Raw genomic sequence first — 57,671 nt, 5'->3', positions numbered from 1 at the left:
AGATCTCTAAGAACGGTGTGCCGCGTAACGCGCTGTTCCTCTCCGCCGTGATGCTGCTGTCCTCAATCGTGCTGCTCTACGCGGGTGACTCAATTTCTCGTGCGTTTAACCTGGTTACTACCGTGGCTGCGGTGCTGGTGATTTTTGCCTGGACCATGATTATGGTCAGCTACCTGATGTACCGCAAGAAGTTCCCCTCGCGCCACGAGAAGTCGCACTTCCGCCTGCCCGGTGGCCGTTTCTCCGCGTGGCTGGCGCTGGCGTTCTTTGCCTTCACTATCGGTGTTCTCACCATGGATGAGGAAACCCTCATGGGTCTGCTTGCGATGCCCGTCTGGTTCGCGATTCTGGGCATCGGCTGGTTCTTCAAGCGCCGCGCTGATGCACGCCGCGAAGAGGCAATCTCAACCCGCACCGCACAGATTGCGATTGTGGAGGCGTCCGAAATTTTCTCGGCACGCTAAGCAACCATGCTAAGCCGCGCCGACTATCGGCCCGGCTACCAGCGCATGCGTAAAGCCCGCGCCGCTACTCTTTCAGGGTAGGTGCGCGGGCTTTTGCTATCTCTATCGATGAGCCTGAGAGGCGCACGGGAGTGTGTGCTTAGACGGAATCCGTCTCCACCTCTTCAGCCGGCGGGTCCTCATCATCGGTGCGGTAGAAATCCCAGCGTTCACAACCGCAACCGGAACGCATCGCCTCGATGACGGCGGCAGCAGCCTCCAGTGGGTCGAGCGCGTGCAGGTTCCACAGCGCATGCACCGGCACCGGGTGCCTCCAGCCGTGCTCCTGCAGGAACTCGGGGTCAAAGGCGGGTAGCGCCTCGGCGGTAGGTTCGAGCTCGCAGAGGAAACCGGTGGGGGAGCGGAAAACCGTCACCACGGGGGTTGGGTCGGCGTCTTCCAGGCAGGCGCCGTCAAAGAAGTAGTAGGTGCTCAGGCGGCGGTTCCAGGCAAGCTGAGCGAGGCGTTCGCCGAAGACTTTCACCGTCTGCTCCCACTGGGTGCGGTGGTACGCCGCCAGGTCGGTGTGGGCGGTTTGCACCACGCCGATGCCCTGCTCGGTGAGTTCGCGGGAGCTCAGACGCGCGGGCTCTGCGGGAGCGTCCGCGGGGGACTTCTCCGGGATATCCAGCTCTGCTAGTTCTGCTTCGGTCAGCTCAGCGTTACCCAGCTCAGCATTGAGGAGCTCACGCTCCTCCGGGGCACTTGACTCAGCGGCGCTCGCCTCAGCGGCAGCTTCGTTTGCTTCGTTCCTCCTCCACAGGCGCAGCTCGCGGGCAATCTGTACGCGTCCGCGATGCAGGGTCGCCTGCCAGGAGCCGAACTTGGCGCGTACCGCTCCCAGGGGCGGCACCTGCTCAATGAGTGTGGGAATGGTAGACCAGTAGCCGTAGTTTAGTGCCGTCGGTTCGCGGTCGTAGCGGGCACAATAGCTCAAAAAGAGGCTCAGGGTCTTCGGCGCAAAATCCTCGGGTACCGAGGTGGCGTCAATGTACCACTCGTTTTCGAGCGCCTCCGCCGGATAGATGCCGGTACGGAGCATACCCAGGGACCAGTCGCCGTCGCCGAGGTAATCGTTTACCGTCTGCGCGGGGGCAGGCCACGCCGATTCGCCCTCCATGCTGGAGGCAAGCAGGGTGTATAGGCTACCGCCCTCGGTGCCGATTTCTTTCACGCCGCGCTGCCGGATGTCCTCGAGGGTCTGCGCGTACGCCTCTTCCTCCAGCTGGGAGTAGGGGTGCGCGGCAAGGTACTTGAGCGTTGCGCCAATCTTCGCCAGGATGGTGGCGATGTCTTCGCTATTGAAGTGGCGCGCCTCCAGCGCGGGTGGCAGGTCATGGATAATATCGCAATCAAGAATTAACGCCGCGTACTCGGGCTCCGGGGGCAGATCGTAGGCTTCCGCGAAAACATACCAGAGGCCGCAGGCGAGCACCGTGTAGCTTGGGGCCTCTGCCGTGACCGGGCCAAACTGCCAGATGCCGGAGTTCAGCGCATAATTCAGGTGCTTCTTGTTGATGCGCGGGTACAGAAAATTGAGGCGGCGGAGAACCTGGGTAGGGGTTAACCCCAGTGCGGCGAGTTCAGCGATGAGTTCCGCGTACTCGTCGTGAAAATCTAAGTAGCCCTCCGGAGCGTTTGATAGCGCGGCTCGTTTGCGCATGGGTCCCTCTTTCATCTGCAGGATGTGGCAGCACCTTGTCGTACCGTGCCGCCGAACCCCTGAACGTATGCACGCAGATAAGGGTGTTTGCGTGATGTGAGGCCGCCACTTATCTGCACGAATGCGAGATATTTTTTTAAAAAATATGCTCTTTTATCTAAATTTATCGCTGAAACTTAGCACTATTCAAATATATGCACCCTTAAAACGGTTTCTTGCGGAAAGATGACAAAGTTGAGCGCACCCACAGGGCAAAATGTGGTAAAGACTCGTAATCTGCACTAGAAGATGCGGTGGAAAAATACGTTTACCCGCACCCGCAAAGACATGCAAAATACGCCCCGCGCTGACTCTACCCTCAGCATCACCGGTCAACCCATGACCCGCGGCGAAATATGCGAAACTGGAGGGATGAGCGAACACCCCCTCCCGAGTAGCATCCGCCCACGCGCTGGCCAAGATACCGACCACGCCGTAGGCCGAACCGCGCACCGCAAAAAACACGAAACCGGCGGCACAGCTGAGCAGCCTGCCGAGCACCTTATGAACGTGCTCGCCGTAGAAACCGGCATTGCGCCGCACCGCATCCGCGCAGCCGTGGTGCTACTCGACGCCGACAACTCCGTACCTTTTATCGCCCGCTACCGCAAAGAAGCAACGGGCGCACTCACCGACACCCAGCTGCGCACCATCCAGTCGCGCCTGGGCCAGCTCCGCGCCCTCGAAGAGCGCCGTAACCGCGTGCTCGAAGCGCTCACCGAACGGGCCGACGAAGGCCTCATCGACCCGCTCACCCTGCTACAGCTGCGTTCCTCGCTCATGAACGCCGCCACCATCGCAGACGTAAACGCCATCTACGCCCCCTACCGTAGTGAGCGCGTGACCCGCGCCCAGATGGCGCGTGCCGCCGGGCTTGATTCCCTCGTCGAAGACCTGCTGGAGGTGCCCCTCGCCGAGGCGCATGCCATTGCCGCCGCCTACATTACCGACGGCACCGAGTCTGAGGACGAGGACGAGGGTATTGAGGTTGCAGAGGCAGACGAAGCCCTGCAGATTCACAGCGCCGAAGAGGCCCTCGACGGTGCCCGCGCGATCCTGATTGACCGCGCTATCACCGACCCGGTGCTGAGCGAAAAGCTCCTCAAGCGTTTGCGTGAAGGCGGTGTGATCGAGTCCCGCGTAATTGCCGGTCAGGAAAACATTGGTGCGAAGTTCTCCGACTATTTTGCCTTCTCGGACCGTATTCGTTCCATTCCGCCCCACCGCGTGCTGGCGCTGCACCGCGCCAAAGACGCCGGCGTGGTACGTCTCAAGGTGGATGTGGCACCAGCCCCCGTGGCGCTCAGCCGCCTGCGTGGTGCCGCCCGCGCCGAAGCTGAGGCCGCTGCCGAAAATTACGAGAACGTCCGTTCTGCATACGAGCGTGAAGTTGCCGCCGCGCTACGCATCCCCGTGCAGGTGCTCAATACCGTCGATGACGAAGACCGCGTACTCGGCTGGCTCGCCGCCACCGTCCGCACCGCATGGCGCAACCACCTGCGCCCGCGCCTTGCCGAACGCATCCGCCACCAGTTACTCGATACCGCCGCGCAGAACGCCACCGAGGTGTTCGCCTCCAACCTGCGCGATATCCTGCTTGCCGCACCCGCCGGCCACAAAACCACCCTTGGCCTGGACCCGGGTCTGCGCCACGGCGTGAAATACGCTGTGGTCGACGGCACCGGTGAGCCGCTGTGCGTGGGCACCGTCTACCCGCACGCCCCGCGCAACCAGTGGGCAGAAGCCCTGCGTGAGCTTGCCGCCGCCTGCCGCGAGCACGGCGTGGAACTCATCGCCATCGGCAACGGCACCGCAAGCCGCGAAACCGACAAGCTCGCCAGTGAACTAATCCGCATCCTGCGTGAGGAAGGCGCAGAAGCACCCCAGAAGGTGACCGTCTCTGAGGCGGGCGCTTCCGTCTACTCCGCCTCCGCCCTCGCAGCCGCCGAGCTGCCCGACTACGACGTGACCGTACGCGGTGCCGTCTCCATTGCCCGTCGCCTACAGGACCCGCTCGCCGAGCTCGTCAAAATCGACCCGCAGTCCATCGGCGTGGGCCAGTACCAGCACGACGTGCCGCCCGCCGCCCTGCGCCGCGCCCTCAACGACACCGTCGAAGACTGCGTGAACGCCGTGGGTGTGAACCTCAACAGTGCCTCCGTGCAGCTGCTTGCGCACGTGGCGGGCGTGGGTACCGCAACCGCCGAACGCATTGTCGCCTACCGCACCGAACACGGTCCCTTCGCGAACCGTCAGCAGCTGCTGAATGTGCCGCGACTGGGCGCGAAAACCTTCCGTCAGGCGGCAGGATTCATCCGCATCCGCGGTGGTGAGGAGCCGCTGGACGCCTCCGCGGTGCACCCGGAAGCTTACCCGCTCGCTCGCCGCATTATTGCCGACGCGCAGGCATGCAATGGCGCCCACTGGGTTGCTGGCGCCCTGGGTACTTCGGGTGGTAGCGGCCCGCTTGCCGGGCTGAATCCCGCCGACTACGTGCAGGACGGTCACGAACAGGACAGCCACGTGCCGGAGAGCGCGGAAGCCACCGCCGGCGTGTACACGGTCGAGGACATCTTCACCGAGCTACGCCGCCCCGGCCTGGACCCGCGCGGTAGCTTCCGCACCGCTCGATTCTCCGAGTCTGTCTCGCGTTTCGAGGACGTGCGCCCCGGCATGGTGCTCGAAGGTACCGTCTCGAATGTGGCGGCATTCGGCGCGTTCGTGGATATTGGTGTGCACCAGGACGGCCTCGTGCACATCTCGCAGATGAGCCGCGGCTACGTGGCGAACCCGCACGATATTGTGCGCAGCGGCGACATCGTGCAGGTGCGCGTGGTGGAGGTTGACTCGGCACGCCGCCGTATCTCCCTCTCCCTGCTGGTGGAGGACGAGGACTAGCGGCGAAAAATAAACTGCCGGGCGCTCGCTAAGGAGAGCTGTAGAAAAGCTATCCAAGCCGAGAACTCCAATCCGAGAACGAGCGTTCGCTAAAACTTAATCCTGAGAACGCATTAAAGCCCCGACAAGCACTATCTGTGCCTGTCGGGGCTTTAATGACGTGAATTTTAAACTCTAGGCCGGGGCTATATCTTAGAAATCAATGTTCGCCGGGTCAGCGCCAATACGACCCTCGGGGCTGGAAAGCGCATCCACAGCCGCGATGTCCTCGGCAGTCAGCTTCACGTTCACCGACGCCAGGTTCTCCTCAATACGGGAGGGGGTCACGGACTTCGGGATAGCCACGGTGCCCTTAGCCAGGTGCCACGCCAGCACGACCTGCGCGGGGGTTGCGCCGTGACGCTCCGCAATCTCAGCCAGCACGGGGTTCTGCAGCAGGTCGCTACCATTGCCCAGCGGGCTCCACGCCTGAGTTGCGATGCCGTATTCAGCGTGAACGGCGCGCAGCGCCTCCTGCGAGAAGTAGGGGTGCAGCTCAACCTGGTGGATGACCGGAACCACGCCGGTCTCCTCGATAATCTCGCGCAGCTGCTCCTCGGGGAAGTTCGAAACACCAATGGAACGGACCTTACCCTGCTTCTGTAGCTCAATCAGCGCACGCCAGGAATCCAGGTACAGGCTCTGCTGCGGCTTAGCCCAGTGAATCAGGTATAGGTCAACGTAGTCGGTGCCCAGCTTCTCCAAGGAAGCCTCGAACGCCTCGAAAGCGCTCTCGTAACCCTGGTCAGAGTTCCACAGCTTGGTGGTGAGGAAGATATCTTCGCGAGCCACGTCGGAGTTAGCGATAGCGCGGCCCACCCCCGCCTCGTTGCCGTAGATAGCGGCGGTGTCGATATGGCGGTAGCCGGTTTCCAGGGCGGTGCCTACAACCTTCTCGGCGACCTCGTCCTCAACCTGCCACACGCCGTAGCCCAGCTGCGGAATGGTTCGGCCGTCGTTGAACTTTACGTTGGGTACGTTGTAGCTCATGGTGCTCCTTTGGAATCTATGGGGGAGGCGGTGCCTCCGTAAGTAGTCCTACAAGGCTACGCTTCAGAGCCTCCGGTTGAGAAGGGCCGCAGCAGAATCGGGTGTGAATCTAGCCCGAGGCGTAACCAAGTGACGAAAAATGACGGGTATCAGACATATCGTCAGGATCGAGGGCTACCGCTCAGGCTGGGGGCGGCTACCGCTCGACACCCGGCGCAAAGAGCTCACGCACATCCTCAGCCGTCACCGCCGCGGAGGCGAACTCGCCCTCACCGACCACCGCATCGAAGAGCGCAGCCTTCGAGTCCTTGAGCTGCATGACCTTCTCCTCAATCGTGCCCTCGGCGACCAGACGGTAGATATGCACCTCCTTGTCCTGGCCGATGCGGTGAATACGGTCCACCGCCTGCTGCTCGGCGGCGGGGTTCCACCACGGATCCATGATGAACACGTGGTCCGCCTCGGTCAGGTTCAGGCCGAAACCGCCAGCCTTAAGCGAAATGAGGAACACTGGCTCCTGACCGCTCGTGAACGCCTCGATGACCTCGGCGCGGTTGCGGGTCGAACCGTCCAGGTACAGGTGACCGATGCCCTCCTCCGCCAGGCGTGCCGAAATGCTCTTCAGATAGCCGGTGAACTGGCTGAACACCAGCACACGGTGGCCCTTCTCGAGCAGGTTGGGTAGCTGCTGCACCAGGTAGTCGCGCTTGACCGACGACACCCCGGCGTAGGCTTCTGGGTCAATCAGCGCGGCATCAAGCGCCAGGCGGCGAAGCAGGGTCAGCGACTGGAAGATCGTGAACCGGTTCTTGTCCATATCCTCCAGCAGACCCAGCACCTTCTGACGTTCACGCTGCAGATGTGTGTCATAGATGCGGCGGTGGCCGGGAGCCAGGGGCAGGTTCACGCGCGTATCGTTCTTCGCCGGCAGCTCTGCTGCCACCAGCTCCTTGGTGCGGCGTAGCATGAGCGGGCGGATGCGCCGGCGCAGACGAGCAGCCGTCGCCGCGGCGTGCGCCGGGTCCTCACCGGACTCCGCCGGGCGAGCGTACAGGTCACGGAACGCACGGGCGGAGGGGAACAGGCCGTCCGCCACAATTGCCAGCAGCGCCCACAGCTCCATGAGGTTGTTCTCAATGGGCGTGCCGGTCATCGCAATCTTGGTGCGGGCGGGCATCGCGCGGGCGATGGACCAGGCGCGGGTGCCGGTGTTTTTGACGAATTGCGCCTCGTCCAGCAGGAGCGCACCCCAGCCCTCGGGTGCGGACTGCTCGCCCGTGAATTCGTCAACGGCGCCGCCCAGCGTGCGGGCGTAGCCGGTGTATGCGTCCTCGTCCATGCGTAGCAGCGTGTAACTGGTCAGCACCAGGTGCGCCCCTGCGATGCGCTCAGCCAGCGGGGTCTTACCGGCGGTGGTTTCGGTAATAGTCACGACCTTCGCCTCGGGCAGGAAGCGTGTCGCCTCCGCCGCCCAATTGGTGATGACGGAGGTCGGCGCAACCACGAGGAAAGGCATAAACGGCTCGATGCTCTCGCCGCGCTTTGTGGCACGTTCGGAGACTGCACGATGCTCCTTAATTGCGTGGGCGAGCAGGGCGAGAGCCTGCACGGTCTTACCCAGACCCATATCGTCGGCGAGAATACCGCCCAGACGCTGCTCGTACAGGAACGACAGCCACTGGAAACCCTCCACCTGGTAGGGGCGTAGGGTCGCCTGCAGACCGGTGGGTACCGGGCGGTGAGCAATAACCCAGCCGGAAGCCTTCTGGGATGCGGGGGAATCCTGAGTTCCCTTGTCAGAGGGTTTTTCAGTGCTCTCTTTGGCATCCTCCAGGCCCTCAACCAGCTTCAGTAGCGAACGTACCTGGGCATCCCACCGCGCGGTCGTATGTACGCTCGCCGCCAGTGACTCCAGTTCAGAGAACAACCCTGCCTGGTGGCGGTTAATGCGTAGCTCACCGCCCGCGTCGTCGAGTTCGTGAGCCTCCGCAATGAGGGTGCGCAGGGTCTTAAACTCGGGTCGACGCAGCGAGAAGTATGTGCCGTTGCCGAGCAGGATACGGTCCGCCCCGCGATCTAGCGCCTCAAAAATCTGTGCGAATGGCACGGTCCAATGATTGACCTTTACCGCAATGCCCAGGCCGAACCAGTCGCGAGAATTGCCCTCGCTCACGATGATTTCAATGAGCGCGTCAGTTGCCTCCACGAACTGTGGCGGGGTGCCGTTAAAACGTACCTGAACAGCGGAAACACGGCGAAGCTTCGGCAGAATTGCGCTGAGTAACTCGCGGGTTTCCCACCCTTCGATGCGGCGCTCCTCCAGCCCGGAAAGTGCTGGGTGGGCGGCAAGAATGGCGCGCACCGAACGCAGTACGCGCGCCTCAAAACGCTCATCGCGAACCTCGCCACCCTCTTCACCGGGGTAACCGAAAACGGGCAGGGACTGCACATCGGAACCGGCCGCAGGATTCTGCGCGCTTGCCTCCTCGGTGCTGTCCTCAACGAAGGGGTTCAACGGGTATTCCCAATGCCAGCTCAGCTGTGCGTCGTGGCGTACCTGCTTGTCAAAGCTGATGTCAAGCACCAGATGCGGCGGCTTCACGCGCGGCAGCCCCAGCGCTGGATCGGGGGTTAGCGAGGGAATAGAACGGCTGAGCGCGGGCAGGTATTCCTTCTGGAACGTGGCGCGTTCCGCGGCGGGAATATGCACGGTTCCGGCGCTAATGAGCGATTCGGAGGCGGCATCGAGTGGCTCGACCAAGGGGATAAGCGCCAGCTCCATACCCTCGGGCAGTTCCGGTACGGCGGGGGAGGAACGCACCCGTTCACCCTGTGCCGGGTTAATCTGTGCGTGGTGATTCTGCGCCGGGTTGATGGTCGGGGCAGAGAGCTCAGCAGATACCTCCCGCGCGTCCTTTTGCACGAAAGATTCGCGGCCCACTTCATCCAGCGCGCCGGGGCGGGTGGTTTTCCAGTGCACCGCCTTTGCCGCCTGCTCGTACTCCTGCTGAGCGAGCCCGCCCAGGGCAAAGAAACCGGTACGTGGGGTGCCGATGGGGTGGCAGTGTGCGGCGGGTAGCCAGAGCTGGCGCAGCAATTCGCCTTCGCGTCCTTCCCAGCTGAGCGCCGCTTGAAGTTGCAGGCCGGCGCCTTCTGCGTGCTTCTCAGCGCTGGCGTGCAGGCGCACCTGTGCCGGGCTCAGTACGGCGTAGTTCACTTCGCGACCTTTGATCAGCAGGGGTAGACCAATATCCTCCGCGCGGGCGAGTACGTCCCAGAGTAGAGTGGATGCAGATGCGCTCATCGAGATCCAGTCGCGGTGTGAGGAATACATGTTCTGCCAGGGGCGGGCAATCGAGTAGAGCTCAGCGAAGAATCGTTCGTGTTCGGGGTAGATTTCGTGCCGTCCGACGGGTCCGCCCACGCTGGAGGCGAAGGTTTCCCAGCTGAGTCCGCCCTTGATCCAGCGCCCGGTCTTGGACGCCATGAGCGGGCGGGCGAGCAGGTTAATGCTGGGGGTTGCGCCGGGCATATTGCGGCCGCGCGCGTAGGATCCGGAGACGCTCAGCGAGAAATCCAGGGCGCCGCTCACGCGCATGGAGTCAATGCCCGCAAGGTCCTGACGTGCGGAAAGAACGGAGGAAAGGTCACGGCGCCAGGCAGAAATCTTGGAGATGGAACTATTGAGCACGGTAGGGGAAGATCCCAGTTCGTTGAGCGCAAAGCTTCCCTGAGGGTTTTCGGGCTCGGTAGTTTCCACCTCAGGTGCGGGTAGCTTCGCCGCGGTGGTGAGTGCACCGGAGGCGCGCAGTGCCGCGAGCGGATCGGCGGACTTCTTTGCCTCTACCACGTCCTTAGCGTTGGTCGCGGGCACGCCGACTGGTCCGGGGTGTTCGCTGAGTGCCTTTTTCGCTACGGAGGCGCGGTCGAGCGTGGTGAGCATGAGTGCTACGGCGTGCTTGCAATCGGTGAGCACGGGGCAGGTGCAACGGGCGGTGAAGGTTGCGGACCCGCTGACGGCGGGGAAGAAGTGAATGGTCACTTCGTAGGGGATGATGGTACTTCCGTTGACGAGCCCGGTGAGGGTGTGCTCATCTTCGTCGTAGCTGTAGCGGATGACTTCTCGGTTGCGCTGGTAGGTGACACCGCGCTGGTAGGTGCGGTGCCCAGCCTGGCGAATGATTTGCGGTACGGTGACGGGAATTTCGGGGAAGGGGTTGTTGGCGCTCACCAGCTCATTATCGCGTATCGTGTGGGTTTGTGCCTTGTCGCCGGTCATTTGCTGGCGGCTGCTGGGCTGGTTGCTGGGGCGACTATTGAGCGGTGGTTTGGGGCGTATTTCGTATTTTTGGTGGGGAGTTTTTAATGCATAAAAACACCGGTATTCGCATAAGACATTCCGCGTAGTATCAAAATTTTCTCCATTTAAAACGTTCTCACAAGCCAAAATGCTAATACTCTAAATCTCTTTCAAAAAACGCTTTACTTAACTTGAGAAGATGCTGTAAGCTAAACCCAGCTTCAAGAGTTTCGACTGATAAGCTCCGACTATGGTCGAACGCCAACCCCATGTTCACGGGTGGCTCGGATGACGAAGCGGTTTGTATTCACCACCGGAATAACCGGAGGTAATTGGTACAGACAAGAGCAACGCGAAAGGATCGCGCCACTCACGGCGCAGGTTGTCATATGTACAACGGCTCTGCAACCGAAGCAGCAATCTCTCTGAACCCCTCCCGCTCCTACCAGGAAAGCCTGCGTGCCGCAGCTGTCCCCGCGCGAGGCGGATACACCGCAGTCAGCATTGACGATTACTCCCGCATTTCTTCTAAGCGCGACGAGTTCCTGAACTTCCTTCTTCTGCCGAACCCCGAGGGTATCCCCGCTATTGAGTACGCCGGTCTGCGTGTAGCGTAGCATTAGGAGTATGAATTTCTCCGGTATGCTCCTGGACTCCGACGTTTTGGCAGAGATCCGTAAGGCGGATCCTGACCCCGCCGTGGTCGCTTTTCTACGCCGCCGCTCGTTCCGACATATGTACATTTCTGTGCTGAGTATTGGCGAGCTGAAAGGTCTGTACCCCTACCCGGAAACTGATCGTTGGATTACCGAACTTCTTGAGCGATTTGGCGACCACGTTATTAATGTGGATGCGCGTGTGAGCCTCGAGTGGGCTGGTCGTCAGGCGTCGCTCGGCGTGCATGCCGTGGGTCGTGATGATGCCGGTCCGTTGCCTACCGCCGCCCTGGAGGGTCTGATGGCGGCGAGCGCGAGTGCTTATGATTTGGAGCTGATTTCTTCTAAAGCTCAGGTGTACCGCGCCTGGGGTGTTCAGGCTTCCAACCCGTGGACTGAGGAGTAAAACTTTGCCGGATACGCGTCCTTGCGTGCATCCCTGTGCGAATAGTTGTGAGAACCCGCTTTTGAGTGTTATTTCGAAGGCGGGTTTCGTTGTTAATTCGTGGCATGATTGAAGGACGATGAAAAGCACCTCACCTATCTCGCGTTATTCCATGCCCATGCCTCTGTGGCTTCAGGGTGTTGTTGAGCTAATTGTTACTGCCCTGTGCTCTGCTGTTGCAGTGTTTGCGGCGATGTCTGCCGTGTGGGCGACCAAGGGTTTTGGCGACATGGAGTTCTCCTCCGTGGCCGCCATGTCGGCGCACCTGTGGCTTCTGATTCACGGTGTTCCTTTAGACCTTACGGCAGCTTTTGGTGCTTCTACCGGCACGATGACGCTGGTGCCTCTGGGTTTGAGTATTCTGCCTCTGATGCTCTGTTATCGTTCGGGTCGTCGCCTGGCGCGCGCCTCGTATGAGGGCGAGTTTTTGATTCCGGTGCTGTCTGGTTCGGTCACCTATGCGCTGATTAGTTCGGTGATGTACGGTTGGGCGAGCCCGCATCCGCAGCCTCTTCATGCGTTGAATGCTGCCCTGGTGCCTTTGGGTATTGTGGTGGCTGGTCTGATGTGGGGCGGCTACCGTGAGGCGCGTTCGCTCTCGCGCATGGTGGGGGTTGATACCGCGGAGCAGATTTCGCAGATGAGTCAGTATTCGCGTTGGGCGGGTTCGTACGCCTGGGCTGTGGTGCGTGCTGCGGTGGTTGCTTTTGTTGCGCTGATTGGTCTGGGTGCGGTGCTTTTGGGCATCGGTATTTTGGCGGGCTGGTCGCAGATTATTGCCACCTACCAGGAGCTGCACGCGGGTGCTGTGGGTGATACTGCGGTGACTCTGCTGCAGCTGGGTTTCTTGCCAAACCTGGTGATTTATGCGATGGCATGGTCGACCGGTGCCGGTTTCTCTTTTGGTGCGGGCACCTCGGTTGGTTTGACCAGTAGTGATGCTGGTACTTTGCCGATCCTTCCGATTTTGGGTGCTGTGCCCGAGTCGATGGGTGCGTTCGGTCTGGTGGGTCTGCTGGTGCCGCTGGGTGCCGGTACGATTGCTGGCTGGTGGTTCTTGCGTGAGGGTGAGGATCACCTGGATGAGTGGGTTGCTCTGAAGGTTCCGTTCCGCCCGCTGTCTGCGCTGATTTCTGCCGTGGTGCTGGGCGTGATGACCGGTATTCTGACCTCGTTTGGTGCCCTATGGTTGGGCTGGATTTCGTACGGTTCTCTGGGTATTGGCCGTTTTACGGAGGTTGGTGCTGAGCCGCTGACCTTTGCGGTGCATACCGCGTTGACTGTGGGTGCAGGCGTGACTTTCGGTATGTTGCTGAGCCGCGCCCTGGTGCCGGATAGCAGTCGTGAGCTGCCTCGTTTTGCGGATGAGAGCCCGAACCTGGGTGAGCGTCTGATGAGTTTTACTGCCTCGACCCGTGAGCATTTTGCACGGGGTCGTGAGCGTTTTGCGCAGCGTCGTGAGCAGCGTGCCCAGGAGCGCGCGGAGCGTGCGCAGCGTGAGGCTGAGGAAGCCGCCGAACGTGAAGCTGCAGAGCGTGAAGCTGAGAAGGTGGCACGTGTGCAGACTTCTGAGAACGTTGTTGAGGCCGAGCTGTCTATGGTATCTGAGCAGTCTGTTGTATCTGAGGTGGCGACCGGTCATGTTCCGGTGCATCCGCAGGAGCCTGTGGTTGCCGTCCCGGTGGAGGCAACTGAGCAGCTAGCGCAGCGTGCGGCGGCGGACGCTTTCGCTGAGATTATTGCAGAGCGCGAAGAGGCGGCTGAAGAGCCTGTAGAAGCAGAATCCACTGCGAACGCTGCACAGGATTCTGTCTCCGAAGAAGCTACTACTGAAGAGAGCTCCGCTGAGGAGTACGAGCCTATTGAGGCCGTTCAGCAGGTCGGTGACCTGGACTCTGCGCATGCTGAGGATTACGAGAGTATCGAAGCATCTGTTGAGCCTGCCTCTAGCGAGCACGCTACTTATGAACACACTGCCTATGATTCCGCTCTGTACGCTCATGACCCCTCCGATGAGGAGACCCGCGAGCTGATTCAGGAGCCCGTCTACGAGGCTACTGAACCTGTAGTAGTTGAGCGTGAGGGCGCTGTCGAAGAGCCCGCAGAGCAGGCGCCGCGTTCGAAGGGTCGCGCGAGCCGCATCATGGCGTACTTCGGCTTTGGTCTTGAGCAGCCCGCCGCAGCGCAGGATTCTGCTCGGGATCGTGCCGGCGACCACCGTGCGTATGAGCGTGAGCAGAAGCGCGAGGCGAAGAAGGCAGCTAAGGCGGCACGCAAGAAGCAGAAGAATGATTCAGAGCGCGACTTTGTGGATCGCGAGCTGGATGTTCTCTCTGCTGATCAGGCGATGAAGCGCATCTTTGGGGTCCGTAGCCAGACCGGCGTGCTTCCGCTGGTGACCGATGAGGCGTCTACCGTGGAGCTGTCCCCGCTGGATGTCAGCTCCTCGAAGTCCCAGGACTCTAGCGGCCATGGTTCTAACGCGCGCGAGAAGAACTAGCGCACTGCATTCTTAGCGCGCGGAATAAGGACTGGACGCGCCGGTGAGCTTGTCCATCGTGCCCTGGAACTTCTCATCGCAGGTGTACCTGTCGGTTTGGGTTAGTGCGGAGGCTCGGCACTCACGGTATTCCTGCGCGCCGGGTATGAAGGCGAGGCCCATGCCGCCGAGCAGAGTCATGGCGCCGTAGATGATACTGACGCCCGCGGCAATGTAGAAGAACCAGGGGCCGCGGTAGACTGCGGTGCGCACGATCGCAATAATGCTCAAGGTGATGCCGGCGAGCGCGAAGAGGAAGAGCGCCAAGAAAAGCGGCATCGTGGAGAGCACGAAGGAAGACGCCGCAAAAATCACCAGCGCGGCAACAATGAGCATGAACGCGGTGCGAATATTTGCTCTCTGCTGTTCACCCGGGTCGATGGGCTTGCGCGGCTTCTTGCCCTGAGGTCCCCGAGGCTGCGGCATCATGTTCTGCGGTGCCTGCTGAGGCGCTCGCGGCGGAACATGTTGGTTCTGGGGTGCACCGTTGTTCGGGGTGGGCTGCTGCGGGGTGTCGTTCGGAGTGTTCTGCGGGGGAGTAGACATACCTATAAGGGTACCGCCCTGTCTGCCCGTGACCTATTGAGTTAGCGACCTGTTGAGTTTGCGCCCGGTGAACCCCTGTGAGGATTTGTCCCGCCGGGGGTTTCTTTATGCTCGCCTTTGGGCTTTGGGTGTGTTGTGAACCTCTTACTCCCTTTGGATAAGAGTGTGAGACGGGTTATACTAGTGGGGTGCGAATTGTGGTTATGGTATCCGGATCCGGAACGAATCTTCAGTCCATCCTCGACGCTGTAGCAGCGGGCGAGCTTCCCCTCGACATTGCGGCAGTGGGTGCCGACAAGCCCTGTCTGGGCATTGAACGTGCCCAGGCGGCGGGTGTACCCACCTTCCTGGTGCAACCCGGCAACTACGCCGACCGCCCCTCCTGGAACCGCGCGCTGGAAGAAAAGATCGCTTCCTACACCCCCGATTACATTGTGTTCGCTGGCTTCATGCGCATTGTTGACGCGCAGCTGGTCGAGCGTTTTAGCAACCGCATTATTAACACCCACCCCGCTCTGCTACCCTCCTTCCCGGGTGCGCACGGCGTGCGTGATGCCTTGGCGCACGGTGTGAAGATTACCGGCCTGACCGTCCACTTTGTGGATGCGGGCGTTGACACCGGCCCCATCCTCGCCCAGGCGGCAGTGCCCGTTCTGGATGACGACACCGAAGAGACCCTGCACGAACGCATTAAGGTGCAGGAGCGCCGCCTGCTTGTGCAGACCATCGCATCCCTGGCTGAATCCCATAGCGCTGGATCCGACAGCTAAATCCGCCTACTCAATAATCCGCGGCGGAATGAGCCGAGCTCAAACCCCGCTGCCCACATACGTTCCGTTGTGGCACCCGAGTACCCATGAGGGGAAGGTGCACAACGGCGGGGAATACCCCCACACATATCCTGTCTATCCTGGCAGGCTACGTCCATCCACCAGCTGTGCCGCCGAGATCCGGCGTGCACGTCTAAAGCATCGGAGTATTTGTGTCTCTCATTGAGCTCAATCGCGTGCCCCTGCGCCGCGCCCTCATTTCCGTCTACGACAAGACCGGTCTGGAGGAGTTCGCCCGCGGCCTGCACGAGGCTGGCGTCGCGCTGGTCTCCACCGGCTCCACGGCATCCACTATCGCGGCAGCAGGCGTACCCGTCACCGAGGTCACCGAAGTCACCGGTTTCCCCGAGTGCCTCGAAGGCCGCGTGAAGACCCTGCACCCGCGCATCCACGCCGGTATTCTGGCTGACCGCCGCAAGCAGGAGCACATTGACACCCTCGACGAGCTGGATGTTGAGGCATTCGACCTGGTGGTCGTGAACCTGTACCCCTTCGTTGAGACAGTTGCTTCAGGTGCCGGTCAGGACGCCATCATTGAGAAGATCGATATTGGTGGCCCTTCGATGGTTCGCGCTGCGGCGAAGAACCACGACGCTGTGGCCATTGTGGTGGACCCCGCCGACTACGCGCGCACCGTTGAGGCTGCTAAGAACGGTGGCTTCTGCCTGGATGAGCGCCGCCGCCTTGCTGCTGGCGCATTCGCCCACACCGCCGCATACGATACCGCTGTGGCTACCTGGACTGCATCCCAGTTCCTGCAGGATGAGGACGCTAACTTCTGGCCCCCGTACGCCGGCCTGGGCTTCGAGCGCAGCGAGACCCTGCGTTACGGCGAGAACCCGCACCAGCGTGCTGCCCTGTACTCTGACCCCGCTGCTGCCCCCGGCATTGCTCAGGCAGAGCAGCTGCACGGTAAGGCGATGAGCTACAACAACTACGTTGATGCTGACGCTGCTCTGCGTGCCGCTTACGACTTCGACGAGCCTGCTGTTGCCGTTATCAAGCACAATAACCCCTGCGGTATTGCCGTGGCAACCCCCGGTGCGGCTGACCCGATTGCGGACGCTCACGCGAAGGCGCATGCTTGCGACCCGCTGTCCGCATACGGCGGCGTGATTGCTGCTAACCGCCCGGTGACTGCCGCTATGGCTCAGACCGTCAAGGGCATCTTCACCGAGGTGATTGTGGCTCCCGGTTTTGAGCCCGAGGCGCTGGAGATTCTGCGCGAGAAGAAGAACCTGCGCCTGCTGGTTCTGCCCGAGAACTTTGCCCGCGAGACCATCGAGTACCGCCCCATTTCCGGTGGCGCACTCTTCCAGGAAGCTGACTGCCTGCAGGCTGAGGGCGACGACCCGAAGAACTGGACCCTGGTTGCCGGTGAGGCAGCTGATGAGGCAACCCTGCGCGACCTCGAGTTCGCGTGGCGTGCACTGCGTTCGCCCAAGTCCAACGCTATTCTGCTTGCCGATAACGGTGCCGCTGTGGGCATCGGCATGGGCCAGGTGAACCGCGTGGATTCCTGCAAGCTCTCGGTGGAGCGTGCGAACACTCTTGGCGGTGAAGGTAACGAGCGTGCCCGCGGTGCGGTTGCCGCATCCGATGCGTTCTTCCCCTTCGCTGACGGCCTGCAGGTGCTGCTGGACGCTGGCGTGCGTGCCGTTGTGCACCCGGGCGGTTCGATCCGCGACGAGGAAGTTATCGAAGCGGCTAAGGATGCTGGCGTGACCATGTACCTGACCGGTACCCGCCACTTCTTCCACTAAAAATGTGTAGCGGGCTCAGCATGCGCTGAGCTACCCGCTGTGAGCGGGGTATTCTGGGGTGAACCTTCGGGGAGCCTGGGATGCCCCGCTTTTTCGTGCTCTCCACCTGGGATATTCGTGTTGGGGCATCCGCGATGGTGCATCCGTATTATGGGCAACCGTATTTATAGAATTTTTGCTCTATTTTGCACGGGATTTGCGCATAAGAGTGCGTCAATGGTGACCATGATACGTACGGATTGGCCAAAAGTTCGCTAGGATTAGGGTGTGCCTAAAGTCAGCGAAGAATACAAAAAGAACAGGCGTTCTCAGATTGTAGAGACCGCCCGCGAATGCTTCATCAAGCACGGTTATCAGAAGGCTTCGATGAGCGACATTATTGCGGCCACCGGCCTGTCTGCTGGAGCGATTTATAACCACTTCTCCTCCAAGGATGAGATTATCCTGGCGGCAGCCCGCATGGACATGGCGCCTTTCGACCGCATCCGCGCCGAACAACCCTGGGACTACGTGTTCGGGTGCCTGAAGGTGCTGGACACCCCCAAGATTCGCCGTCACCTGCTCGTCACCTGGGGCGAGGCTGTGGCAATGCCGCAGCTGGCGACCGTGGTGTCTGAACAGCTGAGCTACCTGCGCGATCAGTCCCTGGAACGCTACCGCGCCTGGGGTGCCGCTGAGCTGGACTTCGCCGAAGAGGAACTTGAAGAGTGGCTGACCGTTATCGGTGCCGCGGTGCTGTCCGTGCTGACCGGTTACGTGGTGCAGACCCAGCTGGTGGCTGGCGGTAAGAAGGAGAGCGCTCGTGAGGCGTACCTGGAGTATGCTTCTGCTATCCTGCGTCAGGCGTAGGGTGTGTAGGCCCTCTTAGCTGTCGCCGATAAGCCTAAAGGGCGGTTTATATGCCCTGCTGTGGCGGCGTAAAAACTTCATCGTGATGCTTTGTAAAGCCCGTTTTCCTTCTCGAAGGAAAGCGGGCTTTACGGTATTATGAGGTGTAGCTCATATTTTTTCATTCAGGGTTTTCAACTGGAGGCGCCCGACGCCTCCTGAAGACCGCCCGGCGTACGCCGCGGCAGCCTCAATGATGAGCGACCAAAGATAACGCAAAAACACTCCCAGGAGCGTAATGTCCGAGCAGAAGATCCTCGAGATGCCCCTCGCCGACCTCGACCACGAGGTTGCAGAAGCCATTGAGCTGGAGCGCAAGCGCCAGCAGAACACCCTCGAGATGATTGCATCCGAGAACTTCGTCCCCCGTGCCGTCCTCGAAAGCCAGGGCTCGGTACTGACCAACAAGTACGCTGAGGGTTACCCAGGCCGCCGCTACTACGGTGGTTGTGAATACGTCGATATTGTTGAGTCTCTCGCTATTTCCCGCGTGAAGGAACTCTTCGGCGCCGAGCACGCCAACGTTCAGCCCCATTCCGGTGCGCAGGCGAACAACGCCGTCATGCACGCACTGCTGACTCCCGGCGACACCATCATGGGTCTGTCCCTGGCACACGGTGGCCACCTGACCCACGGAATGAAGCTGAACGTCTCCGGCAAGCTGTACAACGTTGTGGCGTACGGTGTGGATGAGTCCGGCCGCGTTGACATGGAGCAGGTGCGTGAACTGGCTCTGGCTGAGCGCCCCAAGGTCATTATTGCCGGCTGGTCCGCATACCCCCGTCAGCTGGACTTCGCTGCGTTCCGCGCGATTGCTGACGAAATCGGCGCGTACCTGTGGGTGGACATGGCTCACTTTGCCGGCCTGGTGGCTGCGGGGCTGCACCCGAACCCCGTCCCGCACGCACACGTGGTCTCCTCCACCGTGCACAAGACCCTGGGCGGTCCCCGCTCCGGCTTCATCCTCTGCACCGAGGAGCTGAAGAAGAAGATTGACTCCGCAGTGTTCCCCGGTCAGCAGGGCGGCCCGCTCATGCACGTGATCGCTGCGAAGGCTACCGCGTTCAAGGTTGCCGCATCTGACGCGTTCAAGGACCGTCAGAAGCGTACCGTTGAGGGCGCACAGATCCTGGCGAACCGCCTGCTACAGCAGGACATGAAGGACGCAGGCGTTGCGATCGCCTCCGGCGGTACCGACGTTCACCTGGTGCTCGTTGACCTGCGCGACCATGCCCTCAATGGCAAGGAAGCAGAAGATCTGCTGCATGATGCCGGTATTACCGTTAACCGTAACGCTGTGCCGAACGACCCGCGCCCGCCGATGGTGACCTCCGGTCTGCGTATCGGTACCCCCGCGCTGGCAACCCGCGGCTTTGATGCTGAGGGCTTCACCGAGGTAGCTGACATTATCGCTTCGGTGCTGTTGCCGAACCCGGATATTGCCGCTCTGCGTGCCCGTGTTGATGCACTCTGCGCTAAGTACCCCCTCTACCAGGGCAGCGAGAACTGGTAGACCCATGAATGACCCCGTTCGCTTAATATTCCCAATGGATGCTGAGCGGACGGGTTTATTTCGCCCTCTTACTTTTGCCGCTCTACCTGCTACATCCATTGAAGGATGTAGCAGGGGAGCGGTACCTGCTAGGTACACACCCTAGAACCCAACACATAGATCGTCCGTTTCGGCGAACCCGCCACAACCTATGGAAGGAAAACAATGCCTCAGATTCTAGACGGTAACACAACCGCCGCAGCCATTAAGGCGGAGCTGAAGGAGCGCGTCGAGGCGCTCAAGGCTAAGGGTATTACTCCCGGCCTGGGTACCGTCCTGGTCGGTGACGACCCGGCATCTCGCTCGTACGTGGGCGCTAAGCACCGCGACTGTGCAGAGATCGGTATTAACTCCATCCGCCTGGACCTGCCCGGTGACATCACCCAGGAGGAGCTCGACGCAGAAATCGATAAGCTCAATAATGACCCGGCGTGCACCAGCTACATTGTGCAGCTGCCCTTGCCCAAGCACCTGGACACGAACCGCGTGCTGGAGCGTATCGCCCCTGAGAAGGACGCTGACGGCCTGCACCCGACCAACCTCGGCAAGCTTGTGCTGAACGTTTCTGAGCCGCTCGATTCCCCGCTACCCTGCACCCCTAACGGTGTCATTGAGCTGGTCAAGCGCCACGGTATCGACTGGAACGGTAAGAACGTTGTGGTGCTCGGCCGCGGCATTACCGTGGGCCGCCCGCTGGGTCTGCTACTGACCCGCCGCGAGGTGAATGCGACCGCAACCCTGGCGCATACCGGTACCGAGAACCTGGACGAGGTACTGCGCGAGGCTGACGTCATTGTCGCTGCTGTGGGTGTTCCGCACGTGCTGAAGGCTCACCAGGTCAAGGACGGCGCAATCCTGCTGGACGTTGGTGTTTCCCGCGCTGAGGACCCGGAGACCGGCAAAAAGAAGCTCTTCGGCGACGTCTCCCCGGAGGCTGCGCAGAAGGCATCCTGGGTTTCTCCGAACCCCGGCGGTGTGGGTCCGATGACCCGCGCGGAGCTGCTGGTGAACGTGGTTGAGACTGCGGAGCGTCAGGCGGCATAAGGCTCGCAGTATTTCAGAGCTGATATCTCAAAAGGGCGGTGCCCCGGTAGAACAATCTACTGGGGCACCGCCCTTCACACTATCATCACAAGAGAAAAAGGCAGATGCTAGAGAATCATCTCGTAGAAGTAGGCATCGGCAAGATACAGGGTCTCTGAGTACTCGACTGGGCTACCTTCTTCGGCGTAGCCGGTCGTGCAGACCTTGAACGCCGCCTCGCCCACGGGAACCTGGTGGTTGAACGCCTCGGCGTCGGCGTCGGTGAAGAGTGCTGCACTGATGCGTACGCGGGCGTGCTTAATGGCGTTGGGGATGTCAGCAAGCTGGTCGAAGGAGCTTGAAGCGCCGGACATTTCCGCCATCATAGTGTCCAGGGTGCTGCTTGCAGCGGCCTTCACAAAGTAGGAACGCTCAAAGCCAATGACTTCGCGGTCGGCAAGACGCAGACGGCACACGAACAGCACCTGCTCGCCCACCGGCACGGACAGATGGGTGGAGATTTCTTCGGTGGCGTCCATCCAGCGGGTCGCAATCATGCGGGTGGAGCCCCCAAAACCGCGGCGGCGCATATCATCAACGAAGGTGCCCACGCGCGGAATGTAGGTGGCGTCGGTGCGCTCGGCAACATAGGTGCCGGAGCCCTGCAGGTTGTAGAGCAGGCCGCGTTCAATCAGAACCTTTAGAGCGCTACGAACCGTCTGGCGGCTCACCCCAAAGTTCTGCTGAATCATGCGCTCGGTGGGCAGCTTATCGCCGGGCTTGCCGGGAATAATATAGCGCTGCTCAATGTAGTGGATAACCTGCTCGTACTTAGGGCCGGGAATCGGGGGTAGCTCGTAGCGGCTCTCAGCGTTGTGAGCAGTACTTTCGGATGAGGTGGTGCCTGCAGAATGTGAGGGGGCACCGTGGTCGGTGGTCTGTGAAGAGTGTGAATTCATCACCCAATAGTTTACTGTTCAGCCAGATAAAAAACGCGTACAAGTGAAAAATTCTCTTCCCTCAAACTGGCATAATTAAGACTATGCATTTTTCTAACACCCCTGCACCACGCCCGAGCGGTCTGCTTCGCGTGGCAAGCGTGAATGTGAACGGTATCCGAGCCGCCTATAAGAAGGACATGGCGGCGTGGTTGGCGAGCCGTGACATCGATATCCTCTGTCTGCAGGAGGTGCGCGCCCCCGACGCTATCGTGCGTGAGCTGCTGGACGAATCCCAGTGGCATATTCTGCACGCGGAGGCTGCTGCGAAGGGCCGTGCCGGCGTGCTGGTGGCGACCCGCCGCACCCCGAACTCAGCCGGTGAAGTCCTAGAGAACCAGCCGGTAGCAACCCGCTCGAATATTGGCGAAGAGTACTTTGATGATTCGGGCCGCTGGGTTGAGGCAGACTATGTTCTACCCAACGGTAAGACCCTGACGGTGGTCAGCGCCTACGTTCACTCCGGTGAGGTCGGCACCCAGAAGCAGGACGATAAGTACCGCTTCCTGGAGCGCATGCTGGTGCGCATGCCTGAGCTGGCAAAGCACTCGGACCACGTGCTCATCGTGGGCGATTTGAATGTGGGCCACACTGAGCTGGACATTAAGAACTGGAAGGCTAACCAGAAGCGTGCCGGCTTCCTGCCGGAGGAACGCGCTTACTTTGACCGTTTCTTCGGTGATATCGGCTACCGCGATGTGGCTCGTGAGCTGGCGGGTCAGGTGCCCGGTCCCTACACCTGGTGGTCTTACCGCGGTAAGGCGTTCGATAATGACGCAGGCTGGCGTATTGACTACCATATGGCGACCCCGGCGCTTGCCGAAAGCGCCGTGGAAGCGGTCGTGGATCGCGCGGCAAGCTACGATGAGCGTTTCAGCGACCACGCGCCGCTGGTGGTTGACTACCGTATCGGTGAGTAAGACGTGTACCCACGTACAGATAAGTTTTTGAAGATGTGCTGCACCGTCCGTAGCACCGCACAGGAAGAACTGCACAGGAAATAACTATGGCAGACGAAAAGAAGCCGGATAAATCCCTCATCCCTAATGCCTCTCAGCAGAAGGCGCGTATCTACTCGGGTGCGCAGCCGTCGGCTGATTCGATGCACCTGGGTAACTACATTGGTGCTGTGAACAACTGGGTGGCGTTGCAGGACGACCCGAATAACGAATGTCTGTTCTTCATCCCGGATATGCACGCCATCACCGTTCCTCAGAACCCCGAGGAGCTACGTGAGCGTACCCGCCTGACCGCGGCGCAGTATATCGCCTCTGGCATTGACCCGACCCGCACCCCGCTGTTCGTACAGTCGCACGTGCCCGAGCACGCCCAGTTGGCATGGGTTCTGAACTGCTTCACCGGCTTTGGTGAGGCGTCCCGAATGACCCAGTTCAAGGACAAGTCCCAGAAGCAGGGTGCTGAGAATGCCTCCGTGGGTCTGTTCACCTACCCGATTCTGATGGCTGCCGACATTCTGCTCTACCAGGTGGACGGCGTGCCCGTGGGCGAGGACCAGCGTCAGCACCTGGAGCTGACCCGTAACCTGGCTCAGCGCTTTAACTCCCGTTTCGGTGAGACCTTCGTGGTGCCCGAGCCGGTGATTCTGAAGGAAACCGCTAAGATTTATGACCTGCAGGACCCGACCTCGAAGATGTCCAAGTCTGCAGCCACGGACAAGGGCCTAATCAAGCTTCTGGACACTCCCAAGGCAACCCAGAAGAAGATTAAGTCCGCCGTGACCGATGACGGCTCCGTCATCGCCTACGACCGCGAGGCTAAGCCCGGCGTCTCCAACCTGCTCTCCATCTACTCGGCAATGACCGGCGAGAGAATCGACGAAATCGTGGCACGCTACGAAGGCAAGATGTACGGCCACCTGAAGGTTGACCTTGCCGATATCGTGGTGGAGCGCCTCACCCCGGTGCGTGAGCGTACCCTCGAGCTGATGGACGACCCCGCCGAGCTGGATCGCCTGCTGGCTGTGGGCGCATCCGCTGCCCGTGAGATCGCTACGGTCACCATTGAGAACGTGTACAAGAAGGTTGGCTTCTTGCCTGCCGCCGCAATCTAGCGCGCTGTTCAGCCAGTTTGGCTGAGGCGCTGCATGACCTGCACGATTGAGATGACAGCACAAGAGAACTCTTCGAGCCCCACGACGGCTCCTGTATCCCCGACCCTGAAACCTGGCCGCCGCTACCTGAGCGTTATTGCGCACGTGAGCGGTGAGAATGTTCAGCGCCTGGAAGAGTGGAAGCGCGCGGTAGCCGGTGGTGCGGTGGCGCCTATCAGCACCCACGTGACCGTGTACCTGACGGAGCTGAACGAGTCTCTACTGGTTGCGGTGCAGTCCCCGCAGTTCCGCGAGGCGCTGGACATGCCGCGTTTTGAGGCACGCTGGGGTTCGGTACACTCCTTCCGGCCGGTAACCGAGGTGGAGTACCTGAACCTGGAGGCGGGTAAGGCCGAGTTCGAGCAGATTCACCAGAAGCTGGTTGAGCTATTCGGTACCGGTGCGGCGTCATTTCCCTATGTGCCGCACGTGACCTTAGGCCACGGGCTCACGCAGGAGCAGGTGGCGAACGCCCTTGAGGTGTTTGACGCTCTGCCCGCTGAGCAGCGTACTTTCACTGTGGATCACCTGCACTGCTACTCCTACGACGGGCAGGACTGGGAAGAGATGAGGGTCCTGCCGCTGCGTTAGTAGCTGGCGTATAAACCTGATATACATTAAGAGAGATGCGACCGATAAGTTATCGGTCGCATCTCTCTTAATATTTTCGCTAGGTTTATCTCAGCGTGAGAGCCCTAGTGGGAGTGGCCCTCGTGAGCCTCGCCGGACTCGTGCGTGTCAGCTGAAGCCGAGGAGGAAGCAGCGCCGTGCGCCTCAGACTCAACCGGTGCAGCGTGCGAGGAAGAGACACCCAGAATCTCGTTCGGGGTCTTCGGAAGCTCCACGCTCATCAGCTCCTTTGGCGCTACTGGGTTCGACAGGGATACCGCAATGAGCTTCTTGGCCGCCGGGTCGGTCACGTAGGCGGTCTTACCGTCCACCCACAGAGCCGGACGCTCGTCCTGCCATGTCTCAGACTCGGTCCACGCCTCCATGAGCTGTACAGAGCCCAGTTCAGCGCCGGTTGCCGGATCGAAGATACGCAGCTTGCCGTCAGTGGTCAGCAACAGAGCCTCACCCTGAGGGCCGCGAGCCAGCGAACGGAAGGTGTAGCTCACACCAGAAGGCAGGGCATAGACGGTACGGGTTGCCGCAACAGTGTCAATAATGGAGAACTTCTCGGGGCGCTCCAGCTTAGCGTCCTTGTCGGTCTTGTAGTCCGCCAGAACGTACTGGGAGTCAGCCTTGCCAGACTGGTTGCCGGAACGCGAGTACGGGTCCTCGGGGTTAGTGATCTTGGTGAACTTGCCATCCTTATAAATGAGCGCGCCGTCGGAGCAGCCGATGGAGAATGCGCCGTCCTTGGCGATGGCTTCACCGTGAACGCCGGGGCAAGCGGGGCTCTCGGTGACGGTCTTGCCCTGAGCGTCCACAACAGCGGCACCAGTGCGGGTCTTCGAGTCGCCAACCGCTACCAGGTACTGGTCGTTGGGTAGCGGGATTGCGAAGCCGTGGTGCGGCTGCGGCAGGGTGACGGTGGTGGTCTCCAGCGAGGAAACTGTGCGCTTATCATGGGTCAGCTTTGCCGGGTCGTATACCGCGAAGGAACCGGTGCCGTCAGCGAATGCCGTGACCTTGCCGTTGTCCTTGATGACGTGACTGGTATGGTCAGCCACAAGAGACAGTGAAGACAGGGATGGGGACGTGGTGTAGTAGTGTGAATGGTCGCCGTGCGCTACGGACCATACGCCGGTGTCCAGGAAGGTGTAGCTGTTACCGTCTGCAACGACGAGGTGGCGATTATTGCCAGCATCGGAGAGGCGCAGAAAGCCTTCCTTAGGGATGTCTGCGAGCAGCTTCATGTCCTTGGCGTCGTAGACGAACACGCCGCCGTCGTAGGTGATAGCGACGCGGCTTGCCGCCCCCTTGCCTTCGGTGATGGGTGCGGGGGTAGTACTCGTGGAGGTGGAGGCGCTGGGGCTGGTCTGTGCGTTCTGGGTGGTTTGGGCACCGCATGCGGTCAGGGTGAGTGCAGCTACTGCGCCGAATGTGCCGGCGCGGGTGAGGAAAAACTTACGGGTCATGTGCATCTACCAAGAGTAACATGAGAATGATTCTCTATATGGGGTGGTTCTTGGTGTGTCAGAGTCTGGAAGTGTAGTCTATGCGGGATGCGTAAGGCATTCTGTTGCTCCCACCCGGTTACAGAGAGCGTTCTTTCGTGCCCCACTAGGTAAATGCCTTGAACCCACCTGCGAAATGACCCAACGGGGCATAGTCATCGAGGCATAAGAAAACCGGCTCCCCTCCGAAAAGAAGAGAGCCGGTTTCTTAGAGGTATCTTTTGCTCGAGCAGGGTTTAAGTATCTGCGCGGGGGCAAAAATTTAGAGGAGATTGTTCAGGCCTCGCGCCTTGACCTCACCCACTGCATCCTTGACAGCCTGTGCCTTGGAGCGGGGAGCGACCAACAGCGCGTCGGGGGTATCCACCACAACGATATCGTCGAGGCCAATGATAGAGATCTTGCGGTCGGTGTTCGCGACAATAATTCCGGAGCAACCGTGGTTGATAACGTTATCCTTCTCGCCGAGAATGGTCAGCTCTTCGCCGCTCTTCTCGGTGTTCAGGCGTGCCACAGCATCGAAGTCTCCCACATCATCCCAGCTGAAGGAGCCGGGAACCATTGCAACGTCGCCTGCTGCTGCTGCGGGCTCAGCCACGGCGTAGTCGATAGCGGTCTTGGGCAGGGTCTCCCAGACGCGGTCCATAATAGCCTCACGCTCGGGGGTGTCCCAAGCGTTAGCAATTTCCATGATGCCCGCGTACAGCTCGGGCTCGTTCGCCTCGAGGTGCTTGAGCATCAGGGCCGCCGGTGCTACGAACATGCCTGCGTTCCAGGTATACTCACCGGAATCCAGGTACTTCTGTGCGGTAGCGGCATCGGGCTTCTCCACGAAGGTGTCCACAGCCTGAGCATTGGGGGCGTCCTCAATGCCCAGGGACTCGCTGGCGTGGATGTAGCCAAACGCGCTGGAGGGCTCGGTGGGAGTAATGCCGATGGTAACAATCTTGCCGGTTGCTGCGGTGATGACAGCTTCGGTCACCACACGGTGGAATTCATCCACGGGGCTGATCACATGGTCAGCGGCGAAGGAGCCGATGATGGCGTCCGGTTCGCGGCGATGGATGATAGCGCAAGCCAGGCCGATAGCGGCGGCCGAATCCTTGGGGGAGGGCTCCAGTACCAGGTCAGCGGCACGCAGTTCAGGAATCTGCTGGGTGACCGCATTGGTGTGCGAAGTGCCGGTAACTACCATGACGGAGCCGTTGCTGAGATTGGTGAGACGGTCGTAGGTATCACGCAGCAGGGAATTGCCCGACGAAGTGAGGTCGAGCAGGAATTTCGGGGCATGTGCGCGGGATAGAGGCCACAAACGGGAGCCAACACCGCCAGCGGGAATGAGCGGGCGGAATCGAGTGAGTGCAGTATTCATCGATTCAAGAATAGCTTGTGAATTTGTCATATATCGAATTCTTTTACGTTTTGGCAGAAAGTGTCAGGGGACTCTCAGTGTTGTGATGTTTGAGGTTAGGATAAGGTAAGTTCCGCACAAACAGAGGGGAGTAGACGGTATCGCAAGAAAAATATGCCCTAATTCACTTTTAGAAGCTGTAAAAAAACCCCGAACAGGGTGTCAATAAGCTGTGAATTTACCTGATATCTTGGAAGTAACAGACGAACAAAAGCAGTCGGTGAGCACACAGCTGTGCCTGGAAGCTGGGGTCTAAAATTGCGGCACCAGAACCCAGACGCTCACCGTCGCAGCAGGAGGTTATTCAGTGTTGAATGGTTCTAAAGGAACCCTTTACCGCGGCCGCTGGGGCATGTGGTCCTGGGTTGCTCATCGCATTACCGGTATCGCGATTTTCTTCTTCCTTCTTGTACATATCCTGGATACTGCCGTCGTGCGTATCTCTCCGGAGGCCTACAATGGCGTACTGAGCCTGTACAAGAACCCCATCATGGGTCTGGGTGAAACCGCCCTTGTCGCCGCCATCGTCTACCACGCGTTCAACGGTATTCGTATTATCCTCATTGACTTCTGGAGTAAGGCAACCAACTCGCACGTGGAGCACATTCAGGCGAAGAACAAGGACGGCAACGTCGAAATCAGCCAGAAGGCAACCTACACGCACATCAAGATTCTTTGGGTTGTGCTTTTCCTCTGGGCAATTACCGTTGCTGGCTTCGCCGCACGCCACCTGCCGATCGTTTTCTCGCACATGGGAGGTCACTAAACAATGGCTACTCCGCTCAAGCCCCGCACCTATGTACCCCGTCTGCGTGATAACCGCATCGACGGCGTAAAATACAACCGCTCCTCCTCCAAGCGCAATAACTTTGAGATGTTCGCTTGGCTCGGTATGCGCCTGTCCGGCATCGTACTCGTCGTGCTAATTTTCGGCCACCTCTTCTCCAACCTCATGGTCGGTGACGGCATCCACGCCATCGACTTCGGCTTCGTGGGCGGTAAGTGGGCTAACCCCTTCTGGCAGGTCTGGGATCTGTTGCTGCTCTGGCTGGCTATGCTGCACGGTGCAAACGGCATCCGAGTCATCATTGATGACTACGCTGAGAAGGACCGCCTGCGCGTTTGGCTGAAGGTTATCCTTTTCGCAGCATGCGCATTCGTCCTGCTGGTTGGTACCCTCACCATCTTCGCGTTCGATCCCTGCCCCTCCGGCGCAGCGGCTGAACTGCTCCCCAGCTTCTGCTCGGCACGCTAACGGCGACGTATTCGAGACAAACGAAAACATCTAAAACACAGAAAGAACATCATGCAGGTACATAAGTACGATGTAGTGATCGTCGGTGCCGGTGGCGCAGGTATGCGTGCCGCCATTGAGGCCGGCCAGCGAGTTCGCACCGCGGTACTGACCAAGCTATACCCCACCCGCTCCCACACCGGCGCAGCACAGGGTGGCATGTGCGCAGCTCTGGCTAACGTTGAAGAGGACAACTGGGAGTGGCACACCTTTGACACCGTTAAGGGCGGCGACTACCTGGTTGACCAGGACGCAGCAGAAATCATGGCTAAGGAAGCTATTGACGCTGTGCTCGACCTGGAAAAGATGGGTCTTCCCTTCAACCGAACCCCCGAAGGCCGCATTGACCAGCGCCGCTTCGGCGGTCACACCCGTGACCACGGTAAGGCTGCTGTGCGCCGCGCGTGCTACGCAGCTGACCGTACCGGCCACATGATTCTGCAGACCCTCTACCAGAACTGCGTTCGCCACAATGTGGAGTTCTACAACGAGTTCTACGTTCTCGACCTAATCCTGGTCAAGGACGAAGAGGGTAAGCCCCGCCCTGCTGGCGTCGTCTCCTACGACCTGGCAACCGGCGAGGTCCACGTCTTCCAGGCTAAGTCCGTAATTTTCGCATCCGGCGGCTGTGGCAAGATTTTCAAGACCACCTCCAACGCACACACCCTCACCGGTGACGGCATGGCTATCGCACTGCGTGCAGGCCTGCCCCTGGAGGACATGGAATTCGTTCAGTTCCACCCGACCGGCCTGGCTGGCCTGGGCATTCTCGTCACCGAGGGTGCTCGTGGTGAAGGCGGTATTCTCCGTAACGCTGACGGTGAGCGCTTCATGGAGCGCTACGCACCCACCATTAAGGACCTCGCACCCCGCGATATCGTGGCACGTGCAATGGCAAACGAGGTGCGTGAAGGCCGCGGCTGCGGTCCTCACAAGGACTACGTGCTGCTGGATCTGACCCACCTGGAGCCTTCGCACATCGATGAGAAGTTACCGGACATCACCGAGTTCGCTCGTACCTACCTGGCAGTGGAACCGCACCACCAGCCCATCCCGGTGTTCCCCACCGCGCACTACGCAATGGGCGGTATCCCCACCAACAACGAGACCGAGGTCTACCGCAACAGCGAAGAGACCATCCCCGGTCTCTACGCAGCTGGTGAGGTTGCTTGTGTGTCCGTCCACGGTGCAAACCGTCTGGGTACCAACTCCTTGCTGGACATCAACGTGTTCGGTAAGCGTGCAGGTCGCAAGGCAGCAGAGTACGCAGCATCCGCTGAGTTTGTACCCGTTCCGGACGATGCAGCAGATCGCGTTCTCAATATGCTCAACGGCATCCTCGAGGGCAAGGGCACCGAGAAGGTCGGCGCTATCCGTGCAGACCTGCAGAAGGCTATGGAAGCTGACATGCAGGTGTTCCGTACCGATGAGACCATCCGCGCAGCACTGGCAACCATCGCTGAACTGGAAGAGCGTTACCAGAACATCTCCATCCAGGACAAGGGTAAGCGCTTCAACCTCGACCTGCTCGAGGCTGTTGAGCTCGGCTTCCTGATTGAGCTGGCAAAGGTCATGTCCGTTGGCGCACTGCACCGTAAGGAATCCCGTGGTGGTCACTACCGCGAGGACTTCCCTAAGCGTGACGACGTCAACTTCATGAAGCACTCGATGGTCTACCTCGACCCCGAATCCGAGTTTGAGGGTGTCAAGGGCCTGCGATTCGAAACCAAGCCCGTTGTCTACACCCGCTACGAGCCGAAGGAGCGTAAGTACTAAAATGGCTGAAAACGAACTCCCCGAACCGGAATCCGTCAAGCTGTTTGAGGGTATGGCCGGCGGCGACTCCGATTCCATCCCCACGTACGATGTGGTCATCAAGATTCGTCGCTACAATCCGGAAGTTTCCTCCGAGGCGTACTGGGATGAATTCCCGCTGACCATGTACCGCACCGACCGCGTGCTGGATGCTCTGCACAAGATCAAGTGGGAGGTAGACGGCTCCGTCTCCTTCCGCCGCTCCTGTGCACACGGTATCTGTGGCTCAGACGCGATGCGCATCAACGGCCGTAACCGCCTGGCTTGCAAGACCCTGCTGAAGGACCTTGACCTGTCCAAGCCGATTACCGTTGAGCCTATCAAGGGTCTGCCCTGCGAAAAGGACCTCATCGTTGACATGGAGCCCTTCTTCCAGGCATACCGCGAAATCATGCCGTTCTTCATCAACGACTCGAATGAGCCTGAGCGTGAGCGCCTGCAGACCATTGAGGACCGTGCACGTTTCGATGACACCACCAAGTGCATCCTCTGTGCAGCATGTACCTCGTCCTGCCCGGTCTTCTGGACTGACGGTCAGTACTTCGGCCCCTCCGCTATCGTGAACGCACACCGCTTCATCTTCGACTCGCGCGATGATGCAGGCGACCTGCGTCTGGAGATCCTCAACGACAAGGAAGGCGTATGGCGTTGCCGTACCACCTTCAACTGCACCGAGGCTTGCCCCCGTGGCATCCAGATCACCAAGGCTATTGCCGAGGTGAAGCAGGCAATCCTGAGCCGCTCGCTCTAATCTGAGTACGCGGTATCAGCTGATACAGCATTGACGATTCAAGCCGTCACCCACACCGGGTGGCGGCTTGAATATTTTTAACAGAAAAGGACCTGCTTCAAATCGTGGGGCAGAGCATTGAACGGTGCTTCGGCGGGCAGGAGCACTCTTCACAATCTGTCATAAAGTCATAGATATTCTCGAGAGCTGTCAGAAAGAGGCAGCGGGTAGGTAAACCTTGGCGGGCGGCGTTATTCTACTGTGTATGGTTTTCGCTAATTCTCGCTACGATTTGTCCACCCCCGTCTTCGACGACTGGGTGGGGCGCATGATGGGTACCCTCGTGCAGTTCCGCCGCGAAGTGCACGCCAACCCGGAACTTTCCTTCCGCGAAATTGCAACCACTGAGCGCCTCATGAACCGACTGCGAGAAGCCGGCATGAACCCCGTCGCCTGCGAAGGCAACGGCTGCTACGTCGATATTGGAAGCGGCCCCTTCGCTGTGGCTCTGCGCGCCGATATTGATGCTCTGCCCATTGTTGAGCAGACCGGTCTGCCCTACGCTTCCACCGTCCCCGGCGTGATGCATGCCTGCGGTCACGATATTCACCAGACCGTTATGCTCGGTGTGGCGCTGGCACTGCACGAGCTGAACGAGAAGACCCCGCTGGGCCGTAGCGTCCGCATTCTCTTCCAGCCCGCTGAGGAGCAGCTTCCCGGCGGTGCCGTACAGATGATCGCTCAGGGTCTGCTCAAGGACATTCCGCGTGCTTTTGCTCTGCACTGCGATCCGAAGGTGGACCTGGGGCAGATTGGTACCCGCATCGGCGCGATTACCAGCGCATCTGACACCATCAAGATTCATCTGAGCGGTCACGGTGGCCATACTTCCCGCCCGCACCTGACAGAGGACCTCATCTACGCCATGAGCCAGATTGCTGTGCAGGTTCCCGCAGTCTTGACCCGCCGTACCGACGTGCGTTCGGGCGTGCTGGTCGCCTGGGGTCAGGTCAGTGCTGGTGTTGCTCCCAACGCTATCCCCGCCGAGGGCTACCTCGCAGGCACCATGCGTTGCCTAGATGTTGAGGTTTGGCGTCAGGCAGGCAACATGCTGGATGAAGTCATCGAACAGGTTGCTGTACCCTTCGGCGTGAAGGCGCGAGTGGAGCACATCCGCGGTGTGCCCCCGGTCGTCAATACCGACCTGGAAACCACTATGCTGGAGAACGCGGCTCGCGCCGAGCTGGGCGAAGACTCCATTGTGCTGGTTGAACAGTCCATGGGCGGCGAAGACTTCGCCTGGATGCTGCAGGAAGTTCCCGGCTCCATGTTCCGTCTGGGTACCCGTGCCCCCGGTGACCCCACCTATGATCTGCATCAGGGCGATTACGCCCCGAGTGAGCAGGCAATCGGTATCGGTGTGCGTGTTATGGCGGCAACCGCACTGCGCGCTGTCCGTTTTGAGTTGGCGAAGGCGGCGAAGGCGGCAAACCCCATCCGCGATGAGGCACGCTAAAGAGCTTTTGAAAGCTTATGCTGCAGTCTTGAAAGCGCAGCTCTATAACCGCGTTATGCCTTGAAAACTGTACAAGTTTCACCCCGTTACCTCTCACCGAGTAGCGGGGTGAAACTCTATGTACGCGATAGAATTAAAAGGATTATGAGGACATCTGCGTCATGTTCCCGCCCCCGTGCCCACACACCTGCGGAGGTTGAAGGAAATGGCGCATCATCACACGGCGCACGCCGGAGGAGGACACCCAATGAGCTTCTTTGGAATCGGCAAGAAGAAGTTGGATGAACAGTCGCGCGAAGAACAGAGCGCCGAAACTGCTAAGGTCCAGAAGGAACAGGCAAGCGAAGATGCTCCCAAGAACGCGCGACTGAGCCAGAAGATTATGGAACAGCAGCAGTGGGAGGACTCCCTGCGCCGCTTCGTGAAGTCTGAAAGCGCACGCCACCAGAACCACGACGAAGAGCAGAACGAAGAGCACCGCGTTGTTGAGGACCTCAAGCGTGCCCTCTTGCACGGCGATGAGAAGGTTGAAGAATCTTCCGCTGCTGATGAGCTGACTGAGGAACAGGAACGTCGTAGCATGTTGGCTGCGCTTGGTACTTTCCCCCAGGAATCTGAGGAGCCTGTTGAAGCTGAGCAGGTAGCTGAGGGCCAGGATGTTGAAGAAGACGCCGCCCCGGTTGCTGAGGCTGCTCAGCCCGCTACCCCCGCGTTCCTGCGCGATGACGAAGAAACCGAAGCTGAGGGCGCATCTGTCGAGGCTAAGGAATCATCATCGGCCGATGTCGAGGAACCGAAGGACGCAGCAGAGAACGCCCGTTCCCAGTTTGAGGAGCATCTGCGTGCTCTGCGTGCACAGAACACCGAAGTTACTGCTGCTGAGGTCGCTGAAGCGACTGCAAGTGAGGCAGAGGGAGGCGAAGAGCTTGAGGTTGTTGAGGCTGTTGGAGAGGCTGCCGACAACAAGTCCAAGAGCGATTATTCTGCATCTGAATCTGTAGCTGAGGACTCCTTGACCGTAGAAGACCTGAAGACTGCCCGCACCCGCGCAGCTGTCACCGAGGCGCAGAACGCCGGTTTGGATGATTTGGCTGCCGCCTACGCTGCTCGACTGGGCATTACCCTCGACAGCGATGAGGAGACTTTCGGCGAGGTCGCTTCCGATGAGGTAATCGCTGAAGAAGCTACTGCTGATACACCCGAAATTTTTGAGGTTGCTGAAACTGAAGAAACCGTTGACCTCACCGCTGCTTTAGCAGAAGATACAGAGCCTGTTACCGCCGCTGAGGAAGAGCAGATTGAGGCCGTCGTTGAGGCGCCCGAGTTGCTGGCATCTGAACTTACTGAGGAAGAAAACAGCGCTGAGGAGCCCGTTGAGAGTGCTGTAACCCTGCCCGTTCCACCCAAGGAACGCGCTCTCTACAGCCTGACGGAGCTCATGCACACCCGCGGTTCGGGCACCATGAGCCTGGAACTGCGCCATGTTGATGAGGATATGCACTACCGTCTGCTGCACCGCGGCCGTGAAGTTGAAACCGGCATTGTCGTGCCCGGCGTTGACTGGTTCGCACCCGTTGCCGCGCTGTACACCGAGGCTCAGCAGGCAGGCGCAACCTGGAACCGCGCGGCTGTTTCTCTGAAGCCTCATCTGGGCGACGGCCTGGAGGTTCACGCATCCTACCTGAGCGCTGCGGACGGTCAGACTATCAGTGAAAGCTTCCTGCTGGAAGGCTCCGCTGTCGAGGCTAAATCCGTTGCGACCGCTGAGGCTACCTCGCAGGATGAGCCTCAGGAAGCTGCTGTTCAGAGCGTTGACTCGGTTGAGGCTGAACGTGAAGCTATTGAGCGTAAGCTTGAGGCGGAGCGCGCCGAGAAGCAGGCTGCGAACGAGGCTGAGGCTACTGTTGAAGTCGCTGAAGAGCCTGTAATTGAGGCTGCTGAAGAGGATATCTCTTCGGGTCTGCTGACCGCCGCTGGTCTTGCTGCTGCGGCTGGTTCTGCCGTCGCTGCTTCTGTGCAGGAGAAGGAAGACGCAGAGGAAGCTGTTGAAGCTTCTGACGAGCCTGCCCAGACTGAGTTTGCGCCGGTTGAAGCTGACTTTGAGTATGACTACGAGAATGACCCTGTCATTGGCGCGGCTACCGTAGAATCCGAAACTGAGCAGGCTGAAGAGCTCACCGCCGAACCATCTGAGATTTCTGAGGCCTCTGTCCACGAGTCTGATGAGTCTGGTGAAGATATGGAAGCTGCTCTGGCCGCCATCGTTGCCAACGCTCAGAAGAAGCTGAACACTGAGGATGCAGCAGCCCCCGCAGTTGCTGAGGAAACACCCGCTGAGGATGTTTCGGCTGAGGACGTTTCGGCTGTCGCCCCCCTGGCCGCAGAGTCCTTCACCGTGGACCGTACCCAGCCCGTTGAAGAAGCTGCAGAAGAACCGGCCGTAGAGCAGACCGAAGAGCCCGCCCTGCCCGCGTTCCTGGACGATTCTGAACTGCTGCCTGAGCCCGAGGCCTCCGTTGCATCTGCTGAAGCGTACGCTGAGGAACCTGCCCTCGAAAATGTTGAGTCTGCCGCTGAGAGTGCATCTGTGGCTCCCGGCTTGGCTGGTGCTCTTGCTGCAGCTGCCGCAGTGGGTACCGCCGGTGCTGCTGCGAAGGCTACCGAGGCAAAGGCTGCTGGCGTTCAGGAAGAGCCCGCTGAGAAGGTTGCTGAGCTCAAGACCGTTGAGGTGACCCCCGCAGCCAAGATTGCTGAGGCTCCCGCAACGGTTGCATCCGCCTCCGAGGCCACCGCTCAGGCTACCCCTGCAGCACCGGTTGCAGATGCGGCACCCGCTGTGGGGACCATCCCGGTTGCCCTGCAGGAGAGCACCCCGGCAGGTATCTCCTCCAGCATCTCGGCATCCGCGCTAAGCGAGCACAACCAGTTGCCCACCATCGTGGCTGAGCCGGACACCCCCTCCGTGGCGGTACAGAGCCCGCTGGCTCCCTCGGAGACTCAGCTGGCATCCGGCAATCTGGTGCTGACTCAGACTCAGGTCGCTCAGCGTCTGGCACCGGTCGTCGAGCATCTCTTCGGTGAGAACGGCACCGCAAAGGATGCCACCACCGTGCTGATTCGTGTGCGTGCTCTCGGCTCCTATTACGATGCCCTAACCCACGTGCGCCGCAACGGCTTCTGGGAGCAAGTCCGTACTTTCGAGCTGATTCCTGAGACGCTGCTGGATATCCCGGCACTAAAGACTGACTCGTACAGCGAGGGTGAGGGCTCGCCGCTAGCTATGAGCCTGACCTTCACCCCGGGTGTGCCAGTTCAGGCGGCATTCGATTATGCGAATGAGCAGGCGTTTGTTACCTACCCGCGTCCGCTGGATGCTGAGCGTTATGTCGAGGAGCTGCGTATGTTCCCGCGTCTGGGTTCGAAGATCCCGGCTCATATGACGAGTGCGCTTTCGCACTGGAACCTCTAACCCCGTGTAAAGTGCGGCGCGCCGGCTCTCCGTGTGGGGGTCGGCGCGGCGTGCTATGTTTGTCTTTTTTCGATGAGGAAGGTTGTTATGGCTGAGATTCCTGGTACTCCTAATCCTGAGACTTCTGCGGCGCAGAATATTCATGACACTGCTGCCCGTGCCGCTGAGGTCTTCGGTGCCCTGGTGGAAACTATGGCGCTGCTGCGCGCCCCGGGTGGTTGCCCGTGGGACGCTGAGCAGACTCACGTCTCCCTCATCCGCTACCTGGTGGAGGAAACCTACGAGGTTGTTGAGGCCGTAGAAACCGGTGGTGAGCCTAATATGCCGTTGCTGTGCGAAGAGCTGGGTGACGTGCTGCTGCAGGTGGTGTTCCACTCCGATATTGCTGCGGCGAACCCGCAGGGCTTCGATATTGTGCAGGTCGTTGAAGGTCTGGTGCAGAAGCTTCGTTCGCGCCACCCGGATGTGTTCGAGGCTGGGTCTGGGGGTTCTTCGGAGGCGCCCCGTACCGCGGCTGAACAGCAGGCGGCCTGGGACGCGTTGAAGAAGAAGGAAAAGAGCGAGCGCGGCGCGTTGGATGGTGTGCCGCCGCATCTGCCGGCGCTTGCTATGGCGGAGAAGACTGCGTCGAAGGCACGTAAGGCAGGTATTATTTTGCCGCCGGAGCCGACGAGCATGGATGATGACCTGCGCTATATGCACACTGAGGAGGAGTTCGGTGAGTTGCTGTTTGCGTTGGTGAGCCGTGCTCAGCGTAACGGCCTGGATGCTGAGCGCGCCCTGCGTTCGTACACTCGCCGCTATATTGCTCAGCATACTCATGATGAGCCGAGCTACTAGACACGCTGGTCGAGTTCTTCTCGAGGTGCTTTGAAACCTGTCCTCTGAGGGAATAAGAGGTTTCAAAGCACCTTCTATTTGTTTGGGCTCATGTTGTGCTTTGAGCGGGTACCCACACTCTCTTTCTGTGGGGAAGCGTAGGTCTTGTTCCGCTTTGTAGCGCACGACTAATGGTTATTGAGACCTTCATTAAGGCAGCAAAAAAGCGGTGGCAACTAGTGTGTTTGTGTGGGACTTTTGCTAAAATTTAGGGGACGCGACTTGTCCACTACCGGGTGAGCCGTTCACATCCTTGACATCCCAAAAGGAGAACAATTCATGGCTGTTATTACCGCAGTTCACGCACGCCAGATCCTGGATTCCCGTGGCAACCCGACCGTTGAGGTTGAGGTTCTGCTCGAAGACGGTGCTTTCGCACGCGCAGCTGTGCCCTCGGGCGCATCCACCGGTGAGTGGGAAGCTGTTGAGCGCCGCGATGGCGACAAGTCCGTATACCTGGGCAAGGGTGTTCTGGGCGCAGTGAAGTCTGTTATCGAAGAAATCGCTGAAGAGGTCATCGGCATTGAGGCTTCTGACCAGCGCGCTGTTGACGCAGTCATGATTGCTCTGGATGCAACCAACAACAAGGGCAAGCTGGGCGCAAACGCAATCCTGGGTGTCTCTCTGGCTGTTGCTAAGGCCGCTGCTGAGTCTGCTGACCTGCCCCTGTACAAGTACCTCGGCGGCCCGAACGCTCACGTTCTGCCCGTCCCCATGATGAACATCCTCAACGGTGGTTCTCACGCAGACTCCAACGTTGACATTCAGGAGTTCATGATTGCTCCCATCGGCTTCGACAACTACTCTGACGCTCTGCGCGCAGGTGTTGAGGTTTACCACTCCCTGAGGTCCGTGCTGCACGACCGCGGTCTGGCAACCGGCCTGGGCGACGAGGGTGGCTTCGCACCCAACCTGGAGTCCAACGCAGCCGCACTGGACCTGATTGTTGAGGCAATCGAGAAGGCTGGCTACAAGCCGGGCGAGCAGGTTGCACTGGCACTGGACGTTGCATCTTCCGAGTTCTACAACGACGGCGCATACGAGTTCGAGGGCCAGAAGAAGTCCGCAGCTGAGATGAGCGCATACTACGCTGACCTCGTTGCAAAGTACCCCCTGGTTTCCATCGAGGATCCCCTGGATGAGAACGACTGGGAGGGCTACAAGACCCTGACCGAGCAGATTGGTGATAAGGTCCAGATCGTTGGCGACGACCTGTTCGTGACCAACCCCGAGCGCCTGGCTCGCGGTATCGAAGAGGGCGCAGCTAACGCTCTGCTCGTGAAGGTGAACCAGATTGGTTCGCTGACCGAGACCCTCGACGCAATGGAGCTAGCACAGCGCCACGAGTACCGTTGCATGGTTTCTCACCGCTCCGGTGAGACCGAGGACGTCACCATCGCTGACCTGGCTGTTGCAACCAACGCTGGCCAGATCAAGACCGGTGCTCCCGCACGTTCCGAGCGCGTTGCTAAGTACAACCAGCTGCTGCGCATTGAGGAAGAGCTGGGCGAGGCAGCTGTTTACGCTGGCAAGTCAGCATTCCCCCGTTTCAAGGCATAATGACGCTTGAAAGCTTATAAGGGGATGCTCTGCTGAACTTCCCTGAACAGGCCGGGTCGATTCCGATACATCATGAGCTAATTCATCACGTCATGTATTGTGGGTCGGCCCGGTTTTTCCTTGTCAGCGCCATATAATCAGCCATATACGTTCACTCACGCATCACATAGGAAAATCATGACTGTCTGCTATCTCATCCTCGCCCATAAGTACCCGGAGCAGTTTAAGAAAATTGCTCGACATATTCTGAATTCTGGTGGGGTATGCGTTGCCCACATTGATAAGAAGGCCAATCTTGACGACTTCTACGTCGAGGGTGTGTCTTACGTTCGTGAGCGTGAGAACGTGCGTTGGGCCGGTTACTCTGCGGTGAAGGCAACTCAAAAAATGCTTGCCCAGGCTTTAAAGGAGTATCCGGAGGCAACTCATTACGCATCTATTACGGGGCAGTGCTATCCTGTGCGTCCTCTTCGCGAATACGCTGATTTTCTTGCCCGGCCCGAAAATCTGGAGCGCTCCTGGGTAAGCTTCTACGCTCTGGCTCCCGGTATGCGAAACTACAAGCTGGTTCAGTACCGCGAATACAAAGACTTTGAAGGCCTGCTGCCTGAAGGGATTATCCGCAGGGGCGTACGCAAAGTGTATTACAAGATTTCGAAGATGTTCCCCCGCAAGAATTTGCCCGTCCAGTTTTATCAGGGCTCGGCCTATTGGACGATTTCTCGTTCGGCTGCACTTCAGGTGATGGACTTTTTGAAAACTCCGAAGGGCCGAGAGGTTACCAAGATTTTCCGTTCTGCCCCTATGCCTGACGAGATGTGGATGCAGAGTGTACTCCTCAATACGCCCGCTCGTGAGAGTGTTGAGGCATGGGCAACCGATGGTCAGCTGGCACCGGGCACAAAGCATTCGGAGAACCACGCAAATCACCATTACATCGACTGGAGCGGGATGGGAGCTCACCCTGAGGTGCTCACCGAGAAAGATCTCCCTGTCATCCTAGAATCAGGAAAGTGGTTTACGCGTAAGGTTGAGCCCCAGGCATCTGCCCAGCTCATTGATGCTCTGGATGCCATCCAGCGCGGATAATGATGGGTTCTCCCCTTCAATTCAGGGGTGCTTTTAACGAGGGGCGACGCTATCTCCGTTGGGGGTAGCGTCGCTTTTTGCTCTACCTGGGTGGATGTCAGCACCCCACCCGAACACATAGCGAAAAAGCCCGAAGGTCTTTCAAAACGGCCCCGGAAGTAGCTCCAGAGGGAACGCTCAGGTGAGTGTACAAACCCGGGTAGAATATGAAGGAAGCGTTTAGCGGTACAGAACGGAACGAAGGATAGAGCAATGAGCCAGCGAGCAAACCAGCAGCCCCGGTCGCACTCAAAGAGTTCCACCGGACCCGCTCAGGGCACTGTCTCCTCCAATGCGCCCCGTGGTGCCGCGAAGCAAGCCCGCCCCTCCCTGGTGAAGAAGGTAAGCGCTCTTTTCTTCGGTGTGGGTTTGAACAGGCGTCACCCTGAGCGTGAACGTCAGGCTCAAGCTCGTCGTGAGGAGCGTGCCCGCCGCCGCGCCGCTGAGCAGCAGGGCCATGAAGAAGACGGATACGACGCCCCCGTGGCAGCTCACATGTTCTCTGGACGTAGCTTCCTCACTACTGTTGTGGTGGGTGTGATTGCGCTCGGTACCGCATACCCGGTGGTTACATACATTGAGCAGGACCGGGAAATCAAGCAGATCAACGCGCACATTTCTCAGCTACAGCAGGAGAACGCTCAGCTGAAGGCAGAACAGACCTGGTGGAATGACGAGAACTATGTTCGCCAGCAGGCACGCAGTCGTCTCTACTATGTGAACCCTGGCGATACCCCGTACGTTGTCACCGGCATTACCGAGGATTCTTCGAAGGCGGACGGTACTTCTGCGAACGCGAAGGACGCCCCTGAGGAAGCCTGGACCACGAAGGTTTGGAATTCTCTCGAGAAGAACTAGCCCCAGTCACCGGCAGGAACCCTGCCCCTGGAAAACACCCAGTATAAGCGGACGAGGCGACCCCTCGTTCCAGAAACTTAGGAATATGAGCACCGAAAACACTATTGAAGAGCTGAAAGCACGCACCCCCCGCGGCTTCGGCGTAACTGTTGAAACCCTGACCCCCACCGGGCAGGACATCCGTGTTCTCTCAGCACAACTGGGCCGCAGGGTCCGCGACGTGGTTGAGATCCCGGCACGTTGCGTGTGCGGTAACCCGCTCGTGGCTGCGACCGCGCCGCGCCTGAGTAACGGCACCCCCTTCCCGACCGTGTTCTACCTCGCGCATCCGGTGATTACCGCTGCGGCTTCCCGTCTGGAAGCGGGCGGCCTGATGTACGAGATGACCGACTCGCTGGCTGAGGACGCAGACCTAGCGGCACAGTACGCTGCCGCGCACGAAAACTACCTGGCTGAGCGTGAGCGAATCCGCCTGATCAGCGGTACCGAAGAGGTCCCGGAGATTGACGGTATCTCTGCCGGCGGTATGCCGACCCGTGTGAAGTGCCTGCACGCCGTTATCGGCCACACCCTGTCGGTGGGTTGCGGCGTGAACCCGATGGGTGACCGCGGCTTGGATGCTATCGCCGCGTGGTGGACCCCTGAGGTCTGCTCCTGTGACCCCGCATGGCGTGAAGAAGCCTAAATACTGATTCTGGTGCGCCCGCATCGTCTTGAGGACGGTGCGGGCGCATAATAGATAGAAGAAAGAGCGCCGAAAAGCGAAAATTTTTCGCCTGCGGCGCTCGCTGTGCCTTTGGCGCTGAATGTTTATTGAAGACCTGAAAGGAACACACCGTGCGCGTTGGTGCCATTGACTGCGGTACGAACTCTATTCGCCTGCTGATTGCTGATTCCATTACTGAGGTAGTGGACGGGGTTGAGAAGACCGTCCTGAAGGATGTTGTGCGTGAGATGCGCATTGTGCGTCTGGGTCAGGGTGTGGACGCGACCGGCTGGCTGGCGCAGGAAGCGCTGGACCGTACTTTCGGTGCGGCTCGTGAGTACGCGCAGTTGCTGAAGGAGCACGGCGCTGATTCGGTGCGTTTCGTGGCGACCAGCGCGACTCGCGATGCGGGTAACCGCCAGGTGTTCGTGGACGGTATCCGCGAGATTTTGGGTACTGAGCCTGAGGTCATTAGCGGTGATGAGGAAGCTGCACTGTCCTTTGCGGGTGCGGTGCGTGCTGTCGGTTACGGTGATGGCGACACTCTGGTGTTCGATCTGGGCGGCGGTTCGACTGAGTTCGTGCTCGGTGACGACGAGTCGGGCGTGAAGGCTTCCCGTAGTGTCAATATTGGTTGTGTGCGCTTGACTGAGCGTCACATGCTCAGCGCCCCGGCGACCGAGTCTCAGATTGCTCGCGTTGAGGCTGATACTGACGAGGCTCTCGATGTTGCGCGTAAGACGGTTCCCCTGCAGAATGCGCGCCGCGTGGTGGCAGTGGCTGGCACCGCGACCACTGTGGCTGCCGCTGCGCTGGGTCTGGACCGCTACGATTCTGAGGCTATTAACGCTCAGAGCTTCTCAGTAGAGACCGTTCAGAAGACTGCCCGCTGGTTGGCTTCGCTGAACCGTACCGAGCGTGAGGAGCTCGGTTACATGCACCCCGGTCGGGTGGATGTGATTGGTGCCGGCGCGACGATTTACGCCCGCATCCTGACCCGTCTGAACGAGATGACTGATGGCGCCGTGGATTCGGTGACCGTCAGTGAGCACGACATTCTGGACGGTATTGCTCTGTCCCAGCTGTAGGCGTGAGCGCTCGCGCCGTGAACCGATGGTGGTTCACGGCGCAGCTCAGCTTGAGGAGTTTTAATGTTTCATTCTGAGCGTCGGCGAGGTATGCCCCTGACTGGCTGGTCTCTTGTGCTGTTTTTCGCCTGTGTGTCTCGTGTATTTGGTGTGTGCGTCTCGGTTGGTTCTGACCGAGGCGCTACTCGCTGCATCCGTAAGGATGCAGCTTTGGGTGCCAGTGCCGCGTTGACTCTTCTGCCGTTGTGGATCCCGCTGGCGCCTGCCGCCTGGGCTACGGACCCGACTCCTTCCGCTTCTGCGTCGCCGAGCCCGAAGAGGGAGGTGACGGCGACTCCTTCGCCGTCGGGTACTGCGGTGCTGAAGACTTCTGCGACTCCGAGTCAGGGCACGTCGACTAAGAATGGTGATGATGTTCGTCAGCGTGAGTATTGGCTGAATGAGTACGGTATTACGTCCTTGTGGTCGCAGGCTACGGGTAAGGGTGTAACGGTTGCTGTGATTGATACGGGCGTGGACGGTACTCACCCGGATCTTGAGGGTAATGTTCTGCGCGGTTATGACGCTTCGGGCGTCGGTAGCGAGGACGGCTGGAAGGGCCTGGGCGCTGAGCCGATGCACGGCACGGAGGTCGCTTCTCTGATTGCCGGTCACGGTCACGATACGCAGGGTTATTCTGCGATTGCGGGTCAGCCGGGGAAGCCGACCGGTGTGATTGGTGTAGCTCCCGATGCGAAAATTCTGCCGATTTCGCTGAATATGGGTACGACCGGCGGTAAGAGCATTGATGAGCAGATCCCGGCGGCGGTGCGTTATGCGGTCGATAATGGGGCTCAGATTATTAACATGTCCATCGGCTCGAATAAGACGAGTTGGCCGCAGAGCTGGGATGAGGCGTTTGCCTACGCTGAGCAGAAAGGCGTGCTGATTGTCGCGGCTGCAGGTAACCGCGGTAGCGGCTTGACGCAGGTTGGTGCTCCGGCGACGATTCCTGGCGTGCTGACCGTGGGTGGTATTGACCGGAATAAGCAGGTTTCTGAGGGGTCGTCTACTCAGGGTATTTCGATTGCCGTGGTTGCTCCGAGTACCGATATGATTGCGGCTGCCCCGGGTAACGGGTACATGATTTGGTCTGGTTCTTCGGCTGCTGCCCCGCTGGTGACGGGTGTTGCAGCGTTGTTGAAGCAGAAGTATCCGAAAGAGTCGGCGGCTCAGTTGGCTCAGCGGTTAATTGCTTCGGCTGATGATGCTGGTGCGACGGGTCGTGACCCTTTGTATGGTTACGGTATTTTCAATCCGCAGGATGCGATGGCTCTAGCGTCACCTGCGGTGACGGCTAATCCCTTGGGTTCGATTTCTGAGTGGATTGCTGTGCACCGCAAGCAGCAGGTGAGCGTTCCGACTCCTAACGATGCTGCGCCAGTCCATGAGGAGGGTGAGAGCATTGTGAAGGCGGCTGCGCCGGATGCGCGTCGCCCTCCGGAGGATCGTGGCTGGTTGCCGCCGGTGATTTTGGCGGCGCTGGTGTTGTGGCTGACGATTATTACGGCTGGTTCGGTGCATCGTTTGCACAGGATGCATGTGAGCGCGGGGCAGGTTGCGCAGATGGCTCGTGCGGCGGCGCATCATCAGGGGTCTCACCGGGGTACTCGCCGGGGTACTCGCCGTGTGTCGAAGAAGTCTTAAGAAACTGCACGGAAGAGTGCTCGCCGGACCCCTCGTTAGCACTGTTTGATGACGTTTTTCTGTTGTACAGGGGCTTTTCTGTTCGCCTGGGGCTGACTTTTGAGTTGGCCCCAGGTTTTATTGTTTGGGATGGGATTTCTGGCGGGACAGGCAGTAGTAAACGAAAATATCGAACACACCGCACAAAAATTAGAAAGGGTATTTTTGACCGTAACCAGCATCAAGGGGTGAACCCAGTTCAGATGCGCAAAACTTTTAACTTAGGGTCAGCCCAAAAGGGGCCATAGGTGCGAAATTACCTAAACAAAGGCGTAAAATAGAAGACAACAGGTATGTGATAGACAGGCTCGTGCTGCTAGCCACTTCGCGTTGCGTAAGGACTTCCAGAGCGGGCCGCTTTGTTCGTCAGGGGAGCTTTCGGAACGAGCCGAAAGTTGCACATACCACCCTACCGGGGCTACCGAACCTCGGTACCTAAAGACTAGGAAGTAACAAAATGGCATTCACTAAGGTGGTACAGGACCGTCCTCGCGTCCTGATTGTCGGTGGCGGCTACGTCGGCTTCACCGTTGCTAAGAAGATCCAGAAGGCTATCAAGGAGACCGGTGGCGTTGTCACCATCGTTGAGCCGAACCCCTACATGACTTACCAGCCCTTCCTCCCCGAGGTTGCAGCAGGTTCAATGGAAGGCCGTAACGCAACTGTGCCGCTGCGCCAGCACCTGCGCGACACCGAGCTGATTCCGGGCCGTATTACCTCCGTCAACCATGCAAACCGCACCGCTATCGTGGAGCCCACCGACAACGGTGAGCCCTTCGAGCTGAAGTACGATGAGATTGTTCTGGGTGCAGGTGCTGTGACCCGTGCATTCCCGATTCCGGGTCTGGCAGAGGTTGCTATCGGTCTGAAGACTATTGAAGAGGCAGTTTCTGTTCGTAACTGGGTTCTGGATCGCATCGAGGTTGCATCCATGCTCAATGATGCTGAAGCACGTCGTCGTGCCCTGACCTTCGTCATTGTTGGTGGTGGCTTCGCTGGCGTTGAGACTATCTCCGAGCTCGAGGACATGGCACGCGTTGCTGTTGAGCGCAATGAGCGTCTCTCTGTTTCTGACCTGCACTTCGTCATGGTTGAGGCTGCACCGCGCATCATGCCCGAGGTTCCCGCAGACCGTGCAGAGAAGGTTGTTGCAGAGCTGCGTGCACGCGGCATCGAGATCCTGCTGAACACCTCCCTCTCCGACGCAACCGACGGTAACCTGCAGTTGATCAACATGGCTGACAAGTCCCCCGCAGGCGAGGTCAAGACCGACACCCTGATCTGGACCGCAGGCGTGGCAGCATCCCCGATGCTGAAGAACACCGACTTCCCGATCGACGAGCGTGGCCGCGTTCGCGTGAGCGCAGACCTGCGTGTTACCGGTGATGATGGCGTGCTCGAGGGTGCTTGGGCTGCAGGCGACAACGCGGCTGTTCCGGATCTTTCCGGTGGCGGCGTGGGCGGCTTCTGCGTTCCCAACGCTCAGCACGCTTCCCGCCAGGCTGTTGTTCTGGCTAAGAACCTGCTGGCTGCTCGCCGCGGCGAGCCCCTGACCGACTACTACCACGAGACTATTGGTGTTGTGGCAGGTCTGGGCCTGTGGAAGGGTGTTGCAAACTTCAAGGGTAAGACCATTGGCGGTCCGCTGGCGTGGATTATGCACCGCGGCTACCACGGCTCTGCAATCCCCACCACCGAGCGTACCGTTCGCGTGATGACCACCTGGGCTCTGAACCAGATTTTCGGTCGCGACACCTCCTCGATTCGCCACCAGCGTTCCCCGCGTCTGGCATTCCAGGAGGCAACCGGTACTGCACCGGCACGCCAGAAGGCAAAGCTCTAAAATAGCCTGACTTAGGGGTATTCCCCTGGGATAGCGCACTTGAGATAAAAAGCAATGGGTGGTGTGGAAGACTTTGGTCTTCCGCACCGCCCATTTTTGTGCCCGGGGGGGGGGGGAGGGGGAGTATCTGCTGTGTGCAGTCGCTCACCGGTATGTGCTGTTGCGATTTCTTGTAGTTAGAGCGTGGGGAACTCATTGAAATATGCTTCCGCTTAGGTGTGGGTGCGTTTTCGTGGAATAATAGGTATTCGTACCCCTAACTATGCGGGGTGCGCCCTCATAGTCCAATTGGCAGAGACAGAGGACTTAAAATCCTTGTGTTCTGGGTTCGAGTCCCAGTGGGGGCACTGCATAGAGACGCGTAGATGCGCGGTATAGAGATAAGCGGCGGCTCTTCCCGTAGGGGAGGAGCCGCCGCTTGCGTGTCTGGGGTTTTGTGGGGTTCAAAAAGGCGATGCCCCCGGACCAATGCTATCGGGGCATCGTGGAGTGGCGGTGCGGGCTGTCGCATTCCGCGCTCTCTCTTCACTGCGGGTAGATGCAGTCGTCCTCTGCCGGAATCAGGGCGGCCGGTGGTGAAGCCTGAGTGAACCTATCGGCAATTATCTGCCTTCGGGAATTGTGTGTGGAGGCAAGAAACGGTTCAAAGCTTACTTGCGGTGCGCGGTAATCAGTGCATCGATGGAGAACTTGCCTGCGCCGGTGAGAGTGAGGGCTGCTGCCACTGCGGCGAGGGTAAGGACGTATTCGTAACCGCCCTTAGATGCGGAGAAACCTGCTGGGAGGTGGACGAAGAAGAGTGCGCCGCTCATGGATATGACGGATGCGGCTGCCGCGATGCGGGTGCCTGCACCTAGGATAATCATGATGCCGCCGACTAGTTCGGTTACCATAGCGAAGTATGCTGCTGCGGCTGCCATGGGGATACTCATCTGCTCGAAGGAGGCGATGGTACCCGCGGGAGTCCATTCGAATGCTTTCTGGGTTCCGTGCATGATCATGACAAAGCCGAAGACGAGTCGGAGGATGAGCAGACCAGTGGATTTCGTGGTGTTGTTGTTCATGCCTTTAAGCTTGACAGGTAAAGTTTTACACTTCAAGTGAATTTAGCTCGTGGAGGGAAAAGGGTGCAAAAAGCAGTGAAAATGGGGCTAAAAAGTGACTTGCGCCCTAAAAATGGGGGTTTAGATGACGTTTTGTGACGGCGCTCAACTCTCAAGAACGCCCGCATACCATCTTTCGGAGCTGAAAAACATGAGACCCTAGAAGAGACACAGCCACAGATGCACCCCCGCCTGAATGGGGTAGCAGGGGCAGAAAGGCATCGCATGCAGACTAAACCCTCCATTATTGCTGTCGATATGGACGGCACATTCCTCACCGACTCCAAAACCTTTGACACCGAACGTTTCTCACGCATCCTGTCCCGCCTGCAGGCGCTGGGAATCCATTTTGTCGTGGCGAGCGGAAACACCTACGCCAAGCTACAGGACTATATGCGCGGCTTTGAGAACCAGGGCCTCATCTACATTGCAGAGAATGGTGCGTACCTGGCCGATGAGAGCGGTCAGCTTGCCGTGCATCCCTTTGAGGAAGAGGATGTACCGCGCATCATTGAAGTAGTCCAGGGGCTGAACCACATCGGTCTGCTGGTCTGCACCACCGAAGGTATCTACCTTCCCAAGGACCGTTGTGACCAGATTGTGCACATGATTCGCGGCTATTTTGAAGATACCGGTCAGGATCTTCCCGAAACCCTCACTCTGGAGGACTTTGCGGCGTTCTTCTTCCCTGGCTCGGTCATGGTTGACTCTATTGAAGATTTTGAGGGTGCACCCATTAAGTTCCCGCTGCTGACCCCGCCGAAGCAGACGCAGCAGCTGAGCATCTACCTGCGTGAGGCTCTTCCGCAGACCGTCACCCCGATGGTGAGTGGCTTCGGCGCCATTGACCTAGTGCGTACCGGTGTCAATAAGGCGACCGGTCTGAAGGACCTATGCGAGCGTCTGGATGCTGATCCGGCGGGCATTCTTGCCTTCGGTGACGGTGAGAACGACATGGAGATGCTCAGCTACGCAGGCTGGGGTGTTGCTATGTCTAACGCCCCGGAGATTGTGCGAGATGTTGCTGACGAGGTGATTGGTTCGAACGAGGAACAGGCCGTTCTGGAGTACCTGGAGCAACTCCTTGATTGTTTGGAAGCTTCGCAATAGACGCTTCACAAAGAGACGCGCAGAAGTGTTTGTCTGCGGGGCGGTGCGGACCTGGGTGAACCTCAGGTAAACACCGCCCTGAAATATTCTGGCAAGGTTGCTAGAAACCCTTGCTGGTAACGAACAGCACCCGTGAGCGCAGAATCTATCCGATAGAATTAACAGAATTAGTTTTGTACCCGTTTAAGGAGAGTATGATGGCAGGAAACCCGCTTCTGAATTCAATGACGAAGAATGTCACTCAGGGTGACTCTCGTTTCGGTCGCTTTGGTGCACAGCCTCAGCAGGCCAGCCAGCAGGCGCAGTACGGTCAGCAGCCCTATAATCAGCAGTATGGCCAGCCCCAGTACGGCCAGCAGGCACAGTACGGCCAGCCGTACGGTGAGGTTGAATACGGCGTAGCAGCCCCCACCTACTCGGAGCCCATCCCTGCTGGTGAGCGTCTGACTATGAACGATGTCATGGTGAAGACCGGCATCAACCTGGGCCTGGTCGCTGTCGGTGCCGCTGTTGCATGGTTCATGCCGGTGTTGCTGCTCCTGGGCATGATTGGCGGTCTAGTCCTGGGTCTGGTGAACTCCTTCAAGAAGAAGGTTTCCCCGATTCTGGTCATGACCTACGCGTTCATGGAAGGTCTGTTGCTCGGCGGCCTGTCCGCTGTTGTGGATATGCGCTACCCCGGCGTGGCTGTCCAGGCTGTTCTGGCAACCCTAGTGGTCGCAGGTACCACCCTGGCGCTGTTTGCGAACGGGAAGTTGCGCGCAACTCCTAAGCTCAACAAGATCTTCATGATCGGCGCTATTGGTTACCTTGTGTACGGCCTCATCTCGATCCTGGGTGCGGGTATCTTCGGTTCCGCACTGGGTAGTGTGAGCCTCTTCGGTATTCCCCTGGGTCTGATTGTTGGCCTGTTTGCTGTTGCGTTGGCAACCTACTCTCTGCTGCTGGACTTCACCACCACCTCTGAGGCTGTGGAGGCTGGCCTGCCCGAGCGTGAGTCCTGGCGTCTTGCATTCGGCCTGACCGCTTCTCTCGTCTGGTTGTACGTCGAGATTCTGCGTGTTCTCATGTACCTGGCAAGCATCTTTAGCAACGACTAAAGCTCGTTATGAGGCGGCGGTACCGTGATGGTGCCGCCGCCTTTGCCGCTTTACTTCCCCGATGTATCGAGGCGCAGGGGAGGGGCAACAACATCACCACATACTACCTCCGCTGGGGTAGCCGAAGCTGCCCCGCGCGGGCGCGATACCGATAACGATTTGGAGACACCGTGAAAATTACACCTATTGCAGAAGAACAAGTAGCCGAGGAGGAGCGCGGCTACCGGGTGCCTTTTGCTATGGAAGTTGCCGGTGCTTGGGCGTGGCGCATCATTATGATTGCCGGTGCCGGTTGGGTCCTTTGGAAAAGCCTGGGACACGTCTCCCTGCTGGTTATTTCTCTTCTGGTGGCTCTGCTGTTGGCGGCTCTGCTGAGCCCCGCCGTGATGCTTCTGCGTAAGAAGGGTGTTCGTGCCGGTGGCGCGGCGGCTATTGCCGAAATCGGTATGATTCTGGTGCTCGCCGGTATTATTTCGCTGACCGGTCAGCAGATTCTACGCGGTTTTGTGTCCATGGCGGATAATGCAATGCAGGGCTACCAGCGGCTGATTGGTTGGCTGAAGAACCTCGGCTACGAGTTCGGTGCAGACCAGCTGAACCAGCTGTTGAATCAGGCAGAAAATGCCGTCAGCAATAATCCCAGTTCTGTGTTGCACGGTGTATCCCAGGTGGGCTCGACCGCCGCTGAGGTTGCGACCGGTACCCTGCTGACCCTGTTTACCCTGGTCTTCTTCCTGATGGAGGGCGAGCGTATCTGGCTGTTCGTGACCCGCCTCTTCCCGAAGGATGCGCGTGCCGCTGTCAACGGTGCGGGTCGTGCGGGTTGGAAGTCCCTGGGTGCCTACGTGCGCGTTCAGATTCTGGTGGCGGCTATCGACGCTATCGGCATCGGTGTTGGTGCCGCAATCCTGGGTGTTCCGCTGGCTATCCCGCTGGGTGTACTGGTCTTCCTCGGCTCCTTCGTTCCGGTGATTGGTGCTCTCATTTCCGGTGCTGTGGCTGTGCTGCTGGCGCTGGTTGCTCTGGGCCCGGTGCAGGCGCTGATTATGCTCGGTATTGTTCTGCTGGTTCAGCAGCTCGAATCCCACATTCTGCAGCCGCTCATTATGGGCAAGGCTGTCTCCTTGCACCCGCTGGCGGTTATTTTCTCGGTGGCTGGTGGCTCCATTATTTTTGGTGCGGTGGGTGCTCTGTTCGCTGTGCCGACTCTGTCTGTGGTCAACACGGTGGTGCGTTACCTGGCGAATCGTGACTGGGAGAAGGAGGCACCTCGTGAGGAGGAGTTCCTCTTCCCGCATGAGCTAGAGCGCCGTAAAAAGGCTGAAGAGTCTGAAAAGGAGATAGAAGCTAAAGAGTCTGAAAGCTCTGAAGAATCTAAGGAATCTGAGAAGGCTTAGAACTCAGTTCATTGTGACTAACCGCGGGCTAGATGCTCGCACATAACCTAGAACGGGGGTCGTTCTTGCACTATCTGCTGAGAGTGCGGGGACGGCCCCTGATTTATGCCGGTTCATCCTCTAGAATGGAATGTGCACTGTGCCACCGCGCACCTTTAAACGTATGGGGCTAGGTGCCGCCCAGAATACGTACCCCCAGAATGGAAACCTCGTGAGCGTAGATCTCGACTCCCTGCCCGTGACCATCACCGACATTGAACGTGCCGCAGAGCTACTCGAAGGCGTTATTGAACGCACCCCTGTCGCTCATTCGCGTGCGCTGAGCCAGCGGCTCGGTTCCGAGGTTTTCTTCAAGTGCGAGAACCTGCAGCGTGCCGGTTCCTTCAAGGTGCGCGGTGCGTACGTGCGTATGGCGAAGCTTTCCGAGGAGGAGAAGAAACGCGGCGTCGTGGCGGCGAGCGCGGGTAACCACGCTCAGGGTGTGGCTCTGGCGGCTGATCGTTTGGGCATTAAGGCTCGTATTTACATGCCGCTGGGTGCGGCACTGCCGAAGATTACCGCGACCCGTGATCACGGCGCTGAGGTTGAGCTGCACGGTGTGACTGTGGACGAGGCTCTGGCGGAGGCGAAGCGCTACGCCGAAGAGACCGGCGCGGTGTTTGTGCACCCCTTCGACAATGAAGACATTATTGCCGGTCAGGGCACTATCGGTCTGGAAATCCTGGAGCAGGTTCCGGACGTTGACACCGTGATTGTGGGTGTTGGCGGCGGCGGTCTGCTCGCTGGTCTGTCCGCTGCTATCCGCGCGAAGGAGCAGAAGCTCGGTAAGAAGATCAATATTATTGGTGTTCAGGCAGAGCACGCGGCGGCGTACCCGCTGTCGCTCGCCGCGGATGCTCTGGTGCCGCTGAAGAAGGTTTCCACCATTGCGGATGGTATTGCGGTGGGTCGCCCCGGCCAGATGCCCTTCTCCATCATCAAGGAGCTGGTGAACGATGTGGCGACTGTGAGCGAAGATGATATCGCTCGGGCTTTGATCTTCCTGATGGAACGTAACAAGCTTGTGGTGGAGCCTGCCGGTTCGGTACCCGTGGCGGCGCTGATGAACGGCAAGTTGAAGGAAGAGTACGGCGACCTGGGTACGGTCGTGTGTGTGCTCTCCGGCGGCAATATTGATCCGATGCTGATGCTGAAGGTGATTCAGCGTGGTCTGTCTGCGGCTGGCCGCTATATGACTGTGAAGATGATGCTGTCTGATCGTCCGGGTGAGCTGGCGACCATTTCCCGCATTATTTCTGAGAACGACGCGAACGTGACCGGTGTGGATCATACCCGTGTGGGTGGTTCGCTGTCCATGGGCGATGTGTCGATTACCATCGACATGGAAACCAAGGGTGTGGAGCATTGCCGCCAGGTGATTTCTGCCCTGGAGGATGAGGGTTTCAAGCCCATCATCGTCTACTAAGCAGATATATTTATTAGCCGACGAGCTATAGCGTTGCCTCAAATCAGATGATTGGAAGCAACCAGATAGACGCAAGCAAGCAGAAAAAACAGTGTGGGGTCCTGAACTTAAACGGTCAGCACCCCACACTGTTTGTTTTAAGTCTAGCGTTGTCTCTTAGCTCTAACTTCTCAGCCCAGGTAGGGGGTTGCGGAGATAATCTTGGCGCTCAGTTCCTTACCGTTCGGAGCGGTGTAGGTGACTTCGTCACCCTGCTTAGCGCCCATAATTGCTGCGCCGAGGGGGGACTTCTCAGAGAAGACCTTCAGGTCGCTACCTGCAGGCAGAGTGTCCTCAATTTCGCGGGAGCCGAGTAGGAACTTCAGGGTGCGGCCGGCAACCTCAGCTTCGATAACCATGCCGTGTTCTACCACGCCGTCGTCAGCGGGAGTATCGCCGATGTGTGCAGTTTCCAGCAGATGCTTGAGCTGCTTGATGCGTGCCTCGTTCTTAGCCTGCTCGTCACGTGCAGCGTGGTAGCCGCCGTTCTCGCGGAGGTCACCCTCATCGCGTGCCTGCGCGATGCGGTCAACAATTTCCTGGCGGTACGGGCCGGAGAGGTGCTCCAGCTCCTCGGTGAGGCGGTCGAAGGCGTCCTGAGTGAGCCATGCACCGGTGTTTTCAGCCATGTGTGTCCTTTGCTTATGCGCCGGCTCTGCCGGTGCGAAACGAATAAACCCGCTACCGTGCGCCATAGAAAAAGGCGGGGAGGCGGTAACGGAATGAATCAACAGACCTATTCTAGAGCACTGGAGGATTTTCGGCTGTTACGCCGGTCGTATCTTCCCCTCTGAGCGCATCTTCATCGGTACGCATGCCGGTAGCTGAACGTTCTGCCAGCATCAGCCTGTTTCTTGCCCGTGAATCTGCTGATAAGGTGGGGTATTTCAGGATGTCACACGGTGTCATCTGCGCTAGTGCACTGGCGCTATCCTTGGGTATCATACGAGAAGCTACAGCCGTAAAATTTCTGCCGCGTAGCGCTCGCATTTGCGAGTCACAGACATATTATCCGCATTCTGGCGCATCACATAAAGGAGACCACCGTGAGCGAAGCCATTGAACAGCTGAAGGCAAACCTGCCGACTCACCCTCCCGTGGACTCCCTCAAACCCCTGGATGAGAACTACACTGGTCTGCGCATCCTCGCGGTGCACGCGCACCCGGATGACGAGTCCTCCAAGGGCGCAGGTACTGCTTCGGCGTATATTGCCCGTGGTGCCCGCTTCATGGTGGCGACGATGACCGGCGGCGAGCGTGGTGACATCCTGAATGAGGAGATTGCTAAGAGCCCGCGTGCGCACCGTGACCTGCCGGGTCTGCGCCGCGCTGAGATGGCGGTTGCCCGCGAGATTATGGGTATTGAACACCGTTGGATTGGCTTCTTCGACTCTGGTCTGCCCGAGGGTGACCCCATGCCGCCTCTGCCCTTCGGTAGCTTTGGTACCATGCCCCTGGACCGTGCCGCTGCGCCGCTTGTGCGTTTAGTGCGTGAGTACCGCCCGCACATCATCATCACCTATGACGAGATTGGCGGCTACCCGCACCCCGACCACATCATGACCCACAAGGTTGCCGTGGAAGCATTCGAGAAGGCGGGCGACCCCGAGGCGTATGTGGGTGAGGGCGAGCCCTGGACCCCGATGAAGCTCTACTATGACCGCGCGTTCAACCCCGAACGCACCCTCATCCTGCACGAGCATCTGCTCGATACGCACGGTGAGAGCCTGCTGAGCGGCTGGATTGAGAACATCGCGTACCATGCAACGTCGGGGGCGCCTCGCCATGAGACTACGACCCGCATTCTGGTTCACGAGCACTTTGAGCAGCGCGATCAGGCGCTGCTGGCGCACGCCTCGCAGGTGGATCCGAACGGCGTGTTCTTCGCCGTTCCTAGCGAACAACTGAAGGATATCTGGCCTTGGGAGGACTACACGCTGGCTGCCTCACATGCTGAAGTTCAGCTACCCGAATCTAGCCTGGATGAGGGCCTGAGCGACTACTACGTTATCTAGCGTGGGATGCATCGCCCCACGTTAGCCAATGATGCCTTTCACTCACGATACGAGTCGTGGGTGAAGGGCATCAACCATTCTTAGGTACGCGATGTGCGCAACCCCTTCACACACCCCCGCATGCCACCACTAGCCACCACAAATTTTGAGCCGATTCTCAGCCCAACCGTGATGCCGATTGCCGCGAAGGTACGGCGCGGCGGAGTAGAATAGGAGCTTGGGCTCTTTCGTTATGAGCCTGCTGAATTATCGCCACGACAGCCGAATGAGGTATGAGCTATGAGCGCCAATGCCCTGCCTGTGATTACTGTGCACGGCCACGCCAGCAACCCCGGCACTGTCACTGAGCCTACCGTCTATGAGCAGGCTCTGGCGCGCTCGCTGAGCCCCGAATCCCTGCCTGCACATATTGGAGTGCTGGTGGACGGTAACCGCCGCTGGGCGGCTCAGCGCGGTTTGAGCACCCGTGAGGGCCACGCCGCCGGTGCGGAGCGAATTATTGATTTTCTGGCGTGGTGTACTGAGCTGTCGATTCCGCAGGTGAGCCTGTACATGCTCTCCACCGAGAACCTGAAGCGCCCTGAGAAGGAGCTGACCGGTCTGGTCGCGGTGATTGATACCTTCCTGGTGCGTCTAGTGGACTCCGCCTGCGGTCCGGTGCGCGCCATCGGCAATATTGACCTGATTCCTCGCCAACTGCACGAGCGCTTAGATTGGGCGATTGAGCAGACGGCGCACCTGCCCGGTGTTCGTGTGAACATTGCGGTCGGCTACGGCGGTCGCCATGAGATTGTGGACGCGGTCCGTTCGGTTCTGCGTGAGGCCGCCGCCGAGGGTGCATCCTTGGAATTGCTTGCTGAACAGCTGAGCGTAGAGGATATTTCTTCGCATCTGTACACCGCCGATATGCCCGACCCGGACCTGCTGATTCGCACTTCGGGCGAGCAACGCCTGTCTGGTTTCATGACCTGGCAGAGCGCGTATTCTGAGTTTTATTTCTGCCCCGCTTTATGGCCGGATTTTACTCGCGTTGATTTTCTGCGTGCCTTGCGGGATTACGCGAACCGTTCCCGCCGCTTCGGTTCCTAGAACTTAGATGCTCTAGCGCCTATGCGCTCTAGCACCGCTGGCTCGTATTTCTTGGCTAGCAGGTTTCGGTAGTACCGCCTCCAGCAATACAGAATGGACGTTCTATGCTCGCTGAGCTTTCCCGCCTCTACAACGCAGGCGGCGCCTCCGTTATTGCCGCTCTGGTGCTCGGCAGCTACCTGCTGTATTTTTTGTGGTGCGCCCTGCGGCTGTGGCGTATTGACGTGCGGGAGCACCGTCTGCCCCACCGCATCCTGATCCCTCTGGCTATTGCCACCTATACGGCGTTGCCTGTGTCTTTGCTTTTTGCCGGTCGCCCCGCCGATATTTGGCGCGTGATGGGTGCCGGTCTGGCGCTGTGGTTCTGCTACGGGCTTCTGCGTATTCTGTCTTTTGGCGCGCTGGGCCGCGGGGATGTGAAGCTTGCCGGCATTCTGGGCGGCGCGCTCGGGTACCTGTCCTGGGCAAATCTGGGGTGGGCGTCGCTGGTGACGTTCCTTGCCGGTGGTCTGGTGTCTTTGGCTCTGGTGCTGTTCACGAAGGCGCGCGGTAGCACCCGCATTGCCTTCGGTCCGTTTATGCTTCTGGGCGCGCTGGTGGCGTTGGCGGCTCCGGCATATTTTCTGTGGTAGATTCCGAAGTGGGGTGACCGTCCGGCTAAGTGACGGGCTCATTATTCGTGCGGCTCGTAGCTGTTTGCTCTGCTCTCTAGCACCTATTTCTCGACAGAACTGCCGGGACTTTTGAAAGGTTGATGTTATGCCTACTCCTCCCTATATTCGTAAGCTGCGTGAGCGGATTGGTTCGGATTACCTGTGGCTCTCCGGTGCGACGGCTGTGGTGTACCGTGAGCAGGATTCTAAGGTGCTGCTGGTGCGCCGTAGCGATAACGGGGCGTGGACCCCGATCACGGGCATTGTAGACCCGGGGGAGAGTCCCGCACTGACCTGCCTGCGTGAGGCGCAGGAGGAAGCGAACGTGCAGATTGAGGTGCTGGAGCTGGCTCAGGTGAAGGCTGACCCGCCGATGCAGTTCGGTAATGGTGACCGCTGCCAGTTCTTGGACCATACGTTCTTGTGCCGCTGGGTTTCTGGTGAGGCGAAGGTGAACGACGAGGAATCTTCGCAGGTGCGTTGGGTGGATGTGTCTGACCCGGAGGAGCGTGCGTTGCTTTCGGAGCGGATGCTGGACCGTATTGATGCGGCGCTGAACTATGACGGCCACTGCCGTTTTGGGCTGGAATCGGTGCCGCCGGAAGAACTTTAGACCGGCTACTAGACTCCGTAAAAGCTACCGAGTGAGGCGTGTAGATACAGAAGGAGGGGCGACCCGCCGTCATGGCGAGTCGCCCCTCCCAGCATTTTTACAACAGTTTGTTACATGTTATTGGGTGGTTCTTCCTGCTTTTCTGTGGGAGTGAGGGGCTGGAGGCCTAAAATTTGCCGTGGCTTTATTTTGTTTTTGTCTTTTTTACTTTAAGTTGTGCCTGTGTGTCGAGTTATGAGTGGTACACATGAGATGCTTTATATATGACACAGGTTACATCGGGAGTGGTGACCCCATATCAGTCACCCGAGAAAATTCGTTCACGTGATGTTCAGATGACTGCAGTTGCTTTCCTTGAGACTCGAACAATTCTTGTCTCTGGAACTCTGGAAACCAGTGACCGGGCGGTCATGGTTACCTATGATTTGCCTTCAGAAGGTGAGTGGACCTTCATTAAGGTGGAGACAAACCTGTCTAATCAATCATGGAGCAGCTGGATTATGAGCGTGGACGATGATGGTGAATTTGTGGAGGATGCTGCTCGCCCAGCTATCTCGCAACAGTTCTCACAGGTCGTCTATAGCGCTGATCATCGGAGGCTAGGATTCTTTGATGGAGAGGTTCGACCGGGAGAGGCAGTCCTGAAGCAGTTTACCGTTCGAGCTCCGTCGCGTCGGTTTTACATGAGCCACGGACGCAGGCATCGCCCTCAGGGAACTCCTGTTGATGAGATTTTCTCTGAAATTCTAGAGGGGTACACTCTGGATTCTTCTTACGAAATTTTTGTTCCAGTTGAAATTCGCTATTAGTAAAATGCCTACCTATTTGTAATAGGTAGGCATTTTAGGAGGTAAGTATGGGTAACTATAAAAATTACTTTTTTGTGCCACCTGGATATTTGTTGGATAGTCCCAGGGGGAGGCAGGAAATTTTAAAAAATGTAGTTGATTTGCAGGAGATGCCCTCATTTCATGACTATATCGATTCTGAAGGTTATTTGGATGTGGTTATAGTCGGGGGAGGTTTGTCTGGAATCAATCTTGCCTCATCTATCTTTCATGTTGATGGATTAAAGTATGTAATTGTTGATCCACATAAAAGGTTGGGCGACAAATTTTTGTCCATGTGTAATTCAATTGGTCAAAATGTAATGAGGTCTC

The 57,671-nt window shown here is 58.9% G+C and carries 46 protein-coding genes, 1 tRNA gene and 1 riboswitch (2 of these 48 running past the window's edge); of the genes, 38 read left to right on the top strand and 9 right to left on the bottom strand.

Going from position 1 to position 57,671, the window contains the following annotated elements; translation table 11 throughout:
* On the top strand, positions 1-464 hold the 3' portion of the coding sequence (locus ACUXHH_RS07155; protein ID WP_458391129.1) for an amino acid permease. 1,012 nt of this gene lie to the left of the window's left edge; the window shows 464 of its 1,476 coding nt (coding positions 1,013-1,476); the start codon falls outside the window, past its left edge; the stop codon is at positions 462-464.
* A gap of 139 nt (positions 465-603) precedes the next feature.
* On the opposite strand, the gene ACUXHH_RS07150 is transcribed toward ACUXHH_RS07155, so the two are convergent.
* Entirely contained in the window at positions 604-2,166 is a 1,563-nt protein-coding gene (locus tag ACUXHH_RS07150) for a dehydrogenase (protein ID WP_458391128.1), read from the bottom strand.
* Positions 2,167-2,577: 411 nt separating this feature from the next.
* Here ACUXHH_RS07150 and ACUXHH_RS07145 point away from each other — a divergent pair, with 411 nt between their 5' ends.
* Positions 2,578-5,103 carry a helix-hairpin-helix domain-containing protein gene (locus ACUXHH_RS07145; RefSeq protein ID WP_458391127.1) on the top strand — a complete coding sequence of 842 codons (2,526 nt, stop codon included), beginning with the start codon at positions 2,578-2,580 and terminating at the stop codon, positions 5,101-5,103.
* Positions 5,104-5,295: 192 nt separating this feature from the next.
* On the opposite strand, the gene ACUXHH_RS07140 is transcribed toward ACUXHH_RS07145, so the two are convergent.
* The gene (locus ACUXHH_RS07140; protein ID WP_458391126.1) at positions 5,296-6,132 is read right to left on the bottom strand and encodes an aldo/keto reductase; all 837 of its coding nucleotides are present in this window, start codon (positions 6,130-6,132) and stop codon (positions 5,296-5,298) included.
* 196 nt (positions 6,133-6,328) lie between these two features.
* Positions 6,329-10,411, bottom strand: a complete 4,083-nt coding sequence (locus ACUXHH_RS07135) for a DEAD/DEAH box helicase (RefSeq protein ID WP_458391125.1) — start codon at positions 10,409-10,411, stop codon at positions 6,329-6,331.
* 240 nt (positions 10,412-10,651) lie between these two features.
* A riboswitch (SAM riboswitch) is annotated at positions 10,652-10,786 on the top strand.
* A gap of 35 nt (positions 10,787-10,821) precedes the next feature.
* On the opposite strand from ACUXHH_RS07135, the gene ACUXHH_RS07130 reads away from it, so the two are divergent.
* The 3 genes from ACUXHH_RS07130 to ACUXHH_RS07120 all read left to right on the top strand — a co-directional run bounded on the left by ACUXHH_RS07130 (position 10,822) and on the right by ACUXHH_RS07120 (position 14,033).
* Positions 10,822-11,049, top strand: coding sequence for a hypothetical protein (locus ACUXHH_RS07130; RefSeq protein ID WP_005506796.1), 228 nt, complete (start codon positions 10,822-10,824; stop codon positions 11,047-11,049).
* Positions 11,050-11,059: 10 nt separating this feature from the next.
* Positions 11,060-11,494 carry a PIN domain-containing protein gene (locus ACUXHH_RS07125; protein ID WP_371568561.1) on the top strand — a complete coding sequence of 145 codons (435 nt, stop codon included), beginning with the start codon at positions 11,060-11,062 and terminating at the stop codon, positions 11,492-11,494.
* 118 nt (positions 11,495-11,612) lie between these two features.
* Positions 11,613-14,033: a cell division protein PerM gene (locus ACUXHH_RS07120; protein WP_458391124.1), complete on the top strand. Its 2,421-nt coding sequence runs from the start codon at positions 11,613-11,615 to the stop codon at positions 14,031-14,033.
* A gap of 12 nt (positions 14,034-14,045) precedes the next feature.
* Here ACUXHH_RS07120 and ACUXHH_RS07115 read toward each other — a convergent pair whose 3' ends face one another.
* Positions 14,046-14,618, bottom strand: coding sequence for a 4-hydroxyphenylpyruvate dioxygenase (locus ACUXHH_RS07115; RefSeq protein ID WP_070686196.1), 573 nt, complete (start codon positions 14,616-14,618; stop codon positions 14,046-14,048).
* A 203-nt stretch (positions 14,619-14,821) separates the two neighbouring features.
* Between ACUXHH_RS07115 and purN the strand changes: the two genes are divergently transcribed.
* The 5 genes from purN (at position 14,822) to ACUXHH_RS07090 (ending at position 20,695) form a co-directional block, all read left to right on the top strand.
* Entirely contained in the window at positions 14,822-15,388 is a 567-nt protein-coding gene (gene purN, locus ACUXHH_RS07110) for a phosphoribosylglycinamide formyltransferase (RefSeq protein WP_458391123.1), read from the top strand.
* A gap of 212 nt (positions 15,389-15,600) precedes the next feature.
* Positions 15,601-17,211: a bifunctional phosphoribosylaminoimidazolecarboxamide formyltransferase/IMP cyclohydrolase gene (gene purH / locus ACUXHH_RS07105; RefSeq protein WP_458391122.1), complete on the top strand. Its 1,611-nt coding sequence runs from the start codon at positions 15,601-15,603 to the stop codon at positions 17,209-17,211.
* Between the two features lie 267 nt (positions 17,212-17,478).
* Entirely contained in the window at positions 17,479-18,060 is a 582-nt protein-coding gene (locus ACUXHH_RS07100) for a TetR/AcrR family transcriptional regulator (protein WP_279741722.1), read from the top strand.
* Positions 18,061-18,337: 277 nt separating this feature from the next.
* Positions 18,338-19,612: a serine hydroxymethyltransferase gene (gene glyA, locus ACUXHH_RS07095; RefSeq protein WP_279741724.1), complete on the top strand. Its 1,275-nt coding sequence runs from the start codon at positions 18,338-18,340 to the stop codon at positions 19,610-19,612.
* Positions 19,613-19,816: 204 nt separating this feature from the next.
* A complete protein-coding gene (locus ACUXHH_RS07090; RefSeq protein WP_279741726.1) occupies positions 19,817-20,695 on the top strand; it encodes a bifunctional methylenetetrahydrofolate dehydrogenase/methenyltetrahydrofolate cyclohydrolase in 879 nt (292 codons plus the stop codon).
* Between the two features lie 107 nt (positions 20,696-20,802).
* Here the strand turns inward: ACUXHH_RS07090 and ACUXHH_RS07085 are convergent, their stop codons facing one another.
* Positions 20,803-21,636, bottom strand: a complete 834-nt coding sequence (locus tag ACUXHH_RS07085) for a GntR family transcriptional regulator (protein ID WP_458391121.1) — start codon at positions 21,634-21,636, stop codon at positions 20,803-20,805.
* Between the two features lie 80 nt (positions 21,637-21,716).
* Here ACUXHH_RS07085 and ACUXHH_RS07080 point away from each other — a divergent pair, with 80 nt between their 5' ends.
* From ACUXHH_RS07080 to ACUXHH_RS07070, 3 genes are all read left to right on the top strand, one after another.
* Entirely contained in the window at positions 21,717-22,592 is an 876-nt protein-coding gene (locus ACUXHH_RS07080; RefSeq protein WP_005506814.1) for an exodeoxyribonuclease III, read from the top strand.
* 86 nt (positions 22,593-22,678) lie between these two features.
* Positions 22,679-23,743, top strand: coding sequence for a tryptophan--tRNA ligase (gene trpS, locus ACUXHH_RS07075; RefSeq protein WP_279741732.1), 1,065 nt, complete (start codon positions 22,679-22,681; stop codon positions 23,741-23,743).
* A gap of 33 nt (positions 23,744-23,776) precedes the next feature.
* Positions 23,777-24,373, top strand: a complete 597-nt coding sequence (locus ACUXHH_RS07070; protein ID WP_279741734.1) for a 2'-5' RNA ligase family protein — start codon at positions 23,777-23,779, stop codon at positions 24,371-24,373.
* 104 nt (positions 24,374-24,477) lie between these two features.
* Here ACUXHH_RS07070 and ACUXHH_RS07065 read toward each other — a convergent pair whose 3' ends face one another.
* On the bottom strand, positions 24,478-25,866 hold the full coding sequence (locus tag ACUXHH_RS07065; RefSeq protein WP_279754275.1) for a hypothetical protein: 1,389 nt from the start codon (positions 25,864-25,866) through the stop codon (positions 24,478-24,480).
* Between the two features lie 301 nt (positions 25,867-26,167).
* Entirely contained in the window at positions 26,168-27,277 is a 1,110-nt protein-coding gene (locus ACUXHH_RS07060; protein WP_458391120.1) for a mannose-1-phosphate guanylyltransferase, read from the bottom strand.
* A 346-nt stretch (positions 27,278-27,623) separates the two neighbouring features.
* Between ACUXHH_RS07060 and sdhC the strand changes: the two genes are divergently transcribed.
* The 15 genes from sdhC to ACUXHH_RS06985 all read left to right on the top strand — a co-directional run bounded on the left by sdhC (position 27,624) and on the right by ACUXHH_RS06985 (position 46,274).
* Positions 27,624-28,082: a succinate dehydrogenase, cytochrome b556 subunit gene (sdhC, locus tag ACUXHH_RS07055; protein ID WP_279741737.1), complete on the top strand. Its 459-nt coding sequence runs from the start codon at positions 27,624-27,626 to the stop codon at positions 28,080-28,082.
* A gap of 3 nt (positions 28,083-28,085) precedes the next feature.
* Positions 28,086-28,571, top strand: coding sequence for a succinate dehydrogenase hydrophobic membrane anchor subunit (locus tag ACUXHH_RS07050; RefSeq protein ID WP_279741738.1), 486 nt, complete (start codon positions 28,086-28,088; stop codon positions 28,569-28,571).
* 51 nt (positions 28,572-28,622) lie between these two features.
* Positions 28,623-30,386: a succinate dehydrogenase flavoprotein subunit gene (gene sdhA, locus ACUXHH_RS07045; protein WP_279741739.1), complete on the top strand. Its 1,764-nt coding sequence runs from the start codon at positions 28,623-28,625 to the stop codon at positions 30,384-30,386.
* Between the two features lies 1 nt (position 30,387).
* Positions 30,388-31,176, top strand: coding sequence for a succinate dehydrogenase iron-sulfur subunit (locus ACUXHH_RS07040; protein WP_279741741.1), 789 nt, complete (start codon positions 30,388-30,390; stop codon positions 31,174-31,176).
* Between the two features lie 244 nt (positions 31,177-31,420).
* Positions 31,421-32,671 carry an amidohydrolase gene (locus ACUXHH_RS07035; protein WP_279789349.1) on the top strand — a complete coding sequence of 417 codons (1,251 nt, stop codon included), beginning with the start codon at positions 31,421-31,423 and terminating at the stop codon, positions 32,669-32,671.
* 247 nt (positions 32,672-32,918) lie between these two features.
* Positions 32,919-36,140, top strand: a complete 3,222-nt coding sequence (locus tag ACUXHH_RS07030) for an ornithinee aminotransferase (protein ID WP_458391119.1) — start codon at positions 32,919-32,921, stop codon at positions 36,138-36,140.
* 96 nt (positions 36,141-36,236) lie between these two features.
* Entirely contained in the window at positions 36,237-36,980 is a 744-nt protein-coding gene (locus ACUXHH_RS07025; RefSeq protein WP_105360889.1) for a MazG nucleotide pyrophosphohydrolase domain-containing protein, read from the top strand.
* 318 nt (positions 36,981-37,298) lie between these two features.
* Positions 37,299-38,579, top strand: coding sequence for a phosphopyruvate hydratase (gene eno, locus ACUXHH_RS07020; protein ID WP_458391118.1), 1,281 nt, complete (start codon positions 37,299-37,301; stop codon positions 38,577-38,579).
* Positions 38,580-38,756: 177 nt separating this feature from the next.
* Complete coding sequence (locus ACUXHH_RS07015; RefSeq protein WP_070686228.1) at positions 38,757-39,668, top strand: beta-1,6-N-acetylglucosaminyltransferase; 912 nt, start codon at positions 38,757-38,759, stop codon at positions 39,666-39,668.
* A 252-nt stretch (positions 39,669-39,920) separates the two neighbouring features.
* Entirely contained in the window at positions 39,921-40,565 is a 645-nt protein-coding gene (locus ACUXHH_RS07010) for a septum formation initiator family protein (protein ID WP_314079636.1), read from the top strand.
* 85 nt (positions 40,566-40,650) lie between these two features.
* Positions 40,651-41,250, top strand: a complete 600-nt coding sequence (locus ACUXHH_RS07005) for a DUF501 domain-containing protein (protein ID WP_458391117.1) — start codon at positions 40,651-40,653, stop codon at positions 41,248-41,250.
* A gap of 152 nt (positions 41,251-41,402) precedes the next feature.
* Entirely contained in the window at positions 41,403-42,359 is a 957-nt protein-coding gene (locus tag ACUXHH_RS07000; RefSeq protein WP_458391116.1) for a Ppx/GppA phosphatase family protein, read from the top strand.
* 63 nt (positions 42,360-42,422) lie between these two features.
* Positions 42,423-44,045 (top strand): S8 family peptidase, encoded by a 1,623-nt coding sequence (locus tag ACUXHH_RS06995; RefSeq protein WP_458391115.1) that lies wholly within the window; start codon positions 42,423-42,425, stop codon positions 44,043-44,045.
* Positions 44,046-44,541: 496 nt separating this feature from the next.
* A complete protein-coding gene (locus ACUXHH_RS06990; protein ID WP_279789363.1) occupies positions 44,542-45,927 on the top strand; it encodes an NAD(P)/FAD-dependent oxidoreductase in 1,386 nt (461 codons plus the stop codon).
* Between the two features lie 273 nt (positions 45,928-46,200).
* Positions 46,201-46,274, top strand: a tRNA-Leu gene (locus ACUXHH_RS06985).
* Between the two features lie 303 nt (positions 46,275-46,577).
* On the opposite strand, the gene ACUXHH_RS06980 is transcribed toward ACUXHH_RS06985, so the two are convergent.
* A complete protein-coding gene (locus ACUXHH_RS06980; RefSeq protein ID WP_279754284.1) occupies positions 46,578-46,991 on the bottom strand; it encodes a DoxX family protein in 414 nt (137 codons plus the stop codon).
* A 264-nt stretch (positions 46,992-47,255) separates the two neighbouring features.
* Here ACUXHH_RS06980 and ACUXHH_RS06975 point away from each other — a divergent pair, with 264 nt between their 5' ends.
* The 4 genes from ACUXHH_RS06975 to ilvA all read left to right on the top strand — a co-directional run bounded on the left by ACUXHH_RS06975 (position 47,256) and on the right by ilvA (position 52,102).
* Positions 47,256-48,140, top strand: a complete 885-nt coding sequence (locus tag ACUXHH_RS06975; protein ID WP_458391114.1) for an HAD family hydrolase — start codon at positions 47,256-47,258, stop codon at positions 48,138-48,140.
* Between the two features lie 197 nt (positions 48,141-48,337).
* A complete protein-coding gene (locus ACUXHH_RS06970; RefSeq protein ID WP_279741761.1) occupies positions 48,338-49,240 on the top strand; it encodes a Bax inhibitor-1/YccA family protein in 903 nt (300 codons plus the stop codon).
* Positions 49,241-49,410: 170 nt separating this feature from the next.
* Positions 49,411-50,637, top strand: a complete 1,227-nt coding sequence (locus tag ACUXHH_RS06965; protein ID WP_279741763.1) for an AI-2E family transporter — start codon at positions 49,411-49,413, stop codon at positions 50,635-50,637.
* A 211-nt stretch (positions 50,638-50,848) separates the two neighbouring features.
* Positions 50,849-52,102, top strand: coding sequence for a threonine ammonia-lyase (gene ilvA / locus ACUXHH_RS06960; RefSeq protein WP_279790648.1), 1,254 nt, complete (start codon positions 50,849-50,851; stop codon positions 52,100-52,102).
* A 170-nt stretch (positions 52,103-52,272) separates the two neighbouring features.
* On the opposite strand, the gene greA is transcribed toward ilvA, so the two are convergent.
* Positions 52,273-52,770 (bottom strand): transcription elongation factor GreA, encoded by a 498-nt coding sequence (greA, locus tag ACUXHH_RS06955; RefSeq protein ID WP_279741765.1) that lies wholly within the window; start codon positions 52,768-52,770, stop codon positions 52,273-52,275.
* A gap of 417 nt (positions 52,771-53,187) precedes the next feature.
* On the opposite strand from greA, the gene mca reads away from it, so the two are divergent.
* From mca to ACUXHH_RS06925, 6 genes are all read left to right on the top strand, one after another.
* Entirely contained in the window at positions 53,188-54,156 is a 969-nt protein-coding gene (gene mca / locus ACUXHH_RS06950; protein WP_279741767.1) for a mycothiol conjugate amidase Mca, read from the top strand.
* Between the two features lie 279 nt (positions 54,157-54,435).
* On the top strand, positions 54,436-55,245 hold the full coding sequence (gene uppS / locus ACUXHH_RS06945; protein WP_279754287.1) for a polyprenyl diphosphate synthase: 810 nt from the start codon (positions 54,436-54,438) through the stop codon (positions 55,243-55,245).
* A gap of 104 nt (positions 55,246-55,349) precedes the next feature.
* The gene (locus ACUXHH_RS06940) at positions 55,350-55,877 is read left to right on the top strand and encodes a prepilin peptidase (RefSeq protein ID WP_458391113.1); all 528 of its coding nucleotides are present in this window, start codon (positions 55,350-55,352) and stop codon (positions 55,875-55,877) included.
* Between the two features lie 127 nt (positions 55,878-56,004).
* Entirely contained in the window at positions 56,005-56,511 is a 507-nt protein-coding gene (locus ACUXHH_RS06935; RefSeq protein ID WP_279754289.1) for an NUDIX hydrolase, read from the top strand.
* A gap of 335 nt (positions 56,512-56,846) precedes the next feature.
* Positions 56,847-57,320: a DUF6423 family protein gene (locus tag ACUXHH_RS06930; RefSeq protein WP_279741774.1), complete on the top strand. Its 474-nt coding sequence runs from the start codon at positions 56,847-56,849 to the stop codon at positions 57,318-57,320.
* A 47-nt stretch (positions 57,321-57,367) separates the two neighbouring features.
* Positions 57,368-57,671, top strand: the 5' end (the start) of a protein-coding gene (locus tag ACUXHH_RS06925) for an FAD-dependent oxidoreductase (RefSeq protein ID WP_279790639.1). 953 nt of this gene lie beyond the right edge of the window; the window shows 304 of its 1,257 coding nt (coding positions 1-304); it begins with the start codon at positions 57,368-57,370; its stop codon lies beyond the right edge, outside the window.

The sequence above is a fragment of the Rothia sp. 110740021-2 genome (assembly GCF_054263775.1).
This window is presented reverse-complemented; position numbering and strand designations above follow the sequence as displayed.

What these genes read in the sequence shown, in the direction of transcription:
- ACUXHH_RS06935 (WP_279754289.1), top strand. Translation starts at nt 56,005, where the DNA reads ATGCCTACTCCTCCCTATATTCGTAAGCTGCGTGAGCGGATTGGTTCG.
- ACUXHH_RS07140 (WP_458391126.1), bottom strand. Translation starts at nt 6,132, where the DNA reads ATGAGCTACAACGTACCCAACGTAAAGTTCAACGACGGCCGAACCATT.
- ACUXHH_RS07030 (WP_458391119.1), top strand. Translation starts at nt 32,919, where the DNA reads ATGAGCTTCTTTGGAATCGGCAAGAAGAAGTTGGATGAACAGTCGCGC.
- uppS (WP_279754287.1), top strand. Translation starts at nt 54,436, where the DNA reads ATGAGCGCCAATGCCCTGCCTGTGATTACTGTGCACGGCCACGCCAGC.
- ACUXHH_RS07125 (WP_371568561.1), top strand. Translation starts at nt 11,060, where the DNA reads ATGAATTTCTCCGGTATGCTCCTGGACTCCGACGTTTTGGCAGAGATC.
- ACUXHH_RS07005 (WP_458391117.1), top strand. Translation starts at nt 40,651, where the DNA reads ATGAGCACCGAAAACACTATTGAAGAGCTGAAAGCACGCACCCCCCGC.
- ACUXHH_RS07080 (WP_005506814.1), top strand. Translation starts at nt 21,717, where the DNA reads ATGCATTTTTCTAACACCCCTGCACCACGCCCGAGCGGTCTGCTTCGC.
- ACUXHH_RS07060 (WP_458391120.1), bottom strand. Translation starts at nt 27,277, where the DNA reads ATGAATACTGCACTCACTCGATTCCGCCCGCTCATTCCCGCTGGCGGT.
- ACUXHH_RS07050 (WP_279741738.1), top strand. Translation starts at nt 28,086, where the DNA reads ATGGCTACTCCGCTCAAGCCCCGCACCTATGTACCCCGTCTGCGTGAT.
- ACUXHH_RS06975 (WP_458391114.1), top strand. Translation starts at nt 47,256, where the DNA reads ATGCAGACTAAACCCTCCATTATTGCTGTCGATATGGACGGCACATTC.
- eno (WP_458391118.1), top strand. Translation starts at nt 37,299, where the DNA reads ATGGCTGTTATTACCGCAGTTCACGCACGCCAGATCCTGGATTCCCGT.
- greA (WP_279741765.1), bottom strand. Translation starts at nt 52,770, where the DNA reads ATGGCTGAAAACACCGGTGCATGGCTCACTCAGGACGCCTTCGACCGC.
- ACUXHH_RS06940 (WP_458391113.1), top strand. Translation starts at nt 55,350, where the DNA reads ATGCTCGCTGAGCTTTCCCGCCTCTACAACGCAGGCGGCGCCTCCGTT.
- ACUXHH_RS07070 (WP_279741734.1), top strand. Translation starts at nt 23,777, where the DNA reads ATGACCTGCACGATTGAGATGACAGCACAAGAGAACTCTTCGAGCCCC.
- ACUXHH_RS07120 (WP_458391124.1), top strand. Translation starts at nt 11,613, where the DNA reads ATGAAAAGCACCTCACCTATCTCGCGTTATTCCATGCCCATGCCTCTG.
- ACUXHH_RS07145 (WP_458391127.1), top strand. Translation starts at nt 2,578, where the DNA reads ATGAGCGAACACCCCCTCCCGAGTAGCATCCGCCCACGCGCTGGCCAA.
- ACUXHH_RS06995 (WP_458391115.1), top strand. Translation starts at nt 42,423, where the DNA reads ATGTTTCATTCTGAGCGTCGGCGAGGTATGCCCCTGACTGGCTGGTCT.
- ACUXHH_RS06990 (WP_279789363.1), top strand. Translation starts at nt 44,542, where the DNA reads ATGGCATTCACTAAGGTGGTACAGGACCGTCCTCGCGTCCTGATTGTC.
- ACUXHH_RS06980 (WP_279754284.1), bottom strand. Translation starts at nt 46,991, where the DNA reads ATGAACAACAACACCACGAAATCCACTGGTCTGCTCATCCTCCGACTC.
- trpS (WP_279741732.1), top strand. Translation starts at nt 22,679, where the DNA reads ATGGCAGACGAAAAGAAGCCGGATAAATCCCTCATCCCTAATGCCTCT.
- ACUXHH_RS07040 (WP_279741741.1), top strand. Translation starts at nt 30,388, where the DNA reads ATGGCTGAAAACGAACTCCCCGAACCGGAATCCGTCAAGCTGTTTGAG.
- ACUXHH_RS06970 (WP_279741761.1), top strand. Translation starts at nt 48,338, where the DNA reads ATGGCAGGAAACCCGCTTCTGAATTCAATGACGAAGAATGTCACTCAG.
- ACUXHH_RS07135 (WP_458391125.1), bottom strand. Translation starts at nt 10,411, where the DNA reads ATGACCGGCGACAAGGCACAAACCCACACGATACGCGATAATGAGCTG.
- ACUXHH_RS07035 (WP_279789349.1), top strand. Translation starts at nt 31,421, where the DNA reads ATGGTTTTCGCTAATTCTCGCTACGATTTGTCCACCCCCGTCTTCGAC.
- ACUXHH_RS07150 (WP_458391128.1), bottom strand. Translation starts at nt 2,166, where the DNA reads ATGCGCAAACGAGCCGCGCTATCAAACGCTCCGGAGGGCTACTTAGAT.
- ACUXHH_RS07090 (WP_279741726.1), top strand. Translation starts at nt 19,817, where the DNA reads ATGCCTCAGATTCTAGACGGTAACACAACCGCCGCAGCCATTAAGGCG.
- ACUXHH_RS06930 (WP_279741774.1), top strand. Translation starts at nt 56,847, where the DNA reads ATGACTGCAGTTGCTTTCCTTGAGACTCGAACAATTCTTGTCTCTGGA.
- ACUXHH_RS07010 (WP_314079636.1), top strand. Translation starts at nt 39,921, where the DNA reads ATGAGCCAGCGAGCAAACCAGCAGCCCCGGTCGCACTCAAAGAGTTCC.
- ACUXHH_RS07065 (WP_279754275.1), bottom strand. Translation starts at nt 25,866, where the DNA reads ATGACCCGTAAGTTTTTCCTCACCCGCGCCGGCACATTCGGCGCAGTA.
- ACUXHH_RS07115 (WP_070686196.1), bottom strand. Translation starts at nt 14,618, where the DNA reads ATGTCTACTCCCCCGCAGAACACTCCGAACGACACCCCGCAGCAGCCC.
- sdhA (WP_279741739.1), top strand. Translation starts at nt 28,623, where the DNA reads ATGCAGGTACATAAGTACGATGTAGTGATCGTCGGTGCCGGTGGCGCA.
- glyA (WP_279741724.1), top strand. Translation starts at nt 18,338, where the DNA reads ATGTCCGAGCAGAAGATCCTCGAGATGCCCCTCGCCGACCTCGACCAC.
- ACUXHH_RS07015 (WP_070686228.1), top strand. Translation starts at nt 38,757, where the DNA reads ATGACTGTCTGCTATCTCATCCTCGCCCATAAGTACCCGGAGCAGTTT.
- ACUXHH_RS07130 (WP_005506796.1), top strand. Translation starts at nt 10,822, where the DNA reads ATGTACAACGGCTCTGCAACCGAAGCAGCAATCTCTCTGAACCCCTCC.
- purN (WP_458391123.1), top strand. Translation starts at nt 14,822, where the DNA reads ATGGTATCCGGATCCGGAACGAATCTTCAGTCCATCCTCGACGCTGTA.